This is a genomic window from Novosphingobium sp. (genome assembly GCF_037133355.1).
Lineage (GTDB): Bacteria > Pseudomonadota > Alphaproteobacteria > Sphingomonadales > Sphingomonadaceae > Novosphingobium.
In genome coordinates this window covers 1-54,939 of sequence record NZ_JBAXOI010000022.1, presented here as the reverse complement: position 1 = coordinate 54,939, position 54,939 = coordinate 1, and the positions used below count along the sequence as shown (strand labels likewise).

Sequence of the window (54,939 nt, the reverse complement as noted above, 5' to 3'; positions counted from 1 at the left end):
TCCTCCCGGTCGGCTTCGCGCGCTCCACGGCGGGCGAATATGCCGGCAACATCTTCTGGATCGTCGGCTTTGCCCTCCTCGTCTCGTGGATCGTCGCGGTCTATTTTACCCCCTACCTCGGCGTGAAGCTGCTGCCCGAGATCAAGCCGGTGGCGGGCGGGCACGATGCGATCTACGCCACGCCCCGCTACGAGCAGCTGCGCCAATGGGTGACCCGCAGCGTCGCGCAGCGCGGCCGCCTCACCATCGGCGTTGTCCTTGCCATGGTGCTCGCCGGCGTGCTCCTCGTCGTCGCCATCCCCAAGCAGTTCTTCCCCGTCTCAGACCGGCCCGAGCTGCTGGTCGAGGTCTACAACCCCCACGGCTCCAGCCTCGCTGCCACCCGCAGCGTGGTCGAGAAGCTCGAGCAGGATCTCCTCACCCGGCCCGAACTCAAGTCCGAAGTCCGCTACGTCGATGCCTACCTTGGCGGCGGCGCTCCGCGCTTCTTCCTCTCGCTCAACCCCGAACCGGCCGACCCCTCGTTCGCCAAGCTCATCGTGCTGACCCACGGCCCCGCCGCGCGCGAGCGGCTGCGTCTCGCGCTGCAGAAGCTTGCCGCCGAAGGCCGCTATCCCGGCGCCCGGGTGCGCGCACTCAGCCTGCTGTTCGGCCCGCCGGTGCCCTATCCCGTGGCCTTCCGCGTCACCGGTCCCGATGCGGACCAGCTGCGCCGCATCTCCGCCGAGGTCGCCGATGTGGTCCGCGCCAATCCGAATGCGGTCGCGGTCAACACCGACTGGGGCGACCGCAGCCCCGCCGTCACGCTCCAGTTCGACAACGACCGCCTGCGCCTCATCGGGCTCGATCCCGCCAGTGTCTCGCGGCAGGTCCATGCGCTCATCTCCGGCGCCACGGTCACGCAGGCGCGCTACGGGGACCGCACCACCGATGTCGTCGTGCGCACCCCGGCCGCTGAACGCCGCGCGCTCGGCGATCTCGGCAGCCTTGTCATCGGCACCGCGGGCGGCACCGGCGTCACGCTCTCCCAAGTCGCCAGGATCGTCCCCTCGAGCGAGGACCCGCTGCTCGTGCGCCGCAACCGCGTGCCGACGATGACCGTGCGCGCCGATATCACCAAGGGCGTGCAGCCGGCCGACGTGACCGCCGCGATCCTGCCCAGGCTGCAGCCGCTGATGGACAAGCTCCCCGCCGGCTATGCGATCACCGCTGCCGGTTCGGTCGAGGAAGCAGGCAAGGCCAACACCGCGCTCGCTCCGCTGTTCCCGGTCATGATCGGGCTCATGCTGCTCGTGCTCATGCTGCAGACGCGCTCGTTCCGCATGACCGGCCTCGTCTTCGCCACCGCACCACTCGGCCTGCTCGGCGCGATCCCGGCGCTGATCCTCACCGGCTTCCCCTTCGGCTTCAATGCGATCCTCGGCCTCATCGGCCTCGCCGGGATCCTCATGCGCAACACGCTGATCCTCGTCGACCAGATCGATTCCGAACGCGCGCGCGGGCTGGGGCTGGAAGCGGCGGTCATCGAGGCCACCGTCCGCCGCGCCCGCCCGGTGCTGCTCACCGCACTCGCCGCCGTCCTCGCCTTCCTCCCGCTCACGCTCTCAAGCTTCTGGGGCCCCCTCGCGGTCGTGCTCATCGGCGGCACACTCGTCGGAACCGCACTCACCCTGTTCTTCCTCCCCGCACTCTACGCCCTGTGGATGGTGCGGCGCGGCGCGGCGGCCTGAAGCTGCTAAAGCCCTCTCCCCTTCAGGGGAGAGGGTTGGGAGAGGGGCAAGCCTGACCCCTCACCAGGTCCCGGTGTTCTCCATGCTAGCCCATGGCTCGGCGGGTTCGAGATGCCCGTCCTGCAAGAGCTCGATCGAAATGCCGTCCGGGCTCTTCACGAAGGCCATGTGGCCGTCGCGCGGGGGGCGGTGAACGATGTGGCCGGCAGCCATGATCTTCGCGCAAGTCTCGTAGATATCGCTCACCCGGTAGGCGAGGTGCCCGAAGTTGCGCCCGCCGGAATACACTTCCGGCGGGCTGCCATCTTCGGGCGGCCAGTTGTAGGTCAGTTCGACCTCGGCAATCCCTTCCTCGCCGGGCGCGGCGAGGAAGATCAGCGTGAAGCGGCCCTTGTCGCTTGAGAAGCGGCGCACTTCCTTCACCCCGAACAGCTCGAAGAAGGCGATTGTCGCCTCGGGGTCGGTCACGCGGATCATTGCGTGGAGGAACTTGGTCACGACAGAGTCTCCTTATCCATTCAAACTCGGTTCATCGACAGAATCGCACAGTTCACCGCAGGGCGAGAGGCCCGACAGGGAGACCATACCGTGACCGATATCGATAGTGAGGCCGCCGCCGATTCCCAAACCTTTCTTGCGAAGCTGGCCCCATCGGGCTGGCAGCGACCGGCGCTTGCAGTGGCCGGCGTCCTCGCGCTCGGCATGGTAGCGGGCGGCTATCTGCTGGGCGACGGCCTCAGGCGCAGCCGCGAGGCAGACCGCGCCGTCACCGTAAGGGGCTTGGCCGAGCGCGAGGTGACCGCCGATCTTGCTACCTGGACGATCGCCTATTCCGCCACCGCGTCGGACATGTCGAGCGCGCAGGCCAGCGTCGATCACGACAGCCAGGAGATCCGGGCCTTCTTCGCAGGCCTTGGCTTCCCCGCCGAAGCGCTCCAGCCCACCGGCGTCAATGTCAGCACCAGCACCGACAATGGCGTGACCAGCTTTACCGTGCGCCAGCGCATGGCGCTGCGCACCACCGACATCAAGCGCGCGCAGGATGCCGTGCGCCGCCAGTTCGATCTGGTGCGCCGCGGCGTGATGCTCGAGGAAGGGTCGGGCATGGCCTATACCTTCACCGGGCTCGACAAGATCAAGCCGGAAATGGTGGCTGCGGCGACCAAGGACGCGCGCCGCTCCGCTGAGCAATTCGCGCAGGACAGCGGCACAGGCGTCGGCGGGATCAAGAACGCGACGCAGGGCTATTTCGAAGTCACCGCGCGTGATGGCGACTCGGGCGGCGGCTGGGGTGTTTCGGACACGCCCTTCAAGAAGGTTCGCGTCGTCACCACGATCGACTTCTACTTGCGCTGATCATCGAGACGAAAGGGGGCGGACCGCGCTGCGGCTCGCCCCCTTTACGTTTACGCTACGCCCGCGTTCAGAAGGAAGCGGTCAGCGAGATCACGCCGACCGGCTTGGTCGTGCGGTAGAACGAGTTCGAGCAGACATTGACCGCAGTGGCAGAGCCTGCGCCGCTGCACAGCCCGCTGTTGGCAAAGTCGCTCTGGTGCATGTTGGTGCCAACCACTGAGGCATCAAGCGCAAGGTTCTTATACTTCGCGGTAATCCCGACGTTGTAGTCGAAGAACGGCTTTGGCAGGTCGAAGCCGCCGCCGGTGTGCGCGAGGTGCGAGTGGATGCTCAGCGGAGTGCCCGGGATCGCTGCGCCCAGTTCGCCGTAGACGTAGAGATTGCTGCGATGAGTCGAGGTGAAGTTGTAGTTGAACACCTTCTGAGCGGGCGCAAAGTTTGCACCGACCTTGGCCGTCACCGGGCCCAGCGTCTTGGCGAGCGAGCCGTAGACTTCCCAGTAGTTGCCGACGGTTGCCCCCGGATAGATGTAGCCATAGAGGCCGCCGTCGAAGACGAAGCCGCTCTTGCCCAGACCATGGGTATAGCCGCCATACACGTCGATCTCGGTCCCGCCGATGTTGATCGGGCTGTTTCCGGCAGAGGCGCTCGAACCCCATGTCGTAATGTAGAAACCCGAGCTGTGCGCGATGGTGAAGGTACCTTGAACGACCGGCTTGTTGTCCGACTGCGCCACGCCGCGGAAACGGTACTGGCTGGCGATCGTTGCAGCGCCGGTAACGGTAATGTCGCTGGGAGGTGCAGCTTCATCGGCAAGGGCGGGCGCAGCAGCGGCAAAGCTAAGCGCAGCAAAAGTTGCGGCCACAAGGGCCTTGCTGGACGTACGCATGGGAAATCCTTTGTTCTTGGTGTCGCGTCGTCCCACCTGCACAGACCGTGGCGACTCGATAAAAGAGGACGTCCTTCGGTTTGTAACTTTTTGTTGCCGGATTATGCTGCATTGCACAAGGGCGCTACAACGGCTTATCGTGCCTTTCCCACGGTCTGTTGCAATTCCGCACCACGGCCATCGGGTGCCTTGTATGGCAGTCATTCAGGCCCATATAACTTTAGTCAGGCCCGTCATTGATGCTGAAGCTGTTGCGTTCCCTTTTTGAAAGCCGCGCCGAGCCCGAGGTGATCCCCACGGTGCCCGAGGGTCAACGCGTATACGCCGTCGGGGACATCCACGGGCGTTGCGACCTGCTGTACCGGATGATCGCGCGAATCGAGGCGGACGAGGCAGCGCGTGCGCCGGCCGACACCACGGTGATCCTGCTCGGCGACCTCGTTGATCGCGGGCCCGACAGCGCCGGGGTCATCGCCACCGCTCGCGAATGGGCAAAGCGGCGGCGGGTGCGCATTCTGGCCGGTAACCACGAGGAAATGTTCCTCGGCAGCTTCGAGCGCGAGGATACGCTGCGCCATTTCCTGCGCCACGGTGGCCGCGAAACCTTGCTCAGCTACCCCATCGACCCCGAACTCTACACCCGCACAACGCTCGATGAGTTGCAGGCGATCATGCGCGAGGCGGTACCGGCCGAGGACATCGCCTTCATGGAGGCGATGGAAGACCGCATCCAGATCGGCGACTATGTCTTCGTCCATGCCGGAGTGCGCCCGGGCATCCCGCTCGAGGAGCAGAAAATCTCGGACTTGCGCTGGATCCGCGGCGAATTCATCGAAAGCCCGGAACTGCGCGAATTCGCAGTGGTCCACGGCCACACGATCATGGAAGCACCGCACGTCTCGCAGATGCGCATCGGGCTCGATACAGGCGCCTTCTCTTCAGGCCTGCTGAGCGCGGTCGGGCTGGAGGGCACCGCTCGCTGGCTGATTTCGGTGCAGGGCGAGCCGGCGGCCGAGGCGGCCTGAGGCTTCAGGGCCCTTCGAACAGCACAGTGCGGACGGCGCCGTTCTCCTGATAAACCGGCGAATCCTGCCCGACCTCGTACATCCGGTTCCACAGCGCGGTTGGCCCAAGAGCAACCATCGCATCGCGCATCGCCGCATAGCAGGGGTGCTGGAAATGCGCGACGAGCGAGGCATGGTCCTCCCAGAGCTCATGGATGGTCACGCGATGGGGAATGCAGGGATCGGCCGCGAAGCAGTATTCGAGGCAGCCCGGTTCCTCTGTGCGTGAAGTCCACTGGATCGGCGTGCCCAGCCGCACCGCCTCATCCCGCGTGGCCTGGTCGGCAAACTCGATCCATGCGTGAATAATGACCTGCGGCATGACTGGCTCTCCGATTGGCCCGGCACTGCGGGACCTTCCTTGATCCCGCGAGTTAAGCAGACCGCGGCGCCGCCCGCCCCTATTGATAAACGCAGGTATCGTAATCCGCTCGCACCGTGTTCACCCGCGCGGCGATCACGTTGCCGTGCCGACGGGTGGACCCGGTCGCCCCGGTCACTGCGCGCACCTTGGGCTGCGGGAAGGCCGCTGCGATCCGCGCCGCTTCCACGCGGTTAAGCTTGGCTGCCGGCTTGCGGTAGTAGCGCTGTGCCCCGGCCTCGACGCCGTAGGTTCCGATCCCGGTCTCGGCGACGTTGAGATAGACTTCCATGATCCGCCGCTTGCCCCAGATCGTCTCGATCAGCACGGTGAACCAAGCCTCCAGCGCCTTGCGCAGATAGCCGCCGCCCTGCCACAGGAACACGTTCTTGGCAGTCTGCTGGCTGATCGTCGAACCGCCGCGGATACGTCCGCCTTCCTGGTTGCGCTCCCACGCCTTGAGGATCGCTTCCTGATCGAACCCGTTGTGCTGGCAGAACTTGCCGTCCTCGCCCGCGATCGCGGCATCGACCATGTTGCGGTCGATCTGGGAAAGCGGCACCCAGCTCTTGGTAATGCCGTTGGGATCCATGATCATCGTCATGGTCACCGGCACGGGCACGAAGCGGTAGATCACCACAAGCGCCACGCTGAGAAACAGGAACGCGGCCACCAGCCGCGCCAGCAGCCAGCCGAGCCGGTGGAGCAGCCCGGGCGGGCGCGCCCTGACCGGCTCCGGGTTCCTGAGTTTGAGCAATGCATCATCCATCGGGTGCAACTATGCCCAAGCACGCCGCGCATGGCAATCGGGCGCGCGCGGCTTTGCGTGCACTCTGCTTTGCAGGGGGCACAGTGCCTGATAGGTCCGCTCTTGCGATGATCCTGAAGCGACTTGCCGCCCTTGCCTTCTTCCTGCTTGCGCCGGGCCTTGCCCGAGCGGACGAGGCGCCCGAGATGTGCTTCGACCGCCCGGGAATCAATACTCCGCCCTGCACGCTCCACACCGGGCAGGTCATGGCAGAGTTCGGCGCGCTCGAATGGGACCATAGCGCCGCGCCGAGCATGCGCGACGATACGCTGACATTCGGCGACACGCTGGTGCGTATAGGCCTTGGCGGCGCCACCGAAGCGCAAGTCGGGCTCGGCGGCTGGGGCCATCAGCGCAGCCGCAGCGTCGCCGCCGTCACCACCACGCGCGGGGTCGGCGATGCCACAATCGGCCTGCGCCACGGCTTCGGCAGCGAGGAAGATGCCAAGCTCGCCGTGCAGGCTTTCATCAGCCTCCCCATCGGCGAGGCGCCGGGGGGCGCAGGCGATTGGGGCGCAGGGTTTCTGGTTCCGGTCTCGCTTCCGCTGCCTTCCGGCTTCTCTCTCAGCATGACCCCGGAAGTGGACGCCGCTGTCAACGGCTCGGGCAAGGGGCGCCACCTCGCCTGGGGCGGAGTCGTCGGCGTCTCGCACGCGCTGACCCCCGCAGTATCGGCCTCTGCCGAAGTCGCCGCCTACCGCGACGAGGACCCGGACGGCGCCTCAACCGACGCACGCGCAGCGCTATCCGCCGCCTGGCGCGCCGGACGCCGCTTCCAGCTCGATGTCGAGCTAGATCTCGGCCAGACGCAAGGTGCGCCCGACCACGCCCTGATGCTGGGCGTTGCCCGCCAGTTCTGAACCGCCGGCTCAGTCGCGCGTATCGAACGCCGCCCGCGCCGTTTCCACCGCGCCCAAGTGCGCCTCGGCCCAAAGCCATACCCCGCAAAACGCCTCACTCAGGCTGCTGCCAAGCGGGGTCAGGCAATAGTCGACATGTGGTGGCACCACCGGATGCACCGTTCGCTCAACCAGCCCGTCGCGCTCCATCTGCCGCAGCGTCTGTGTCAGCATCTTCTGGCTGATCCCCGGCACCCGCCGCCCCAGTTCGGTGAAGCGCTGCTTGCCATGTTCCTCCAGCGCTTCCAGCACCAGCATGGTCCATTTGTCCGCCACCCGGCCTATCAGATCATCGACCAGCGCGCTTACCCGCTCGTCGCCCATCACTTCCGCTTCGCTGCGCATCTTACACTTACCCCATGGTTAGTACCGCACAAAAAGGTGCCTACTTTGCAAAAGAGAGTGCAGTGATAGAACCGCGCCACACGCCCCGCAAGAAAGGATTCGCGCTCATGAAACCCTCCGGCAACACCATCCTCATCTCCGGCGGCGGCACCGGCATCGGCCGCCGTCTTGCACAGCGCTGGCACGATGCCGGCAATGTCGTGATCGTCACCGGCCGGACGCTGGCGAGCCTTGAGGACACCATCGCGGGCCGCGCCAATCTCCACGCGCGCGTGCTGGACGTGACTGATGCAGCCGCGATTGCCGCCTTCACCGCCGGCATCGTCACAGAATTTCCCTCGCTCAACGTGCTGGTCAACAACGCAGGCATCATGCGCTTCGAGGACCTGACTGCCCCGCGCGATCTCGGCGATGTCGAGGCCACGATTGCCACCAACCTCATGGCCCCCATCCGCCTCACCGATGCGCTCATCACGCACCTCAAGGCGCAGGGCGACCCGGCCATCGTGATGGTCTCCTCAGGCCTCGCCTTCGTGCCGATGGCCGTGACCGCGACCTACTGCGCCACCAAGGCCGCGATCCATTCCTACAGCCAGTCGTTGCGCCACCAGCTGGCCGGAAAGATCGAAGTGATCGAGCTTGCTCCGCCAGCGGTCCAGACCGACCTCACCCCGGGCCAGTCGACCCGCGCCAACTATCTGCCGCTTGAGACATTCATCGACCAGACAATGGCGCTGTTCGAGCAGGAGCCGACTCCGCCGGAAGTGCTCGTGCCCAATGTGCTGTTCCTCCGGAACGCCGAGGCAGAGGGCCGCTACACCGCGACGTTCGAAATCCTCAACCGCGATTTCGGCCACAACTGAGGCACGCCCTCATACCACACGCCTCGTCGCCCCCGCACCCTTCGCAATCGCAAGGAGCGCAGCAACGGAGCACGCCAGAGTGGCCGTGCGCACTGCTCTGGTTTGCTTCGCTTAGCTCGATATGACGAGACTGGGGGGCTAACCAATACATCCTGAACCCGCTGGCGCTGCGCTTGTCGAAGGATCTGGCGCGAAGGCGCGTTTGCACGAGCCATGAGCGGGGAGGGTCGTGCATCCCCGCACACCCCAAAACAAAGGCGGCCGGAGTTTCCCCCGACCGCCTTTGCAATCTCGTCAGGTCACAGCCTCAGGCCGGCAGCAGATGCCGCTCGCCGGCAATGCGCTGCATCGCCTTCTGCAGCTTCTCGAAGGCGCGCACTTCGATTTGGCGCACGCGCTCGCGGCTGACGTTGTAGACCTGGCTCAGTTCCTCGAGCGTCTTGGGCTCGTCGACCAGCCGCCGATCCGTCAGGATATGGCGCTCGCGGTCCGAAAGACTGTCCATCGCCTCGACCAACAGGGCGTGGCGCATGTGCGCTTCCTCGGCGTCGGCCACGGTCTCGTCCTGCAGCGGGCCGTCATCGACCAGCCAGTCCTGCCACGAGCCTTCGCCGTCTTCGCGCACCGACACGTTCAGGCTGGCATCGCCGCCCATCATCATGCGCCGGTTCATGTTCACGACTTCGGTCTCGGACACGCCGAGGTCGGTCGCGATCTTGCGCACGTCGTCCGGGTGGAGATCGGTATCCTCGAACGCCTCGAGGTTCTTCTTCATCCGCCGGAGGTTGAAGAACAGCTTCTTCTGCGCCGCGGTGGTGCCCATCTTCACGAGGCTCCACGAGCGCAGGATGAACTCCTGGATCGAGGCCTTGATCCACCACATGGCATAAGTCGCCAGACGGAAGCCCCGGTCGGGCTCGAACTTCTTGACGCCCTGCATGAGGCCGATGTTGCCTTCGGAGATCAGCTCGCTCACGGGCAAACCATAGCCGCGATAGCCCATCGCGATCTTCGCGACGAGGCGCAGGTGGCTTGTCACCAGCTGTGCAGCCGCCTCGGGGTCAGCATGCTCCTGATAGCGCTTGGCGAGCATGTATTCCTGCTCGGCCGTAAGCACCGGGAACTTGCGGATCTCGGCAAGGTAGCGGTTCAGTCCGGCTTCCCCGCCCAGCGCAGGGACGAGCGCGGTGGATTTCTTCTCGGTCACCAGAACACATCCTTTCGTTGCGCCAGCTTTTCCCCACGCTTTTTTGTAGCGGATCGGGGTCCAGCCAACCACACACCAAATCTATTCGCTCGCGAAGCCGCAATCGATACAGCCCGTTTTTGGGGCATTGCACCTTTGGCCGGGGCGCCGGGAGAGTCAGATTCTACGCATGCCACGGCTTCAGCCATCACGCCCTCCCAGTTCGACCACCAGCGTCCTGAGATCGACGGGCGTCGAACTGCGAAAATGCACCATCTCCCCGCTCGCCGGATGGACAAAGCCAAGTTCGGCCGCATGGAGCGCCTGTCGGTGAAATCCGAGGCGGGCGAGCAGCGGTTTGAGCGAGGGAGGAGCGCGTCCATAGACTGGATCGCCCAATAACGCATGACCGATTGATGCAAGGTGAACGCGCACCTGGTGGGTTCGCCCGGTCTCGAGTCGGCATTCGATCAGTGCCGCACCGCTGAGCACTTCCAGCGTGCGGTAATGCGTGACGGCGCGCTTGCCGCGCCCCTCGCTCACCAGCGCCATCTTCTTGCGGTCGCGCTCGCTGCGCCCGATCGCGCCGCGCACGGTGCCCGAAGCCGGGACCGGCACCCCGGCCGTCACCGCCTGATAGACGCGGTGGATCGAATGGTCGGCGAACTGCTTCGCCAGCCCCTCATGCGCCGCGTTTGTCTTGGCAACCACCAGCAGCCCGGAGGTGTCCTTGTCGATCCGGTGCACGATCCCCGGCCGCGCCACTCCGCCGATCCCGGAAAGCTGGCCCCGGCAATGGTGCAGCAGGGCATTGACCAGCGTCCCGTCCGGATTGCCCGCCGCCGGATGCACCACCAGCCCGGCGGGCTTGTCCACCACGATGAGGTGCTCGTCCTCGTAGACGACAACAAGCGGAATATCCTGCGCCGCGGCTTCGGCGGGCACGGCTTCGGGCACGCGGATGGTGAAAGGCGTGCCCTCAGCCGCCTTGAGCGAAGCCTGCGCCGCCGGCTTGCCGCCCAGCGCCACGCGGCCCTCGTCCATCAAGGCCTTGATCCGCTCGCGCGAGAGGCCCGAGACATCCGCCAACGCCCGGTCGAGCCGCAGCCCGCCGGCGGGAATGGTACCCTCGATGATGGTCTCGCATGCCCCCATGGTTCGTCCGATATGGGGAGGCTTGTGGGGCCTGCAAGGGGGCCGCAGGACCCCGCGCGCTCAATACCCCGACATCGCAAGCGCCGAAATCACGGCCAGACCCCAGTTCACAAGGAGGGCAAGTACCAACGCAATCTTCCACCCGGTGGCAGCATTCTTCATGCCCGCATTGAACGTCATGTTCAGTATCCAGCCGCTGGCCATAAGGGTCGTCGTGATCGGGAAGAAGGGATGCTTTGTTCCGAGCAGCCCAACCAGCAGGATCATCGCGATACTATGCATCACCCAGGCAGAAACCAGCCAAACGATGGGAATGGGCCGATAGGACCCCTCAGGCATGAACGAGCCGATGTTCGATGAGCGGATGCCCATGTCGATTGGCTCGCCGTAGTCCTCATCGGGTCTTCGTGGGGTCATTTCGGGTTTCTCCAGAGATCAGATCAGCACGACAGACCAGAGAAAGCAATCCGGCGTACCTCCGGTGTTAACCCAAGAAAACTGTCGAATAACCCCGCGCTGCGCTAGGCTTGCGCGCGATGCCGTCCACCCTCACATCCGCTGCCCACACCGCGATTCTCGCCGCCGCCGAAGCAGCCCACCCGCACGAAGCCTGCGGCCTCCTCCTCGGCCATGGCGGCCACATCGAAACCGCACTCCCCGCCGCCAACGTCCACCCGGAACCACAGCACCACTTCGAGATCGACCCCGCCGCCCTCATCGCGGCACACAAGGCCGCACGCTCTGGCGGGCCGCAAGTGATCGGCTACTTCCATTCGCACCCGAACGGCCTCGCCCGCCCTTCCGCCACCGATGCCGCGCAGGCCTCGGGCGATAGCCGTATCTGGGCAATTGCCGCAGCCGGGGTGGTTACCTTGTGGCGCGATTCCCCATCCGGGTTCGAACCGCTTTCCTACGCGATCAAGGAGAGTTAAGGCAGGGAGGTGACGCCACACCCGACCCACCCTAGCGCGCTCCGCGGCCGCCCCGGTCAGGGCCTTGCCCGCCCCCGCAGCGTTTTGCTCAGGACTGTGTCAACCTATTCAGCTAGAAGGCCGATATCCTGAACATGAACACTGCCGTTCCCGATCTCGCCAGCCTGCTCTGTTCGCGCCTGTGCCACGACATGCTCTCCCCCGTCGGCGCGCTGTCCAACGGCCTTGAACTCCTCGCCGAGGAGAAGGATCCGGACATGCGCCAGAAGTGCTTCGAACTGCTCGAGCAAAGCGCGCGCATCTCGGCTGACAAGCTGCGCTTCTTCCGCCTCGCCTTCGGCGCTGCGGGCGGCTTCGGCGAAATGGTTCCCATCGCCGAGCCGCGCGCGCTGATCGACGCTCTGGTCGGAAACAACGGACGCATCCAGGCCAATTGGGCGCTCGGCGGCGACAGTCTGCCCAAGCCCGCGGTCAAGACCCTGCTCAACCTCGCGCTCATCGGGATCGAGGCGCTGGTGCGCGGGGGCACGCTTGATATTGCCGCCGAGCTCAGGACGGACGGCGCCAGGCCCTCCAGCGAGATCGTGATCCGCGCCAGCGGCATGCGCGTGGTGTTCGACCGGACGATCGGCCTTGCGCTCGAAGGCATGCTCCCGCCAGATGAGCTCTCCAGCCGCACTGCACCGGCCGCGATGCTGCGCCAGCTGGTCGATAGCCTCGGCGGCACGCTGCAGTATCATGCCGCACCCGAGGCACTGGTCATGGGGGCCATGCTTCCGGTTGCCGCGTAAGCTGCCATGAACCGCTGGCTGGTCCACCGCGAGATCCCCTCGCCCAACTGGAACGAGCGCAAGCAGCGCGTTTCCATGGTGGTCCTGCACTACACCGGCATGCGCACCGCTGCCGAAGCGCTCGAGCGGCTTTGCGATCCGGCAGCGGAAGTCTCCGCGCACTATCTGATCGACGAGGACGGCATGGTCACCCGCCTCGTCGCCGAGGACAAGCGGGCCTGGCACGCGGGCCGTTCCTACTGGCGGGGGATTACCGACGTGAACTCGGCAAGCGTCGGGATCGAGCTCGTCAATCCCGGCCACGAGTTCGGCTACCGCCCCTTCCCGCAAGCGCAGATCGAAGCGCTGATCCCGCTGCTCGCCGATATCGTGAAGCGCCACGATGTGCCCCGCGCCAACATTGTCGGCCATTCCGATGTTGCCCCGGCACGGAAGGAGGATCCGGGCGAGCTGTTTCCGTGGGACCTCCTCGCGCGCTACCGCCTCGCGCTCGCCAAGCCCGGACTCACCATGCGTCTGGTCTACGACAATCCCGGCGCCTTCTACCTTGCGCTCGAACGCTTCGGCTACGACATCACCGATCCCGCCGCCGCCGTCCGCGCCTTCCAGCGCCGCTGGCGCCCCTCGCGCATCGACGGCGAAATCGACGGACAGATCGGCGCGCTGCTGTTCGAGCTTCTGTTGGAACGTGACCTCGGGCGTGCTAGGTGACCCCTTGCCAGGGGGCCGGGCAGCCGCGTCATCGCAAGATGCCGAGGAAAGTCCGGGCTCCACGAAACAAGGGTGGCGGGTAACGCCCGCCGGCCCCGGACTTGCTCCGGGGTTAGGGAAAGTGCCACAGAGAGCAGACCGCTAACCCGGAAACGGGCAGCAAGGGTGAAAGGGTGCGGCAAGAGCGCACCGCGCGACTGGTAACAGAAGCGGCACGGCAAACCCCACCCGGAGCAAGACCGAATAGGGACTGCGCGCTTCTTCGGAAGCAGGCCTGTTTCGGGCCAGCAGTCCGGGTTGGTCGCTTGAGCGCGCCCGGCAACGGGCCGCCTAGAGGAATGGTTGCCAGTGCGGATACGGTCCACATGTCAAGGGTGACCTTGGGGGATACCGTCCGCGCTACAGAACCCGGCTTACAGGCCCCCTGGCATTCAAAGCGTTTTCCTAGCGTTGCGGAAGGCGCTAGGAACCCGTCCATGTCGGGCGCGCACCACCATCACCACAATCACGGGCATGAGCATGGCCACGCGCACGGCCATCACCACCACGCCCCCGCCAGCTTCGGCCGCGCCTTTGCCATCGGCATCGCGCTCAATTCGGCGTTCGTGGCGATCGAGGCGGGTTACGGGTTTGCCGCAGGCTCGATGGCGCTCGTCGCCGATGCCGGGCACAACCTTTCCGATGTGCTCAGCCTGGCCATTGCCTGGGCCGCCAGCATGCTCGCCGCCCGCCCACCGTCGGCGCGCTTCACCTATGGCTACAAGTCGAGCTCGATCCTCGCCGCGCTGTTCAACGCCGCGCTGCTCCTTGTCGCCCTTGGCGCCATTCTCGTCGAGACGATCCACCGCCTGATCGCGCCCCAGCCCGTCGCGGCGGGTCCGGTCATGATCGTCGCTGGCATCGGCATAGCGGTCAACACGCTCACCGCACTGCTTTTCCTGCGCGGCCGCGATAGCGACATCAACATCCGCGGTGCCTACATGCACATGGCCGCCGACGCTGCGGTTTCGGCGGGTGTGGTCGCCGCAGGCTTCGTCATCGCGTTGACGGGCGCATGGTGGATCGACCCGGTCACCAGCCTCGTCATCGTCGGCATCATCGCGGCAGGCACCTGGGGCCTCCTCAAGGATTCGCTCAAGATGGGCCTCCACGGCGTCCCCGCTTCGGTCGATGGCCACGCGGTGCGCCACTATCTCGCGGGCCTGCCCGGGGTCAGTGCTGTCCACGATCTCCATATCTGGCCGATGAGCACGACCGAAACCGCGATGACCGCACATCTCGTGATCCCCGCCGGTCACCCGGGCGATGCTTTCCTCACCAGCCTCGCCCACACCCTGGAGCATGATTTCAGCATCTGCCATTCGACCGTGCAGATCGAAACCAGCGACCACGCAGGCCACGCCTGCGCGCCCGCCTGCCAGCCCCGCGCCAAGGTGGCCTAGGAGACTGCTGGACAGGGCCGGGGGCGGGGCCGTACTCTCGTGCGAACCCTCCGAAGGAGCCCCCCATGTCCATCGACCGCCGCACCGCCCTCACCGCCGCGCTCACCGCCGCCGCCGCCAGCGCGCTCCCCGCCGCCGCGCAGACCGCCGCCCCCGCCCCCCAAGGCCCGGTCTTCGCACCCGCTCCGGCCCCGCTGCCCTTCGATCCGGCCACGATCCCCGGCCTGTCCGCCAAGCTCCTCACCAGCCACCATGACAACAACTACGTCAGCGCGGTGAAGCGCATCGGCGCGATCAAGGGGGAACTCGCCAAGCTCGACATGGCAACCGCCCCCGGCTTCATGCTCAACGGCCTGAAGCGCGAGGAACTCATCGCGTGGAACTCGATGCTACTGCACGAAGTCTACTTCTCGTGCCTCGGAACCGGCGGCAAGCCGGGCGCCAAACTCGGCGCAGCGATCGAGCGCGATTTCGGCAGCGTCAGCCGCTGGGCGGCCGAGTTTTCCGCGATGGGCAAGGCGCTCGGTGGCGGCTCGGGCTGGGTCCTGCTGCAATGGTCCCCGCACGATGGCCGCCTCACCAACCAGTGGGCGAGCGACCACACCCAGACCCTCGCGGGCGGCACCCCGATCCTCGCCATGGACATGTACGAACACGCCTACGCCATGGACTACGGCGCGAAGGCCGCGGCCTATGTCGATGCGTTCATGGCCGCCGCGACGTGGGGCGCCGCGGATGCGCGGTTTGCGAAGGTGGCCGCCTGACCCAGATCCTCCTCGTCCTGACGGGATGGGGAGGATACACACAGCTAGATGCGAACTGGCTCCAGACCCACATTTGTGGTAATGTGCACCCATGAGCAGGTTGTCCATTGATCTCACCGAACAACAGCACAAGAGCCTCAAGGCAATTGCCGCTCTTCAAGGCAAGACGATTAGGCAGTATGCCGTCGAGCGCCTGTTCCCGGCTGAACCCGGCGAGGAAGGGGCATGGGACCAGCTTAGGGACTTGCTCAATGCCCGCATGGATGGCCCGCTCTCGACCAAGAATGTGGATGATATCCTTCGCGAAGAGCTTGGCGGCGAATATCCGGCTTGAAACGCTCCTACGACCTGTTCGAAGCCGCAGAACAGGATCTGCGGGGCATCATTCGCTACACCCGCGAGCAATGGGGATCGCAGCAGGCCGCGCGATACGTAAGAGACCTTGAACAGGCCATGGCAGCCCTGGCTGCCGGAGATCCTCCACACCGCGACGTAAGTGACCTCGGGCCAGGGCTACGGGTGCGACGCTGTCAGCACCATCACATCTTTTGCCGCTTGCAGGAGGGAAAGCGGCCACAGATCGTCGCAGTGCTTCACGAGCGCATGGACCTAATAACCCGCGTGGCCGCCCGTCTGGAATAGCGGCACCCCAAAAGCAGATCGCCCGCCGATGGTGCCGGCGGGCGATCAGAGCTTAGCGCTTCGGCGAAGCTGATTAAGCCGCCTGATCCTTGCCCTTCAGAACCTGCACCGGTTCCTTGCGGCCATCGACCACGTCCTTGTCGACCACCACTTCGGTCACGCCTTCCAGCGTGGGCAGGTCGAACATCGTGTCGAGCAGCAGCCCTTCGACGATCGAGCGCAGCCCGCGTGCGCCGGTCTTGCGTTCGATTGCCCTCTTGGCGATCGCTTCGAGCGCCTCGTCGGTGAAGGTCAGCTGCACGTCCTCAAGGTCGAACAGCTTCTGGTACTGCTTGATCAGCGCGTTTTTGGGCTCGCGCAGGATCTTGACCAGCGCCTCGATATCGAGGTCGTTGAGCGTGGCGATCACCGGTAGACGGCCGACGAATTCGGGGATCAGGCCGAACTTGAGCAAGTCCTCCGGTTCCGCCTTCTGGAGCAATTCACCCACCTTGCGCTTGTCCGGGTCCGCGACATGCGCGCCAAAGCCGATCGAGCGCTTTTGCAAGCGGTCCGAGATGATCTTTTCAAGGCCGGCAAAGGCGCCGCCGCAGATGAACAGGATGTTGGTCGTGTCCACCTGCAGGAATTCCTGCTGCGGATGCTTGCGCCCGCCCTGCGGCGGCACGCTCGCAGTCGTGCCTTCCATCAGCTTGAGCAGCGCCTGCTGCACGCCTTCGCCCGAAACATCGCGGGTGATGGAGGGGTTCTCGGCCTTGCGGCTGATCTTGTCGATCTCGTCGATGTAGACGATGCCGTGCTGCGCCTTCTCGACGTTGTAGTCGGAGGCCTGGAGCAGCTTGAGGATGATGTTCTCGACGTCCTCGCCCACATAGCCGGCTTCGGTCAGCGTGGTCGCGTCGGCCATGGTGAAGGGCACGTCGAACGTCTTGGCCAAGGTCTGCGCCAGCAGCGTCTTGCCCGAGCCCGTGGGCCCGACGAGCAGGATGTTCGACTTCGAAAGCTCGACGTCGCCGCCCTTGCCGCTGTGCTTCAGGCGCTTGTAGTGGTTGTGCACCGCCACCGAGAGCACGCGCTTGGCGCGGTCCTGGCCGATCACGTAATCGTTAAGCGTCGCAAAGATATCGCGCGGGGTAGGGACGCCGCCGTCCTTCTTTCCGGCGAGACCGGCCTTGGTCTCCTCGCGGATGATGTCGTTGCACAGCTCGACGCATTCATCACAGATGAACACGGTGGGGCCGGCAATGAGCTTGCGTACCTCGTGCTGCGACTTGCCGCAGAAACTGCAGTACAGCGTGCTCTTGGTATCCGATCCGGAAAGCTTGGTCATTCTTCAATCCCAGACGCCTCTCCACGAGAGGCGGACCCGGTTATCCTACTACCCGGAGGGCATTAATCAACCGGACACGAAAATAGCGAATATTCCCTGATCCAGCACCCTGTCATTTTAGGGCAAGATGCTGGGAACAGGACGAAATCACGGCGTGGGTGCACCACCCGAACCTGCCTCGCCGTCGATCTGGTCGGACGCGGGGCGCGATTCGTAGACCTTGTCGACGAGTCCGAACTTCAGCGCTTCCTCGGCCTCGAGGAAGGTATCGCGGTCCATCGCCTTCTCGATTTCCTCAAGCGTGCGGCCGGTGAACTTCACGTAAAGCTCGTTCATCCGCGCCCGGATTCGCAGGATCTCACGCGCCTGGATCTCGATATCCGACGCCATGCCACGCGCCCCGCCCGAAGGCTGGTGTACCATGATCCGGGCGTTGGGCAGCGCTACACGCAGGCCCGGCTCGCCCGCAGCCAGCAGGAAGCTGCCCATCGAGGCTGCCTGGCCGATGCAGACGGTGGAGATGCGCGGACGGATGTACTGCATGGTATCATAGATCGCCAGGCCCGCGGTCACCGCGCCGCCCGGCGAGTTGATGTACATCGCGATGTCCTTCGAGGGGTTCTCGGATTCCAGGAACAAGAGCTGCGCCACGATCAGCGAGGCCATGTTGTCCTCGATCTCGCCGGTCACGAAAACGATGCGTTCGCGCAGGAGGCGCGAGAAGATGTCGAAGCTGCGTTCGCCGCGGCTGGTCTGCTCGACCACGACCGGAACGAGCGCCCCGGTGACGGGATCGTGGGTGAACTTGCCGTGATTGCCATAGACCGATGCGCCGCTGGCGCCATAAAGATCGAGCATAGAGTCCTCTTGAATGTGCCGGGTCTATGTCGCGTGCCACGCCGGGATGTTCAAGGGCATTAACCGATCATCCGGGCAAACCACGCGAAAAGTCGTGCATGGCGCGGCAATGGTGGCGAAAAACCGGGAGTCTTGCCCCTCGATGCGCTTGCAAGGGGCCCCGCTTCGCCCCAGCATCGCCCGATCATTCCATCGGGGGCTTCCATGACCAGACTCGCAACCCAAGCGCTCGGCGCCGTTCTTCTGGCCGCGACCGCGCTTGGCGGCACCGCGTTGCACGCCGAGGACGGCGTCGCGACCTACCTCGCGCGGATCAAGGCGATCGACAAGGCGGGGCCAAAGATCAACGCGGTGATCGCGCTCAATCCCGACGCCGCCAAGGCCGAAGCAGCCGCCGCCAAGGTGCAGGGGCCGCTCGCGGGCAAGGTCATCCTCGTGAAGGACAACGTCGAGACCGCCGATCCCATGCCGACCACCGCCGGCAGCCTGCTCCTGAAGGACAACCTCGCCGGGCGGGATGCGCCCTTCATGCTCGGCCTGCGCGCTGCAGGCGTGGTGGTGCTGGGCAAGACCAACCTTTCCGAATGGGCCAACATGCGTTCGGGCCAGTCCTCCAGCGGCTGGAGCGCGGTCGGCGGGCAGACCCGCAATCCCCATGCGCTTGATCGGTCGCCCTGCGGCTCTTCCTCGGGCAGCGGCGCGGCGGTCGCGGCGGGGCTCGCATGGGGCGCGATCGGCAGCGAGACCGACGGCTCGATCACCTGCCCCGCCTCCGTGAACGGTATTGTCGGCTTCAAGCCCACCGTCGGCATGGTCAGCCGCACTCATGTCGTGCCTATCAGCCATAGTCAGGACACCGTCGGCCCGATGACGACGAGCGTGCGCGACGCCGCGCTCATGCTCACCGCCATGGCCGGCACCGATCCCGCCGATGCCGCGACGGCCGAGGCCAATGCCCACAAGACCGACTTTGCCGCCGGCCTTGCCGCCGCCAGCCTCAAGGGCGTGCGGCTTGGCGTGCTGCGCAGCGCGGTGGGCAACAACCCCAAGGTTGCCGCGCTGTTCGAAAAGGCACTGGCCGATCTCAAGGCTGCGGGCGCCACTCTGGTCGATATCGACTACACCCCGCCCGCCGAAATGGGCCGCGATGAGTACACCGTGCTGCTCTACGAACTGCGCACCGATCTTGCCGCCTATCTCCAGTCGGTGCCCGCATCCTCGTTCAAGAACACGCCGCCCGCACGCACGCTGGCGGACGCCATCGCCTTCAACAAGGCGCACCCCGAAGAACTCAGGTGGTTCGGTCAGAACGAGTTCGAGGAAGCCGAGGCGATGACAGACACCGCCGTCTACAAGAAGGCGCGCGAGAACTCGCTGCGCCTTGCCGGCGTGGAGGGGATTGACAAGCTGCTCGCCGATAATGCCGTCTCCTTCCTCGTCGCCCCGACCGGGGCACCCGCTTGGGCGATCGATCTCGTGACGGGCGATCACAGCATCGATGTCGGCATGGGCAGCCTTGCGGCGATCGCGGGCTATCCGCACCTTACCGTGCCGATGGGCGCGGTCGAGGGGCTGCCAATGGGCCTCTCGTTCATGGGCGGCAAATGGGACGACAAGCGCGTGCTCGAAGCGGGCGCGGCCTATGAACGGGCGCGGACGGTGGCCGTGCCCAAGCCCTCGCTCAAGCGCTGGGGCGAATAGTCAGCCCTTGTTACGGTGCAGCGCCTCGAGCGCTTCGAGCTCGCGCTGCAGGTTGATCTGACGCGCCTCCTCGATTCGCAGAACCGAGCGCTGGGCCTTCGACTTGTGCCGATGCGAAGACCAGCGCGCGAGCCGCCGCCCGGAATCGCGCAGCAGGAAGGCGATCACATCGACAAGCCCCTGCCGCCGCGCCGGGACCAGCGCCCGTGCGCGCGGCAGCGGTTCGTCCGCCGGAGCGGCGGCCGCTGCTTCGGGCTCGGGCGTAATCGGCAGAGTTTCCGCCAGTGGCTTGGGTAGAGCAGGCAGTGCGGGGGCATCGATCCGGAGATCGGGCAGCACATCGCGCGCTTCCACCACAAGCGGTTCAGGCCGCGCGGGCAAAGTCAGCGCCAGGGCTGGTTCGGCGGCAAGGCACTGCTGCAGGAGCGCGCTGTCTTCCTGCGCGGCGATCGTCGGCGCGGTTTCTGCCTTCACGGTCGCGGCCGGCCCGGTCTTGATTTTCGCTGCGCCGACCTTGGCAGCCCCGCCCTTGCCGCGCGTCTTTGGCGGGCGACTGGTGGTCACATCGTGACCCGTGGCCAGCGCCTGCGCCTCACGCGCTGCGGCGAGCCGTGCGGCAGCCTTGCGCGCCTTCTTCCCCTTGGCGGTTCGCCGCTTGGCGAGGCGGGCCTCGATCAGCCCGGACGCATCCGGAATAGCCAGCGGCACAGCCATCGAGCCGCGCTGGAGATAGGCAAGTTCGTGCTGCAAGGCAGCGGTATGCGGCGGTTTGTGCCCGGACGGAGCGGGCTGTTTGATCGGCGGACGCGAAGCGAGGCGATTGCGAACGGTATGCATCGGATGCCCTCCCAGGAACCGAGCCTGCCCGAATCTCTCACGCACTGATTCGCCGGGTCAATCCGCGCGAATACGGATGGCACACGCACGCCAAAAGGGGCGCCCCTTGCGAGGAGCGCCCCTTTTGTTTTTCAATGCCTTACGGCTGAAATCAGGCCTCGGCAGCCTTCTTCTTGGCCGGGGCCTTCTTCTTCGGAGCCGGGGCGGCCTCCTCGGCAGGCGCCGCTTCGGCGTCTGCGGCAGGCTCGGCCGCCTTCTTCTTGGCAGGTGCCTTCTTGGCAGGCTTGGCTTCAGCTTCAGCTTCGGCCGGAGCCGCTTCTTCCGCAGCCGGGGCTTCTTCGGCCGTCTCGGCCTTCGCGGCCTTCTTGGCAGCCTTCTTCGGCGCGGCCTTCTCGGCCGGCTTCACCTCGGCAGGCGTGCCGTTCTCGTCTGCTTCGATCGCGGCCTGGAGCTCCTCGCGGGTCACGTTGCGCTCGGTCACTTCGGCCTTGTCGAACAGGAAGTCGACGACCTTGTCCTCATAGAGCGGCGCGCGCAGCTGGGCAGCGGCGAGTGCATCCGAACGGATGTAGTCGATGAAGCGCTGGCGGTCCTGCTCACGGTACTGCTGTGCCGCCTGGCGCATCAGCATTTCCATTTCCTGCGCGGTGACCTGCACGCCATTGGCCTGGCCGATTTCCGAAAGCAGCAGGCCAAGGCGCACGCGGCGCTCGGCGATCTTGCGGTAATCGTCCTTCTCGCCGTCGATCTCGGCGAGTGCGGCGGCGGGGTCTTCTTCCTTGGCGGCTTCGTCGGTCAGCTGCTGCCAGATCTGCGCAAACTCGGCCTCGACCATCGAGGGCGGCACCGCGAAATCGTGACCGGCGGCGAGCTGGTCAAGCAGCGCGCGCTTCATCGCCGTGCGGGTGAGCCCGGCGGTTTCCTGCTCCATCTGACCCTTGATCAGGCCGCGCAGCTGGTCGATGCCCTCAAGGCCCAGCGACTTGGCAAAGTCATCGTCCGCGACGAAGTCGGCCGCGTGCTTCACAGCCTTCACGACGATGGCAAACTGCGCTTCCTTGCCCGCAAGGTTCTCGGCCGGATAATCATCCGGGAACGTAACGGTGATCGTGCGTTCGTCGCCCGCCGAAACGCCGACAAGCTGTTCCTCGAAGCCGGGAATGAAGCGGCCCGAACCCAGTTCGAGCGGCTGGTCGCTGGCCGTGCCGCCGTCGAAGGCGACGCCGTCGACCGAACCGGCAAAATCAATGATCAGCTGGTCGCCATCGGCGGAAACCGTGCCCTCGGGCGCGTCCTCGAAGCGCTTCTGGCCTGCGGCGATGCGCTCGATCGCCTCGTCAACCTGGCTCTCGCTGACCTCGACAACGAGGCGTTCAAGCTTGAGGCCGTCGATTGCCGGCGCAGCGATTTCGGGCAGCACTTCGACGCTGACGGTCAGCTCGACATCCTTGCCCTGCTCATAGCCCTCGGCGAGCGACACATCGGGCTGAGTCGCCGGGCGCAGGCCCTTTTCGGCGACAAGCTTGTCCATCGCTTCACGGATGGAGCCTTCGAGCGCCTGCTGGTGCAGCGCGGGGCCATGCATCTTGCGCACGAGGTTCGCGGGCACCTTGCCGGGGCGGAAGCCGGGCATGCGCACTTGCGGGGTCATCTTCTTGACCTCACCCTCGACTCGCGCGGCGATGTCCGTCGCGGCGATAGTCAGGGCATAGGCGCGCTTGAGGCCCTCATTGCTGGTTTCGACGATCTGCATCAGTGTTCCAACTTTCTCGTAACGACGCCTGGTCATCAATCTCTCGGCCCTGCCACTGAGGTGGCAGGGCCATATTGCTGGAAAGGCCGGGCGGGTCTGGTGCGGGCGAAGGGACTCGAACCCCCACATCTTGCGATACTGGAACCTAAATCCAGCGCGTCTACCAGTTCCGCCACGCCCGCGTCCGGCGAAAAGCGAGGGCCGCCCCTATCGCAGCGGCGGGCAAAGGGCAAGCCTTGGCAAAGGCCCTTCAGGACATGGCATGCGCCCTACCCGGCCAGCCGCGCCAGGAGCGCCAGCCAGCCCGGTAGGGCAGGCGTTGCCGTGGAAGGGGCGGCAGAGGTCAGACCGGCGCATTCGAGGCAGTAGACCTGCGCCCCTGCACCGCCCATCAGCCGGCCCAGATCGGCCGCCAGCTGGCCAGCCAGCGCGCCCTGTCGCCGCGCCGCCAGCGCCGCGAAATCGGGCGGCGCCGCGCCGTTTGCGGCACTGGCTTCGCTATCCGCGAGCTGCGCGAAGAGCGCGCCGACGGGATCGGGCTCACTACCGAGATAGACCGCGTGCCAGCTAGGCGCCCCTGCTGCTTTCGCCGCCCAGGCGAGCGCTTCATCGACCCCGCCGAGCTCATCGACCAGGCCCAGCTGGCGCGCCGTGCCGCCATCCCACACGCGTCCCTGTGCAATCTTGTCGATCTCGGCCGGAGTCTTGTGCCGCGCTTCGGCAACAAGGCCGATGAAGCGGCCATAGCCCGATTCGATCTGCTGCTGGATCACGGCTTCGGCCGTGGGTGAGAACCCGCCAAACACGTCAGGCTGGCCAGAAAGCGGCGTCGTGCGCACGCCGTCGGTGCCGACGCCGATGCGGCCAAGCGCCTCCTCGAAGCTCGGGATGATGGCGAAAATGCCGATCGAGCCGGTGATCGTTGCCGGTTCGGCAAAAATCCGGTCGGCCGGGGTCGAGACCCAATAGCCACCGCTCGCCGCAAGGCCCGCCATCGAAACCGCAACAGGCAGCTTCTTCGCCTTCATCCGCGCAACGGCGGCGCGGATGCGCTCGGCCGCCGTCACCGAGCCGCCTGGCGAATCGACCCGCAAGACAAGCGCGGCGTAGTCCCCGCTTGCCGCCGCCTTGTCGATGATCGCGGCAATCCGGTCGCCGCCCGCAGTACCCGGCCCTGCCTCGCCATCAACAATATTGCCCGCAACCGTCACCACCGCGATCGCCTTGCCTTCGGTCGAAGGTTTCCGGTCGGCGAGATAGGTCCCGAGCGCTGTCGCCTTGAACGCAGCATCATCGCCCGCTGGATCCTTGCCGACGATTTCGGCAACGCGCTTGCCGAAGGCAACCTTGTCGCCGATGCGGTCGACCAGGCCCGCCGCGAGCGCCGCCTTGGCCGCATCGCCGCCGGACGCCGAGAGCCACCTGACCGGATCGGTCGTTACCAGCGCGATGTCCGCCTTGGGGCGCGCCTTCTTCACGTCGGCCTGCCAGGTTTCCCACAGCGCCGCATAAACCGCGCCAAGGGCTTCCTTGGCTTCTGGCGAGGCATTCTCGCGGGTGAAGGGCTCCACTGCGCTCTTGTACGTGCCCACCTTGAACACATGCGCCTTCACCTTCAGCCGGTCGAGCAGCGCCTTGAAATAGAGGTTCGTGCCGCCCGGCCCCGCCACCAGTGCGCCGCCCAGCGGGTCGACCCAGGCTTCGCTTGCATGCGCGGCCAGCTGCACCGCGTCGTCGGTATAGAGCCCGGCGCGCACCAGCACCGGCTTTTTCGCCGCGCGGACCTTGTCCATCGCCGCGCCGATGCGGGACATTGCCACCTGGCTGCCGCCGCCGAACTCCTCGAGATCGAGCACGACCGCCTTGATCCGATCGTCGCTTGCCGCGGCCTCCACCGCGCGGACCAGATCGCGTTCCTGCACCGATTTCTCGGGCGTTTCTCCTGCCAGCAGCCGTGCCGGCCGGAAGCGCGCGCGCTCCTCGACCACCGGGCCTTCGAGCGCGATGTAGAGCGCGCCCGGATGGACCAGGCCGGGCGCCGGCCGCAGCGTGAGCAGCACATAAAGCGCGCCGAAAAACAGGAGCAGCAGGAGCAGCACAAGGCCGTCCTTGATGGCGACGAGGATCTTCCAGACCGAGCGGGCAAACGTCATGGGGGATATCTAGGTGCGCGCGCCCCCCGATACCAGCCGAAACACTTGAGCCGCCCCAAGAGGCGCTCTAGGGGCATGGTTTCGATGGCCATATCGATCCCAGACGCCGAAAGCCGCTACCCGGAAGGTGGCCTTGCCTTCCCGCACCGCGATCTCACCGGCATTGCACATCTCGCGCGGCACGAGATTCTCTACCTGCTGGATGAGGCCGAGCAGTGGCTCGCGCTCAATCGCCAGCGCCACAAGCGGGCCGAGTTGCTCTCGGGCCTCACCATCATCAACGCCTTCTTCGAGAACTCGACCCGCACGCTGCTGTCGTTCGAGATTGCGGGCAAACGCCTCGGCGCCGATGTGGTCAACATGCACGCCGCCACCAGCAGCGTGAAGAAGGGCGAGACGCTGATCGATACGGCGATGACACTCAACGCCATGCGCGCGGATGCCATTGTCATCCGCCATGCCAGCTCGGGCGCGGTGCGCCTGATCGCCGACAAGGTCGATTGCCCGGTGCTCAATGCGGGCGACGGCAGTCACGAGCATCCGACGCAGGCGCTGCTCGATGCGCTCACCATCCGCCACGCACTCGGCCTTGCGCCGGGAAGCGATCTCAACGGCCTCAAGGTGACAATCTGCGGCGATATCCTCCACAGCCGCGTCGCGCGCTCCAACATCCTTTCGCTCACTGCGCTCGGCGCTGTCGTCAATGTCTGCGCTCCGCCCGCCCTGATGCCGGCTGAAATCACCGCAATGGGCGTGCGCCCGTTCCACGATTTCGACGCCGCTCTCGAAGGCGCCGAAGTGGTCATGATGCTGCGCCTTCAGCAGGAGCGCATGGCGGGACAGTTCATCCCCTCCCCGCGCGAATACCGCCATCTCTACGGCCTCACGCTGGACCGCTTCGCCAAGTTGCCGCCCGACGTCCTCGTAATGCATCCCGGCCCGATGAACCGTGGGATCGAGATCGACAGCCAGGTCGCCGACCATCCGACCCGCAGCCTTATCACCCGCCAGGTCGAAAGCGGTGTCGCGATCCGCATGGCCTGCCTCGACGTGCTGACCCGCCGCGCGCGGGGTTTGCCAGGCTGGGCCGAAACCGCAGGAGCGGCGGCATGACCCCGCGCCCGCTCACGATCATCGGCGGCAGCCTCGTGCTCCCCACCGGCGCGCCCCGGCCCGGCGCGCTGCGCTGCACCGAAGGGCGCATCGTCGCGCTCGGCGATGTGGCGCCCGAAGCCGGCGACGAGGTGCTCGACGCCAAGGGCGCGCTCGTCGCTCCCGGCCTTGTCGACCTTGGCGTCTTCGCGATCGACAAGCCCGCCTTCCACTTCGGCGGGATCACCCGCGCCGCGCTCATGCCCGATCAGGGCCCGCCGCTCGATCACCCGGCCCGCGTCCGCTTCGCCGCGCAATCAGGCAAGCCAGACATGTGGGTCCACCCCCTTGCCGCAGCGACACGCGCGCTGGAAGGCAGGGAACTCGCCGAACTCGCCCTGATGCGCGAGGCGGGCGCCAAGGCGGTTGCCACCGGGCGGCGCTGGATCGCCGATTCGGGTGTGATGCACCGCCTGATGAGCTACTGCGCGATGCTCGGCCTCGTGCTCGTGACACATGCCGAGGACGCAGGCCTTGCCGGCCATGCCGTTGCGACGGCGGGCGAGATGGCGACCCGTCTCGGCCTTCCCTCCGCCCCTGCCGAAGCCGAGGCGCTGGCCGTGGCGCGCGACCTTGCACTGGCCGAACTCACCGGTTGCCGCCTCCATTTCCGGCAAGTGACCACCTCCGCCGCGCTCGAACTGGTCCGCACCGCCAAGGCGCGCGGCGTGCGCGTGACCGCCGGTGTCACCCCGGCACACTTCATGCTCTCGGATCTGGAGCTCGCCGAGTTCCGCACTTTTTGCCGCCTCTCGCCGCCGCTGCGCAGCGATGCCGACCGGCTGGCGGTGATCGCCGCCGTCGCCGACGGCACGATCGACGTCATCGCCTCCGGCCACGATCCGCGCGGCGCCGAAGACAAGCGCCTCCCCTTCGCCGATGCCGAGCCGGGCATGGCAGGAGCCGAGACGCTCCTCCCGCTCACGCTCACGCTGGTGCGCGACGGCCATATCGATCTGGCCCGCGCTTTCGCGCTCCTCGCGGGCAATCCTGCAAGCCTGCTGGGGGTTCAGGCCGGGCGTCTTGAAGTGGGGCTGGAGGCCGATCTGGCCCTGGTCGAGCCCGAGCGGCCATGGATCGTCGATCGCAGCAAGATGGCCGCAACCGCTGGCAACACCCCGTTCGACCGCCGGCCGGTGGAAGGCCGTGTCACGGCGCTGTTCAAGGGCGGCAACCGGATCGCCTGAAGGGGCGGTTCAGCCCGGCAGATACGCAAAAGGCGGCACCGCCCCCGGTGCCGCCTTCAACGTGAAACGGATACTCGGTTCAGCGGCGCGCCATGCGGGTTTCGCTGGGCTTGCCCTCGGGGCTAAGGCCGCGCGGTTCGGCCATCACGAGGCAGACGCCGCCCTTGGCCTTGACCGTCTGACACATCTGCCGCGCCGAAGCGAAGCCGCTGAAGCCCGCAGCCTGGACCCGCCAGAACTGCTTGCCCTTCACCGCCACCTGCGTGATCTGGCTGTGGTAGCCGACAAGACCCGGATTGCGCGCGGCGAAATGCCGCCAGGCGCGCTGGGCCCCTTCGGCCGAGGCAAACGAGCCAAGCTGGACCACGTGGCTGCCATGACCGGCAGGCGCAGCGGTAGCGGCAGCGGCCGGAATCGGTTGGACAACCGGGTTCGAAACCACTTGCGCCGGAGCGGCTGGCGCGGCCGAAGGCGCGAGATCGATCGAAGCAAGCTGCACAGCGGCCGGCGCGGTGGAGGCATCGGCCAGCGCGGGGGCCGGCGCGGCCGGGGTCTCGGCAGGCGCGGCGGGCATTGCCGTCACCGCCGCCTTGGCAAGCGCTTCGGCATCGGCACCGGCAGCCTGGTCGGCCGCAGCCTTGGCAGCGGCTTCATCGGCCAGCTTCTGCGGCTCGGGGAAGTTCGCCAGAGCCAGCGCGGTCGGCTGGCCGCCATCGGTGCGCAGCGGCGCGCCCAGCAGGCTCGCGACCCGGCGGCGGGTTTCTTCGGGGCTCGCCATGGCAGCCCATGTCTGCAGCCGCTCGTTGAGCTTGTCGGCCGGCACGTCCTGCCCGGCCATGAGCTTGGCTTCGCGCCAGCTGCCATCGAGCGCATAGGCATATGCAAGGTTCTGGCGCACCTTGGGAGTGTTCTCGCCGTTGCGCAGCGCGTCGGTCAGCGCAGCGATGCCGGTCTGGGTCTGGCCAGCCATCGCCAAGGCCAGGCCGTAGTCCGATGCCGGGATCGCATCGCGATAGGTGTTCAGCGTGTCGACCGCATCGGCGCCGCGGCCGAGCGCGATATCCGCCAGCGCCAGGCTCAGCGCAGCCTTGCCGCTGTCCTCACCAAGCTGCATCGCCTCGTCAAACGCCTGACGTGCCGCCTCGAAGCGGCCGGCGCGAAGATAGGCCGAGCCCAGCAGCGTGCGATAGGCCGCAGTGCGCGGCGCCGTCAGCACAGCCTGTTCGGCCAGCGCGATCGCCTTTTCCGTGCTGCCCTTGCCGAGCGCGGTCTGGGCGCTTGCGGCAAACTTCGCGTGGTTCGGACCGCCGGCGGCACAGCCCGCCAGCAGCCCTGCGGCCAGCGCGGTGGTCAGGCACAGGCGGGCAAGGCGGAAGGCCGCCTTGCGATCATTCGAGCTCTGGGTAGCGGTGGTCATGGCGTATAGTCCCGGCTGGAGGCGGTTCACGAGTGCCGCGCGCGGCGCGCCAGGTCATCGAGACCCGGCTTGGTTTCAAGGAATTGGTCGAGAGCCTCGACCACGATTTGCTGGGCACTGCGATTGTCGATCGTGCAGGCAAGACGCAGGCGCAGATGACGGACTGCATCGAGGCGCAGCGTGAAGGCGGCCTTGCGGCCATCTTTCAGCGCAGCACCGCGCTCACGGCGGGCGCGGCGTACCGGCTCGCGTGCGGCCGGGGCAGACAGGACGTCGGCGAGCGATTCGATTCGCCGCAGCACTTCAGGCTGGGCCGGTTCGGGAAGCGGGTCCGCAGCGATCGCGACCACTTCTGCAGCGGGCGCTGTTTCAGGTGCAGCCGCTTCCTCGCCAAGGTCGTTCCAGCCCAGATCGTCGCCGTCCAGCGGGGCAAAGTCATCGCGCGACGACGCCAGCACTGCAGCGCCGAAGCCCATGCGGCGCTGGTCCTCGGCCGTCAGCGGCAGGATCTGCGGGCGCATGGCCGGGCGCGCCGCGCCCTTGCGGGCAAGCAGGCTCGGGCTGAGCGAGGCGAAAGGCTTGGGTTCGGTCATGGCCGCTCCTCTCCCCTCACGAACCGATCACGCGGCGGCCGAAGCCGCCACCGGGACGCGGCGAACCGGGCATCGCGGATGCTGCCGGGTTCGGCTGGGGCACGGCAAACACCGTGCGGCGGAAATTCTTCTCGAGCCGCTCCGAGACATAGGTCCACAGCGCCGTGACTTCGGCGGCGGACTTGCCGGTTGGATCGACTTCCATGACAGTACGGCCATCGATCATCGAGGCCGCGAAATCGGTGCGATGGTGCAGCGTGATCGGCGCGACTGTGCCGTGCTGCGAGAGCGCGACAGCGGCTTCCGACGTGATCCGCGCCTTGGGCGTCGCGGCATTGACCACGAAGACCAGCGGCTTGCCCGCGCGCTCGCACAGATCGACCGTCGCGCCCACGGCGCGGAGGTCATGCGGGCTCGGGCGGGTCGGCACGACGATCAGTTCCGCCACCGAGATCACCGACTGGATCGCCATGGTGATCGCGGGCGGGGTATCGATCACCGCCAGCTTGAAGCCCTGCTGGCGCAGCACGGCAAGGTCGCTGGCGAGCCGGGCGACGGTGGTTTGGGCAAAGGCGGGATACTCGGCCTCGCGCTCGTTCCACCAGTCGGACAACGAGCCTTGCGGGTCGATATCGATGAGCACGACCGGCCCGGCCCCGGCGCGCTGCGCCTGAACGGCGAGATGCCCGGACAAGGTCGTCTTGCCGGAACCCCCCTTCTGCGATGCCAAAGCCAATACGCGCAAAGTAACCCCCCTTTGGGAAAGACTGGACGGTCTCCTTTCGGGGGATCGCAGAAGACCCTCAAATTTTGGTTAACAGCAGGGTTCCGGAGCGCGTGAAGCAGCGCGTCGCACTGACCCGATAGCGCGCAAAGTCCTGTCTTTATTGCATTAACCATCTATGGTAATTTACTTAGGACCGTCAGCCCGCACGGCGCTGCAAGGGCCGCCCCTTGCGCGCCGGTGCGGCGCACGGCATCGTTAACCCTCGAGGTTCAGGGGCGGCGGGCCCCGAAGGAGAATCAACCGGCCATGCGCGGACTTGCTCTCTTGCCGGCAACCATACTCGGAACCTGCGCCATGGCCATCTGCGCACCCGCCGGAGCGGCGGGCCCGGCCAAGCCGGCAGAAACAGCGCTTCCCACCGCGCCAAGCGCCGCCGGCGCTGCGCAAGTGCGCGCCGGAGTCGATGCCTGGAGCGCGGGGAACTACGAGGCCGCGATCAAGGCCTGGCAAGGCCCCGCGGCGAAAGGCGATGCCGATGCGCTGTTCAATCTCGGCCAAGCCTACAAGCTGGGTCGCGGCGTGCCCAAGGACCTTGTCAAGGCCGAGGCCTACTACGGCAAGGCCGCCAGGCTCGGCCATGTTCAAGCGGCGGACAACTACGGCATCATCCTGTTCCAGACGAACCGCCAGCTGGCGGCGATCCCCTGGCTGCAGGCCGCAGCCGACCGGGGCGAGCCCCGCGCGATGTATGTACTGGGCATCGCCCACTACAACGGCGACTACGCGTCCAAGGACTGGGTGCGCGCCTATGCGCTGATCGCCCGCGCCGCAGCCACGGGCCTGCCGCAGGCCACGGCCAGCCTCGCGACGATGAACCAGACGATCCCCCTGGCGCAGCGCCAGATGGGTGTCAGCCTTGCCGCCGAACTTGAGGAGCAAGCGGCCCAGGCACGTGGTCGCGAATTGGCCGCCGCCGACCTCGATGCACAAGGCTTGCCGGTCAGGCCCGCCGAACCCCGGCCCTCACCGCCCACTCCGCCGCAGCTGGCGCCCACCGCAATCGAAACGGCCTACCTGCCGCCCTCGGCAGCATCGGAGCAAGCGCCCCTGCCCGAGGCCGAACCCGAGACCCAGCCTGCCCCGGCACCGAAACCCGCGCCCAAGCCGGTCCAGCCCAAGCCTGCGCCGCCCAGACCCGCCGCCCCGGCTACCGCTGCGCAAACGACCCCCGCCGCCAAACCAGCTGCAGAGGGCGGCGCATGGCGGATCCAGCTCGGCGCGTTCGGCGTGAAGGCCAATGCCGATGCGCTCTGGGCCAAGGTTCGCGGGCGCCCCGAAGTGGCCGGCCACCCGCGCATTGACATCCCCGGCACTGTCACCCGGCTGCTGGCTGGCGGTTACTCGCAAAGCGCCGCCCAGCATGCCTGCGCCGCGCTCAAGGCCGGCGGCCTTGCCTGCCTGGCGGTCGGGCCCTGAACGCTTGAGCGGCGCACCGAATGAACGCATAGCCGCGCTTGATTTCGTGCGCGGCGTCGCCGTGCTCGGCATTCTCGCGATCAACGTCACCGGCTTCTGGGGTCCGACGCTCGCCACATTCAGCCCCGCGATCCCCTGCCCGGATCGCGCGGGGTCACTGTGGTTCATCGCTGCCTATGTGCTGTTCGAAGGCAAGATGCGCGGGCTGTTCACCCTGCTGTTCGGGGCCAGCATGGTGCTCTTCGCGCAAGCGGCGGAGCGGCGCGGTGCCAATCCCGATTTCGCGCAAGTCCGCCGCCTCGGCTGGCTCATGGCCTTTGGCTATGCCCATTATGCGCTGCTGTGGTGGGGCGATATCCTGCTGCCCTATGCGATCTGCGGGCTCCTCGCGCTAGCTTGCCGCCGCCTCGCACCCGAACCGCTGGCGGCAAGCGCGGTGCTTGTCTTCCTCGTCAGCCACGGGCTCGATCTCGTCGGCGATCTGGCCTTTACCCAGGCCGAGGCCCGCGTGCTCGCCGGGCAGGGCAGCGGCGCTGAAATGGCCGAGCACGCGGCGATGATGGGCCGCATCGGCGCCTCAATCACGGCGGACCTGCGCATACTCCATTCCGGCTTCCTCGAAGCCGTGCGCCTGCGCCTCACCACCGAGCCGCTGTTCCCATTCGAGAGCCTCGGCGCGACCTTTTTCGAAACCTTTCCGCTCATGCTGCTCGGCCAGTCCCTGATGCGCCTCGGCCTCTTCACCGGCGAATGGGAGCCCGCCGCCCTGCGCCGCATCGCCCGCATCGGCATCGGCGCAGGCGGAGCAATGAGCGCGGGCCTGATCGGCTGGGCCGCCTTGCAGGGCTTTCCTCCGGCCGCGATGTTTGCCGTGATGGGCTCCTTCGCTGCCGTGCCGCACCTGCTGATGACCATGGGCTATCTCGCCGCGCTGCTGCTGCTCTGGCCAAGGGTTGCAGGAACTGCCACCGGGCAGCGCCTCGCGGCGGCCGGGCGCTGCGCCTTCACCAACTACCTCGGGACGACCCTCGTTATGTCCGCGCTGTTCGCAGGCTGGGGGCTAGGCCTTGGCATGGTCCTGCCCCGCGCAGCGCTTCCGCTCGCGGTCCTCTTCGGCTGGGCGCTGATGCTGGCCTGGCCGCAAGGCTGGCTCGCCCGCTTCGGGCAGGGCCCCCTCGAAGCCCTTTGGCGCCGCCTTACCTGGTTGAGGTTTCCTCGGCGGGCTGCGGACGGTGGGGCGTAAGGATCAGTACGCCATCTTCCACCCGCCAGCCCTTTAGCCGGGTCAGAAAGTTCATACCGATCACATTGGGCCCGTCTGCCCCGGGCATGACAATCGCATCGAGATCGCGCGCCGCGATCGAGCCGAAGCGCAAGGTTTCGATGCTCGCAGGCGCCGCTGTCACCGTGCCGTTCGCCGTCTCGACACGGGCCTCGGGCCGCAGCGGATCGGGCTCGATCCCAGCCGCTTCCGCGACATCGGTCGAGATCGCCGTTACCGTCGCCCCGGTATCGACCATCAGCCGCAGCGGTGTGCCATTGAGCTTCGCGGTGATCCAATAGTGCCCGTCCGCCGAGAGCGGAATGCGGGTCTCGCCGCCGGAGACCGTCTGCACCGGCCCACCGACGGCGTGAAGCGCGGCATCGAACGAGGGGTCCATCCGCACGAAGCGCATGACCGCAAGGCCGAACACCGCGAGCATCAGCCCATTGCCCAGCAGCCGCACCATCCCGCCCGTGCGCGGCGACCGCGCTGCCAGCACGCCGCCCGCGATCACCAGCACAAGCGCCCCGCAAGTCGCGACAAACAGGGGCGAAAGCTGGCCCAGCCAGGGCGCTCCGGTTTCGAGCCAAGTGTATATCTGGGTCATCGTGGGCATTTTAGCCGATCGAACCTTTCTTCGTCCTGAAACGCGGCCTATCCATGCTGAACATCCGCCCCATCCGGCGCGGCTCTCCGGGCTTCTGCATGCGACTAGCGATAACCGCCGACCTTGCCTGGCACTGCCAGGAGCCTACCGACATTCTCCTGCAGATCGAGGCCGCCGCCTCGTCCGACCAACGCGTGCTGTCAAGCGCGCTCGATTGCACCTCGGCGGGCCACCTCGCCCGCGTCCCCGCGCAGGATGGCATCGGTGAGCGCATCTGGCTCCACCAGGAAGGCGACTTCGCCGTTTCCTACCGCGCCGAAGTCGAAGTGCTGCGCCGCGCCGAACCGCTTGAAACGCTGGCCGCGGTGCCGCCGCATCGCCTTCCGGGAGAGACGGTGGCCTATCTCATGGATTCGCACTACTGCCCGGCCAGCCGCTTCGTACCCTTCGCCGATGAGGAATTCGCCGCAGTCGAAGGCGGGGCCCGCGTGGTGGCGATGCGCGACTGGATCGCCCGCCACTTCCGCTATGTGCCGGGGGCGAGCAATGCCTCGACCACCGCGATCGACAGCTTCGTCGAGCGGCGCGGAGTGTGCCGCGACTATGCCCATGTGCTGATCTGCCTCGCCCGCGCGGCAGCGATCCCGGCGCGCTTTTCCAGCGGCTATGGCCACGCGGTCAAGCCGCAGGATTTTCACGCGCTGGCCGAGGTCTGGCTGGCCGATGCGGCAGGAAAGGGCGCCTGGCGCGTGGTCGATGCGACCGGCATGGCCACGGCCGAAGACTTCGCGCGGATCGCTGTGGGCCGCGATGCCGCCGACACCAGTTTCCTCACCAGCTTCGGCGAAGCGGAACTGCGCAGCCTTGCCATAACGGTGCGCACGGTCTGATCGCGCCCGGCGCGTTAACCCTGCCCCTTAACGAGCGTCTGGCTCGGCGTCCCCAGGCGGGACGGCCCCGGAATGGCGCTCGCCTTGCTCCCCGTTTACGCTATTTTTAAGGGGAAAGGAGCGCCCCTCACAATGTCCGCCCAAAGCCTTGTCGATCTGCTGCGGACCCGCTGGGTAAGCGCGCCGCTGGGCTTCGTCGCGATGGCGCTCGCCTCGCTCCTCGCGTTCCATGTCGGCAAGGACGTGGCGCAGGTGCTATTCGGCGGGTCAGAGGCCGAGGCCCACGTTGTCGCGCCAACCGCCGCAGACCCTGCCCCCAGGCCCGCGCTCGCCGCAGCCCCCGCACCTGCCCCGGCCAACAGTCCCTTTGTGGTCAAATCGATCCTCAAGATCGACGAGCCGATCAAGTTCGGCCAGTACTTCTGGGACGAGAGCGCGGCGGCCACCGGCCCGATCGTGGTCACCGTCGACCTCGAAGCCCGCACCCTCTCTGTCTTCCGCGACGGGCACGAGATCGGCGCCACCGCCATCCTCAAGGGCTATGGCAACAAGCCCACCCCCACCGGCGTGTTCCCGATCAGCGAGAAGGACGCCGACCACGTCTCCAACATCTACGATGCGCCGATGCCGTGGATGCTGCGCCTGACCAGCGACGGCATCACGATCCACGGCAGCAAGGTCGAGCGCGGCTATGCCACCAACGGCTGCATCGGCGTGCCCGATGCGTTCGCCAAGCGCCTGTTCGGCGTCGCCAGCCTGGGCGACCGGGTGATCATCACCGATGGCAAGCGGCTCGGCGTTGGCCAACCCATCATCGAGAACGCGGCGCCTGCGCCGACCGGACCCGCCGCACTCGCCAGCCGCGATTCTTGATCCAGATCCTTTTTCTCCTGTCCCTCCGGTGCCATCAGGACCATGGACGGGCCAAGGAGAAGATTGGATGCGACCCCACGACGAACGCCATCTCGTAAGCCGGATCGGCTGGCTGCGCGCAGCGGTGCTGGGCGCGAATGACGGGATCGTCTCGACCGCCAGCCTGATCCTCGGCGTCGCCGCCTCGGGCGCGGGCCGCCAAGCGCTGCTCGTTGCGGGTGCGGCGGGGCTTGTGGCGGGCGCGATGGCGATGGCGGCGGGCGAATATGTCTCGGTGTCCAGCCAGGCCGATACCGAAGCCGCCGATCTCGCGCGCGAACGCGCCGAACTTGCATCCGATCCTGCGCACGAACACGCAGAGCTTGCCGCGATCTACGAGGAGCGCGGCGTCGATCCGATGACCGCCAGGGAAGTCGCCCGCCAGATGATGGCGAAGGACGCCCTCGCCGCCCACGCGCGTGACGAGCTCCACCTCAACGAGACGACCAAGGCGCAGCCGGTGCTCGCCGCCATGGCCTCGGCTCTCATGTTCACCGGCGGCGCCTCCCTGCCGCTGCTGCTCGCCGCGATCCTGCCGATGGGCCTGATGGTTGCCGGCATGGCCACCGGCTCGATCCTCTTCCTCGCCCTCCTCGGCGCATTCGGCGCGCGCGCGGGCGGTGCGGCGATCGGCAGACCGGTGCTGCGCGTCGTCGTCTGGGGCGCGCTTGCCATGGCGATCACTGCCGGGATCGGCAGGCTGGTAGGAACCGCCGTCTAGGTGGAAGGCGACCTCAACCTTGCCGGCTTCGCAGCGGCGGTCCTGCTGATCGAGCTGACGCCGGGGCCCAACATGGCATGGCTCGCGGGCCTTGCCGCAACGGAGGGCAAGCGCAGCGGACTCGCTGCGGTGGCGGGGGTGGCGCTTGGCCTCCTCGCCAATGGCGCGCTCGCCGCGCTCGGCCTTGCTACGCTGTTGAGCGCCATGCCCGCGCTGCTTCACGGCCTGCGCCTAGCGGGCGCGGCGATGATGGTCTGGCTTGCGATCGAGGCGTGGCGCGGCGCGGAGAAAGCCCCGCCGCCCACCGCCACGCGGCGCGCCTTCGCCACCGGCGCGCTGCTCAATCTGCTGAACCCGAAGGCCTACCTGTTCTTCGTGGTCGTCGCGCCGGAGTTTCTGAACGGCCGCGCCCTCGGCCTCACCGAAGCGCTCACGCTCGCGCTCGTCAGCACGGTGATCGCCACCGCAATCCACCTCGCCATCGTCCTCGCCGGCAGCCACGCGCAGGCATGGCTGGCAGACCCCCAACGCACCAAGTGGGTACGCCGGGGCTTTGCCGTGGTGATGCTGGGCGTCGCCGCCTCATTTCTCGCGATAAAAGCGGGCTAGACCCGCAAGACTCCTCCCGCCCCCATATCGGTCACCCCGTGCTTGACCCCACCTTTTCGTCACCCCGGGCTTGACCCGGGGTTAGGCTTCTCTTCCAGCGCGACGCCGCAAAAAGAAGCCAAGGCCCGTGTCAAGCACGGGCCGACGAGGTGAGTGACGGGCGGTCAGCGCCTCAGCGCGGCGCCATCCTGATCCCGCCATCCAGCCGGATCGCCTGCGCGTTGAAGTACGAATTGCGCACCAGCTCCATCGCGAGGCTGGCGAACTCCTCCGGGTGCCCCAGCCGCTTGGGGAACGGCACCGAGGCATTGAGGCCAGCGCGCACCTTCTCCGGCACGCGGCCCAGCAGCGGCGTATCGAAGATGCCCGGCAGAATCGCATTCACGCGGATGCCAAGGTCCATCAGATCGCGCGCCATCGGCAGCACGAGGCCGACCACGCCCGCCTTGAGCGAACCATAAGCCACCTGCCCGATCTGCGCATCCTGCGCCGCGACCGAACCCGTCAGGATGATCGTCCCGCGCTCGCCGTCGCCTTCCAGCGGTTCGGCATGGGCCATGCCCAGCGCCGAAAGGCTCGCCACGCGGTAGCTGGCGATCAGCACGCCGTTCGCGGCGAAGGCATAGTCCTCGGTCGAAAGCCGGGTGAACTCGCCCGTCTCCTTGTTGCGGCCCACGGTCTTGCCCTTGCGGTGCACCACCGCGCAGTGGACGGTGATCCGCTCCTGCCCGTGCGCTGCGCGCGCCTTGGCAAAGCCCTCGACCACCGACTCTTCGCTGGTGATGTCGACATGGCAGAACAGCCCGCCAATCGCATGCGCGACTTCCTCGCCCGCCTCATCATTCACATCGAAAATCGCAACTTTTGCCCCCGCCGCCGCGAGCGCATAAGCGGTCGCCCGCCCCAGACCCGAAGCCGCGCCGGTCACGACGGCCGCCATACCCTGTTCGATCTTCATGGCATCTCTCCTTTAACCGCGCGATTAAGCCGGAGGAGGAGCGGGTGCAAGTGCCACAAATGCTAAAAGCCTTGTCCCCTTGAGGGGAGAGGGTTGGGAGGGAGGGAATGGGGCTGTCCCGACTCCACTAAACTCTGGCTAAGCAGCACAATAAAGTCGAATCACAACCGAACGAAGTTTGGCAGTTGTATATCTCCGAAGATTCTAAAATTCGGCTCGGACCCCATAGCATTGTCGAGCGAAATCTGTGATTTCGTCTCGTACTGTTGGCAAATCCAAAGGCGCTCCATATCGAACTGCACCAAATCCGTCGATCCAAGCGTCCATTCTGTTCGCATTGATAATTTGCCGAACTTGACTTGGCGTCAGTTCCCGTTCGAGCCAAGTGGTGCTATCCTGCGCTGTAGCACCGCCTCGACCCTCCACAACCATGAATTCAGAGTTATCCAACTCAAAATATGATCGCTTCTGATTTTGCGCAAACATAGCAGCCGTAGTAGGTTCGGTCACAATTCCATATTGGACTGCCATTTTTTGATTAAAGCAGAGAAATAATACTCTCGTAGTTACGTTATAATGATTTTGCTGAATTCTTAGATAAGGCTGCATATCAGCCAACTTTATCTCAGCCGTCGGCAACTCACTCCCATTATTTGCGAAGCGAAGTGTCCTCGCATCTTCGGGATTCAGCCAAACCATCCCATCACGATTCGCGGTCGTCGATATCGCAAACGCTTTTGCATCCACCCCCATCGCATCCAGATAGGTGACCAAAAGGCCGCTGATCTGCTGGGCCATTTCCCCAGACAGGTCATCAGCAGTATTGCCATAAAACTGGTGCAGCCCAAGCTTTCCGGATGACTCATCAAGGAACCTGTTGACGCCACCTGCAAATGAGTAGGCGCAGGCGCTGGCGCAAATGGACTGGCTATTGGCTTTTTGATCAATGTCATGGGAGTAAACGCCAATCCCGGTGTCGAACCCAAGGGAACGAATTAATCTGCCAAGCTTTATGCCTTCCAGAAGAGAGCCGCCCGGTGAATTAAAAAACACTCTGGCATTGGTGATGTCTTCACGCTTCACAAATGCTGCAAATTGCTCCGCCGTTCCCTGGCTGATCTCTCCTTCGGCGTAGATATAGTCCTCGCCATGAAGCAGCTTGTTCGACACTCTCGTCGCAGCGTCCGACGCGATCCAGAACTTCATGCTTGCATCCTCGGCTTCCGCGTGCGTCGTGAATAGAAGCCACAAGGTTGCCACGAGGAAAGATGATTTCAAGTATTGCAAGCACCTGCCCCCTCGCGATGATGATCGAAGCAATCTGAACGTTAAAACGCAGTCATAGGCAAGCCAAGTCGGTCAAATGGCCACGGTTTTCACCCGAAAGCCCGGATGACGCCACTCCCCCTAATCCACATCAAACTCATCCCCCAGCGCGGCCCGCAGCTTGTCCAGCGCCTGCGCTTTCAGCTGGTGCACACGCGGCACGCTGACTGACAGCACCTCGGCGATTTCCGCGAGGTTCAGTTCCTCCACGAAATAGAGCTGGATCACCATCTGCAGCCGCTCCGGCAGGCCGGCAATCGCCGCCACCACCGCCGCGCGGGATTGCTCGTCGGCGAGGATCTCGAAGCTGTCCGGCCGATCGTCGGCGAAGGCCATGTCGCTGTCGGAATAAGTGTCGTCGATGGGCTCGAAGCGCATCGGCTCGCTCGAGGCGCGCAGTTCGCCCAGCGCCGCCGTGGTCATGCCCATCGCTTCAGCCAGTTCGTCCTCGGTGGGTACGCGGCCCAGCGTCGTCGTAAGCGCCTGCGCCGCGCCGGCCAGCAGCCGCCGCCGGTCGCTCGCCGCGCGGGACAGGGGCGTGGAGCGCCGCACCAGATCGACCATCGCGCCGCGCACGCGCAGCTTGGCATAGGCGGCAAAGCCGTCCTCGGTCGGCCCATGGTGCTTCTGCGCGCATTTGGTGAGGGCGACGAGCCCGGCCTGCACGAGGTCTTCGACTTCGATCCCCGCCCGGCCCGAGCCGTGGACGTGCCAGGCAAGGCGGCGCACCATCGGCAGGAAGCGGCGGATGCGGTCCGCCGCCCCGCCCTGATAGGCGCGCGCGGCGGCAAAGCTGCGGTGGTCGTGGTTCATGCGGCAAGGTCCTGTGGCGGGTTGGCCATGGGTTCGGGGTCTTGGCCGCCGATCACCTCGATCACTTCGATCGGCTGGCTCGGCGGCAGTTCGGAAATCGAAAGCACGGCGCAACCCGGCGCGCGCTGGCCCAGCAAGGCGGCGAGCGCCCGGCGCGCGCGCGGCTGGACAATGAGCGCAAGCGGCGGCGCGGCAGGCCCGCGTGTCGCAATCAGCGCCGCGATCCGCTCGGCAATGGAGCGCGAAAGGTCAGGCTCGATCACCGGCTGCCCGGTGACGGGATCGTGCATCCCGCCCACGATCATCTGCTCCAGCCCGGCATCGAGCGTTATGACGGCCAGCCGCTCGCCGGGCCCGCAGATGCGCGCCACCAGCAGCCCGCCAAGGTCCGCGCGGACAAGGTCCACCAGCCGCTCGTGATCGGTCGTCTGCAGCACCGCTTCGGCGAGCGCCGACAGGATCGGCAGCGGGTGCGCGATGCTCACCCCGTCTTCCAGCAGCGCGTGGAAGAGCCGCGTCATCGCGCCCAGCGAGATCGGCGCGGGATGCACGGTCTCGACCAGCCCCGGCGAACGCTCGCGCACCCCTTCGAGGATCGCACGGACTTCGTCGGGCCCGAGCAGCGCCTGTGGCCGCTCGCCGAGCGCCTGGTTGAGATGCGTCGCGATGACGGTGGAGGCATCGACCGTGAGGAACCCCTCGGCAATCGCATGGTCACGCTGGCCGGGTTCGATCCACATGGCCGGGCAGCCGAAGCTCGGGTCGGTGGTCGCCTCGCCGCGCAAGCTGTGCTGCGGATTGGCCTCGCCGGCATCGATCGCCAGCACCTTGTCGGCGCGGATGCTCGCCCCGCCCAGCGCCACCCCGCCGAGCACGATGCTGTAGGCATCCGGCATAAGGTCCAGGCTGTCACGCATGCGAAACTGCGGCACGACAAAGCCGAAGCCCTGGCTGAGCTGCTTCCTCACCCCCGTTACGCGCGCCACAAGCGGTGCCCCGCGCTTCTCGTCGACAAGGTGCACAAGGCCATAGCCAAGCTCGATGGTGACGAGCGTGTGGTCGGAAACCTCCTCCAGCGTGATCTTCGCCGGGTCCACCTGCTCCACCACCACCGGCGGCGGCACGGCGAGGCGCGCCTCGCGCTTCCTGAGGCTCCACCAAATCCACCCGGTCATGCCGGCGGCGGGCAGAAACACCAGCTGCGGCATTGCCGGGATCATCCCGATGGCGCCGAGGATCACAGCAACCGGCAACCACGTGCCGGGGGCGGCAAACTGCCCGCCGATCTGCCCGGCCAGATCGCGCGTACGTTGTGCTCTTCGTCGGCGATTGGCACTTCGATCTGTTCCGCCTGATGCCGCGGCAACTCCCCGTGCTGCTGGTGGTCCTCGCCATTTCCTACGTGCTGCTGTCCGTGAGTGCGGTCGCAGCGCGCAAAGGCATCCTCGCCTGAAGAGCTGGTCAGGCCTCGTCCCAAACCCCTTGCACGCGAGCCCCCACCGCGCCTAGCCTGCGCCCGGGTTAAGCAGGGGGAAGACAGCAATGCGGACGGGGCTTGCAGCACTGGCGGGCGCGGCCATTCTGGCGCTAACGGCGCCGGCCGCCGCCTCCACCCTTATCACCGGCGCCGAAGTCTTTGACGGCACCGGCGCCCCTGCCCGAAAGGTCTCGGTCCGCATCGAGGGTGACAAGATCCTCGCCATCGGCGCGCTGAAGCCGCGCAAGGGCGAAACGGTCATCAAGGCGCAGGGCCTCGCGCTCGCGCCCGGCTTTATCGATGCGCACAGCCACCACGATGTCGGTGATTACAAGGATCGCAACATGCCGATGCTCCTCGCGCAGGGCGTCACCACGATCGTCGTCGGGCAGGACGGCTACGGCGCCGGTCCCTTTGCCGAAGTCGCCGCCAAGTACGCCGCCCGTCCCGCCGCAATCAATGTCGCCTCCTACACCGGCCACGGCTGGCTCAGGAGTCAGGCGCTGGGTGCTGACTACAAGCGCCACGCTACCCCCGCCGAGCTGGCGAAGATGGAAGGGCTCCTTGCCGCCGACATGAAGGCCGGCTCACTCGGGCTTTCCAGCGGCCTCGAATACGATCCCGGCATTTATTCCGATCACGCCGAACTCGTCGATCTCGCCCGCACCGCGGCCGCGGGCAGGGGGCGCTATATCAGCCACATGCGCAGCGAGGATGTCGCCTTCGACGCCGCGCTCGATGAGCTGCTCGATATCGGCGAGAAGGCCCACATCCCGGTGCAGATATCGCACATCAAGCTCGGCATCGCCGACCGCTGGGGCGAGGCGAAGACGGTGCTCGCCAAACTCGATGCCGCCCGCGCGCGCGGCATCGATGTCACTGCCGATATCTACCCTTACGAGTACTGGCACTCGACACTGACGGTGCTGTTCCCCAAGCGCGACTTCACCGATCTTTCTGCTGCCCGCTTCGCGCTCCAGCACCTCACCACGCCAGAGGGCATGCTGCTCGATTACTATGCGCCCGAGCCCGCGTTCGAAGGCAAGACCATTGCCCAGATCGCCGCCCAGCGTGGCGAGGAGCCCGCGGTCACCTACCTCTGGCTGATCAACCGCGCGCAGGAATGGGAAAAGGCGCACCCTGAAGCAGATGGCGGCGAATCGGTCATCGGCACTGCCATGGCTCCCGCCGATGTCGCCGCGTTCCTGGCCTGGAAGCACACCGTGGTCTGCTCTGACGGCGTGATCGGCTCGCGCCACCCGCGCGGCGCGGGCGCCATGGCCAAGATCCTGCGCTATTTCGTGCGCGAACAGCATGTCCTGACCCTGCCCGAAGCCATCCACAAGATGACCGGGCAGACCGCCGCGCAGCTGGGGATCGCCGGGCGCGGCGTGATCAAGACGGGCTACAAGGCCGATCTCGTGCTGTTTGATCCCGCAACAATCGCGGATCACGCGGTGGTCGGCGATTCCGCCGCGCTCGCGACCGGCGTCTCGCGCGTCTGGGTGAATGGCGCCGCAGTCTACACGGGCGGCAAGCCCACCGGCACCTGGCCTGGCCGGTTCCTCAAGCGGGGTCAGCCCTGATGCATCGCCGCGCTTTCCTTGCAGCCGGAGCGGCGGGTGCCGCCCTTGCCGCCGCCCGTGCTACCGCCGCGCCGATCCTCTCGGCCAACAACTTCGGCCTCACCCTTGCACAGGCGCAGCGGCGCAACGGCTGGATTGAAGTCGATGCCGCCGCTTTCACGGCCAATATCGCCACCTTGCGCAAGATCGTTGACCCGACGCGCATCTGCGCGGTGATGAAGGCGGACGCCTATGGCAACGGCATCGCCCTCCTCATCCCCTCGGTGATCGCTGCCGGGATCACCGATGTCGCGATCACTTCCAACGACGAAGCCCGCGTCGCACGCCAATTGGGCTATCGTGGCCGGCTCTACCGCATCCGCCTCGCCGCGCCGGAGGAAATGGAAGACGCCATGGGCACCGGCCTTGTCGAACTCATCGGCAATCCCGAAGCCGCCGCCCGGCTCGAGGCGCTCTGGCGCCAGCGCCGCCCGCGCTTTCCCTTGCCTGTCCACCTCGCGCTCAATGCCGGCGGCATGTCGCGCAATGGCGTGGAGCTTTCCACCGACTACGGCAAGGCCGATGCCCGCGCGATGCTGGCGCTGAAAGGCCTGAGAATCGCCGGCGCGATGACGCACTACCCCAGCGAAGAAGCGCCCGACATTCTCGGCCAGCTCGCGCGCTACAAGGAAGACCTCGCCTGGCTGCAGGGCGAAGGCCTCAAGACGGAAGGCTTCACCCGCCACACCGCCAACACCTTCGCCGCGCTGACGCAAGCCGATACCCGGCTCGACATGGTCCGCGTGGGCGGCGCGATCTATGGCGATCCCGGCTCGGTCAAGACCTCCGCCTTCATCCCCGTCCCCACGATCAAGTCGCGCGTCGCTGCGGTCAACCACTACCCCGCCGGGCAGACCGTGGCGTACGACCGCACCTTCCGGCTGGAGCGCGAAAGCTGGCTGGCAAACGTCCCCATCGGCTATTCGGACGGCGTGCGGCGCGGCTTCAGCCACGCCAATCGCCCCCAGTTCCCCGCCGAAGGCAAGAACCAAACCGAAGTCCTCATCCGCGGCCGCCGCGCGCCTGTCGTCGGCCGCGTGACCATGAACACGCTGATGGTCGATGTGACGGAACACCGCGATGTGAAGTTCGACGATGAAGTCGTCCTTTTCGGCGCGCAGGGCGCCGACCGGATCACGCAGGCCGAATTCGAAGCCAACTCCAGCGCCTACGCTCCCGAAATGCTTGCCGTGCTTGGCGCGACTTTGCCGCGGGTGCTGAAGGCGCGCTAAAACCAAAAGCCCGGCGATCCCTGGGACGGGGATCGCCGGGCAAGGCGCGGCCCGGTGGAGAGCGGGCCAGCGGGGGGGGCCGGTTCTTAACGCAGCAGCGAAAGCACGTTCTGCTGGCTCTGGTTCGCCTGCGCGATCATCGCAGTCGACGCCTGGCTCAGGATCTGGGCCTTGGCCATCGCGGTTGTTTCCGCCGAGTAGTCGGTGTCCTGGATGCGCGAACGGGCGTCCGACAGGTTGGTGATATTGTCGTTGAGGTTGTTCACCGCCGATTCCAGACGGTTCTGGCCGGCACCCAGCGTCGCACGGGTCGAGTTGACGTTGGCAAGCGCGGTATCGACATTGTCGATCGTGGTCGAGGCACTGCCGGTCGAGGACACGTCGAGCGCCTGGCTGGTCGAAGCCGGATCATAGGAAGTATCGGTGCCGCCGAACAGCTTGGTACCGTCGAACGCCTTGCTGACGATGTCGACCGTATCGGCAGGGTTTGCACCGGTCTGGATCGAGAACTTCTTGTCGTCCGAGCCGTCGGCCGCCGGCGCCGCGCCGACCACAGAGAACACCGCGTTGCCGTTGAACTTGGTGTTGTTGAGCACGTCCGAGATCTGGGCGTTGAGGTTGCCGACTTCCGACTGCATCGCATCGCGGTCGGACTGCTGATATGTGCCCGACTTCGATTGTACTGCCAGTTCGCGCACGCGCTGCAGCATGTTGGTCACTTCGTTGAGCGCACCTTCCGCAGTCTGTGCAAGGCTGATGCCATCGTTGGCGTTGCGCACGCCCTGGCTCATGCCCTTGATCTGCGAGGTCATCGTGGTGGCGATGGCAAGGCCCGCCGCGTCGTCCTTCGCGCCGTTGATGCGCTTGCCGGTCGAAAGGCGTTCCATTGCCTGGCCGGCCATCTTGGCCGCGCTGTTCGAAGCGTTGGCCGCCTTGATGGCGCCGATGTTGGTATTGATTACCGCCATGGTCTGTCTCCAGTGAGAGGGGTCGTTCCCCGGTTGACGCCGGTCGGGGATCGACGCGGCAGCCACGGCAAAGACCGGCAAAACGCTGCCGGGTTTAAGGGGGGGATCGGCAGCAGCCTGCCGGTTCTAGGCACTTGCCCCTAGTGTTTTCGCGGAGCTTAAAGTTTCGGCCCGCTTGACGTTTTCGCGCGAAAAACAGCCCGCCACGATGGTTAAAGCAGGGCTCAAGATTATGAACACGGATCAGGCAGCGCAGGTCCACGCAGCAGGCACCGTTTCACCGCCTATGTGGCGAGCGGCGCGAACGGCGCCCAGCTCGTACTCAAGGGTCAGGACGGCGCCGCCAACGCCTTCACCTTGGAAGCCACCGAAAGCCCCACCGAACCCGGCCTTGCTGCCCTCGCCTGGGACCCGTCGGGCGATGCCGCCCGCCTTACCGCCAAAGCCTCGGACGCGGCCTTCAAGCTCGACGGCGTGCCCCGCACCTCGCCCGTCAACAGCATCCACGACGCCGCCCCCGGCCTCTCGCTGAAGCTCACCGGCACCAACCCCGGCGCCCCCACCACCATCAGCTACAGCGATCCGGGCACCGCCGTCACCGGCGCGATGCAGGACCTCACCGCCGCGCTCAATGAAATGGTCGCCGAACTCAACAAGGACACCGATCCCAACAGCGGCGTACTGGCAAGCGATCCCGGCGCGCGCACCCTGCGCCGTCAGCTTACCACGCTGGCAGGCGCGCAGGTCATGCCCGCCAGCACCAGCAGCGCGCCCGCCACGCTTGCCGATCTTGGCCTGAAAACCAATCGCAACGGAACGTTCAGCCTTGATACCGACCGCTTGGCCGCTACCTTGAAGCGTGATCCTGTCGGCACAGGCGCCATGTTCACCACCGGGCTCTACGGCGTCTACGCGAGCTTCGACAAGCTCGCCCGCACTGTCGGCTCCAGCAGCGATCCCGGCTCGCTCGGCGGCACGATCGCGCGCCTTACCAAGCTGCAAACCAGCCTCGGCGCACAGAAAAACTCCATCGAGACCAAGCAGGAAGACCTGCGCCAGCGCCTCGTTTCGCGCTTCGCCAAGCTCGATACGAACGTCACCGGCTCCAGATCGACGCTTTCGTTCCTGCAGGCGCAGGTCGACGCGTGGAACGGAAAGAACAACTGATGCTCCTGCGCAAGGATCCGGGCGAAACCTACCGCCGCGTCGATTTCGATGCCCGGGTCAAGGGCGCAAGCTCGCTTCAACTCGTGGCGCTCTGCCTGGAACAGGCGGCCGGCTCGCTCGGCCGCGCGATCTATGCGCAAGGCCATGCCGACAACGCCGCCAAGAGCGCCGCCCTCACCCGCGCCGTTGCCGCGATCACCGCTCTGGAACTCGGCGTGGATTCCAGCCACCCGGCCGGGCAGCCGCTGCTTCAGGTCTACCAGGCCGCTCGCCGCTCGATCCTCGACAGCGCCCTGCGCTTCGACACGGCCCAGCTGGAAACCATCCGCGCCGACCTCCTCGATATCCGCGAGGCCCTGCTCCAAACCGCGAATTGAAGCCGGCGCCTAATTCGCCGTCTTAAGCGCCATCTCGTCAAACAGCTTCTGTGCCATCAGCACGGCCGTCGGCGCATTGGAGGCAGTGCCGTCCGCGCCAACTTCCTTCGCCAGCGCGGGATTGGCAGTGAACAGCGGGCCGCCCACCATCACCCCGATCATCTGGTTGCGCGATTCGCGGCGGATCAGCCGGATCGTCTCTTCCAGCGAGGGGAGCGACCGTTCCGAGCCGACCGTCAGCCCGGCCACCGCAAACCACTGCGAGCTCGCCACCCGCGCAATCTCGGCGGCGCTACGGTCAAACGCCGGCTCCACATCCCAGCCCGCGCCTTCCAGAAACCGCTGCACCATGCTCGCGCCGAAATAGTGCTGGTCACCCGGCGTCATCGCCATGAGCACGTTGCGCCGGCTGTCGAGCCCCGGCAACATGTGCGAACCGTTGAACGTCGCCAGCAGCTTCTGCAACCGCGCCACGCCCAGCGTGACATCGATGAAGTCGCACTCGTCGTTGTCCCACAAGTGCCCCAGGTGCCGCGCGGCGGGCTCCAGCAGTTCGAGGAACAGCGTCTCCATGGCAAGGCCGCGGTCGCGCAGCATCAGCACATAGGCAACGGCCGCTTCCAGATCATCGCCCAGCACGATGTGGGCAAGGCCCGAGATATCCGAAATGCTCGGCGCCAGCGCCTCGACCAGCGCGTCGATCGGCGGCGCATCCGGCAGGACCTCGGTGTGGAGCCGCACCAGCTGCGGAATGATCCGCTCGGCCACGACTTGTGCAAGCCGCACTTGCCGCTCGGCCACATCCTCGCGCCGATAGACCTCGGGCGCGACGAAATGCGCTTCGAGCCGATCAATCCCTCGCCGGTCAATCGCCGGAATGGTTACTCTGGCAGACCGTCCCATGCCGATAAATGCCCCAATCCTCTCAACTGCTTATGAGTCGTTAGCCATAAGACAACACAACAGCATCGCCCTGTCGAGCGCTGTTTCCCGGAATGTTGACTGCCCATTATGCCGCGCGGGGCGAAGGCACGGATTTCTGCGGGGTGAGCGTGGAAGGGAGAGGGCAGCAATGAAAAATCACGCTGATGCCATCGTCCCGGCCCTTGAATAATTGCGGTCATGACCGTGCAGCGCAGGCCGCCCCCCGGAAGCGGTCACCCCAGCGGACCAGACCTGCCGCGATCCATCATTTCGGACGCGAAATGAACCCCTTGTCCTTCCGGTCTTGCTGGCAAGTCCCCGCCACTTGCTCTAGATCATCCCCCGCACCGCGCACATGGACGCTGCGGCGCCAGAGGTGCCATGTTCGACTTGATCTGGATCACGGCCTATTCGGCGGCGGCGCTCGGCGTCGTCTTTCTCGTCTACCTCTCCGGCATCATCCGGTACGTTGGCAACAACCGGGTTGCGATTGTCGAGAAGCTGTGGAGCGGCAGCGGCTCGATCACCGGCGGGCTCATCGCGCTGAACGGCGAAGCGGGGTTTCAGCCCGAAGTGCTGCGCGGCGGCTTCCACTTCTTCGTCCCCTTCCAGTACCGCGTCCACAGCCAGTCACTCGTCACGATCCCGCAGGGGCAGGTCGGCTACGTCTTCGCGCGCGACGGCCTGCCGCTGGAGCCTACGCAGACGCTGGCCAGCAATATCAAGGCGCAGGATTTCCTCGACGCCCGGTCCTTCCTCCTCGCCGGCGGGCAAAAGGGGCCGCAGCGCGCCATCCTGCGCGAAGGCACCTATGCCCTCAATCTCGCGCAGTTCGTGATCATCACGCGCGAGCGGATCTACGGCCTGATGATGGAAGCGGCCGACGCCACGCTGTTCACCGAAATGGCCACCGTGATCCAGACCCGCACAGGCTTCGATGCGGTGGTGATCAAGGATGCCGACGACGTGATCGGCATCGTCACCGTCCACGATGGCCCCGCGCTCCCGGCAGACCAGATCATCGCCCCTTCGGTCGGCTCCGACCAGCAAGACCCGGCGACCTTCCACAACAGCTTCCAGGATCCGGAAAAGTTCATCGCCGCGGGCGGCTGCCGTGGCCGCCAGTTGCAGGTGCTGGTCGAGGGCAGCTATTTCATCAACCGCCTCTTCGCCACGGTCGAAAAGGTCAAGAAGACCATCATCGAGGTCGGCCACGTCGGCGTCGTCATTTCCTATACCGGCGAGGTGGGCAAGGACACATCCGGCGCGGAATACCGCCACGGCGAGCTCGTCGCCCCCGGCAACCGCGGCGTGTGGAGCGAGCCGCTGCTGCCCGGCAAATACGCGTTCAATACCTATGCCGCCGGCATCCTCATGGTCCCCACCACCAACTTCATCCTGAAGTGGGACCAGTCCAACGTCGGCCCGCACAAGTTCGACGAGAACCTTTCCGAAGTCTCGCTCATCACCAAGGACGCGTTCGAGCCGATCCTGCCGCTCTCGGTCGTGGTGCACATCGATTATCGCAAGGCCCCGCTCGTCGTGCAGCGCTTCGGCGATATCAAGCGGCTGGTCGAACAAACGCTCGATCCAATGGTATCGGCCTATTTCAAGAACATCGCCCAGAAGCGTACGCTGATCGAGCTGCTTCAGGAACGCAGCGATATCCAGGAGCAATCCGCGCTCGAGATGCGCAGCAAGTTCGCCGCCTACAATCTCGAGCTGCAGGAAGTGCTGATCGGCACCCCGCGTGCGGCGCAGGGCAACGACCAGATCGAGCAGATCCTCCAGCAGCTGCGCCAGCGCCAGCTGGCCGACGAAAAGGTCGGCACCTACGAGCGCCAGGTCATCGCCGCGCAAAAGGAACGCGAACTGCGCGAAGCCGAAGCCCAGGCCAAGCAGCAGACCGCGATTACCGAATCCGTGCTCTCGATCCAGGTGCAGGAAAACCAGGGCAAGGCCAACCTCGCCCGCTCGCAGCAGGAAGCCGCGCAGACCCGCACCCTCGCTCAGGCCGAGGCAGACCGCATCCAGCTGCTCGGCGAAGGCGAGGCCAAGAAGATCGTCGCGCTCGCCTCGGCCGAGGCGGAGAAAGTCACCAAGGTCGGTCTCGCCCAGGCCGAAGCGATCGAGAAGCAGGCCGCAGCATCGGGCGGCGCGCGCTACCAGCTCACCCGCCAGATCGCCGAACGCTTCGCCGAGGCGCTGGAGAAATCAGGCGTGGATATTGTCCCGCGTATCCAGGTTTCGGGTGGTGGCGGCAACGAAGGCGCGGGCGGCATGGGCGGCGGCCCGCTGCTGCAAACACTGATGGCGATGCTGGTGGCGGAGCGCGGCGAGGGGCTGATTGGTGGGGATGGGGCGGCGAAGGGGGAGTAGGGACGGTGCTTTGCGGAAGTGGACTTCGGGACCAAACTGCCACTTACGGTTCTGCCGGCGGGTGGCAGGTTCGGCCATGAGCCGACGTTACCGGTGCTGCATCGGATTGGTGAGCGTTGGCCGCCTGCCGCGGGAAGTTCACAAGAAGGACCGTTAGACCAGACCGGATCATCAAGCGGCATCGGACGCCGACGGGGGGCGTCCGCCGCTCCTCGTTACTTGCGCTTGACTGCCATTATGATCACATGCTGTTCGCATTGCCCGGTCGGGGACGCCCCCGAGCCCCTATCGGTCTCGATCACCGTAACCGCGAAGCCACTGCGGGCGAGTGCTCCGGCAAATCTGTCGTCGTGAGACGCAGACCAGACGCCGAGTATTCCGCCCTCCTTCAAGGCAGACCACGCGGCCGCTACCCCCTCCCGGGAATAGAGCCAATCGTTCGCCCGGCGCGTGAGGCCTTCTGGTCCATTGTCGACATCGAGCAGGATGCAATCGTAACCTTGCACCGCGGATTCAATCAACAAGGCCACGTCTTGCTGCACGAGTTGCACACGCGGGTCATCGAGACACCCGTCGGTGATGCGCGCCATGGGCCCTTTCGCCCACTCGACGACCTTCGGCACGATTTCCGCGACCGTCACTTCAGCATCGCTTCCGAGCAACCGGAGAGCGGATCTCAGCGTGTACCCCATGCCGTAGCCGCCGATGAGCATGTGGACCGGGTCGCGATCGCCGAGTTCTGCGCACACCGCGCTGGCGAGCACACCTTCCGAGGCCGAAAAGTCTGTGCTCATCAATTCGGTGTCGTCGAGAAGGATCGCGAAATCAGTACCACTACGGATGAGGCGGAGCCTGGTCCCATCCGGAACGAAAGCGGTGTCGACGAGGTGCTCGCCGGCATTCAGAGCGGATACGCCGTTGGCGTTTGCAGAATGCTTCAAGCGCTACTTCTTGCGTGCCTTGCGGGCCGCATACTTTGCGTCCCGAGCCGCCTTGCGCTCCGCTTCGGTTTGAACAGGCGTTACCTTGGCAGCGCGATCAGCCTTCTCGGCCAGTTCCTGTGCCTTTTTTGCCTTCAGCAACTCCCGCTTTTCGGCCTGCAATTTCTCGCGCGCCTCAGCCGCGGCAATGCGTTCAGCCAGCGCTGCGGGATCCAGCGGGGTTCGTGCCTTGAGTTTTGCGAGTGCCGTTTCTCGCGCTGACGCTGCCGCCGCGCGCCGGGCCTCGAGCCCGGGCTCCCTGTAACCTGCCATAAACGGGGTTGTCTCCGAAGGGGGGCGCTTGCATTTCCGTAGGACGGGATCGCAATCCGCCAGGATACATCTGATGGTGAGCGACGCCCACGCCTGAGAACTCAACCGGCGTGGCGGCGTGGCTGCACCGATCTCGCGGCCCTCTACGCCGTGTCGCGGCAAATGTCACGGATTGTTGTTCAACGGGATCCAAGCGCTGGGTCGAGTGGCACTAAGTCGCGCAGGGCAAGCCGATGCAGAACAGCTTCGTCGAGAGCTTCAATGGCCGCCTTCGAGACGAATGCCTCAATCAGACGCCGTTCACCTCGCTGGCTCACGGTCGGTTCGTCCTTGCTGTCTGGCGTCACGACTACAAAACGGTCAGGTCACACTCGAAACCGGGCGGGAGGACCCATGCCGAGATCGCCAGCCAACGTGTCTGGGGAAATGCCCATAGACACGTTGGCATCCCATCAAGCAACCAGCATCAAAGAGCAAGACTATGCCACTGACTGGTAACAATCAGGTCAGCCCATTGCGGCGGCCCTGGCCGTCGCTTCGATGAACGCCTGGTACGGGCCAACGGCTTCGTCGGCCTAAACCAGTTGTGCCGGTAGATGCTGTTCGAGGAAGGCGATCACGGAGCCGTTGAAGGCGTCGTTGCGGTCCCCGGCGACCATATGGCCGGCGCCGCCGACATCCGCCACTTCAAGCGCTGGCAGGATTGCGCGGAAAGAGGCGATGCCTGCATCGCTAACCACGTCACTTTTGAGGCCGCGAACCAGCAGTACCGGCAAACCGGTCTCTGCAAGCGTTGCCGCGGAGGTCTGCACAACCTCGTGGATATCCTGCGGTCGGCCGCTCATGATGCGCGGATCCCAGTGCCAGTAGAACCGTCCATTCTCGCGCTGCCGCAGATTGCGCAGGAGCCCGTTTGGATCGCGTGGTCGCGGGCGATCCGGATTGTAGGCGGCAACGGCGTCCACCGCAGCCTCATGCGTCGCGAAACCGTCGGGGTGCCCCCGCATGAACGACACGATGCGGCTGACTCCCTCCGGCTCGGGATGGGGCACGATATCAACGAGCACCACCGCGGCCGGTCGCATCTCCTGTGCGACGGCATGGATCGCGGTCGCCCCGCCGAGCGAGGCCCCGACCAGCGCAAAGGGCTGATCGATCTGCGCGACGATGGCCTCGAGGTCGGCAACGCGGTCATCGAGCGAATAAGCACCCGCTGGCGACCATTCGCTTTCGCCATGGCCGCGAGCATCGAAGTTGATCACCCGGTAGCCCCGCCGTGCCAGCGCATCGGCAGCACCGGACCAGCTGTGCCGCGTCTGCCCACCGCCATGGAGCAGAATCACGACCGGTGCGGTGAGCGGACCAGTATCGTCCGCTGCCAATGCCAGCAGATCGCGCGAGACAATCCGGTGCAGCCGACCGGATGGTGCTGCGTCTGTCAGGCCGCTCGGGTCATGAGTCATCGTTGTCCGTTTTTGGTTAGGATTGGCAGCAATGGGCGACTTGTCCGGCCCATGACACAGTCATTGGGCCGCGGCACTTCCCGTTATGGCTAGGACCATTGCGCGGGGCTCCAAAGCTCCGCCATCTGCGAGGGTTACGCGGACATCACCCCGCGCGCTCGAGCGCCGCGCGGATCGTTTCGGCGATACGGGTCATGTGGTCGGGCTCGATGATCAGTGGCGGGGAAAGGGCGATGATGTCGCCCGTCACGCGGATCAGCAGGCCGGCGCGGAAGCAGTCGGTGAAGACATCGTAGGCCCGCGCGCCCGGCGCCCCATCGCGCGAGGCGAGCTCGATCCCGCCCACCAGGCCGATGGTGCGCACGTCGATCACGTTCGGCGCATCGCGCAGGCCGTGGAGCGTATCGGCCCAGAGCGTCGCCAGTTCGGCCCCGCGCGTCAGCAGCCCTTCGCGGGCATAGATGTCGAGCGTGGCAAGGCCCGCAGCGCAGGCGACCGGGTGGCCCGTGTAGGTATAGCCGTGGAACAGTTCGATGACGTTTTCCGGACCTTGCATCATCCCGTCGTGCACCATGCGGCTGCAGAACACAGCGCCCATCGGCAGCGTGCCGTTGGTGATGCCCTTGGCGGTGGTGATGATATCCGGCGTCACACCGAAATACTCCGCCGCAAACGGAGTGCCGAGGCGGCCGAAGCCGGTGATGACCTCGTCGAAGATCAGCAGGATGCCGTGGCGCGTCGCGATCTCGCGCAGGCGCTCGAGATAGCCCTTGGGCGGCGGGAGCACGCCGGTCGAGCCCGCAACCGGCTCGACGATCACCGCGGCAATGGTCTCGGCCCCATGGAGCTGGACCAGCCGTTCGAGATCGTCGGCAAGCTCGGCGCCGTGCTCGGGCATGTCGCGGGTAAAGCGGTTGCGCGCGGGATCGTGGGTGTGGCGCAAGTGGTCGGTGCCCGGGAGGGTGGTGAAGACCCGCCGGTTGTTGAGCATGCCGCCGACCGAGACGCCACCGAAGCCGACGCCGTGATAGCCGCGTTCGCGCCCGATGAGGCGGGTGCGCGTGCCCTGGCCAATGGCGCGCTGGTAGGCGAGCGCGATCTTGAGCGCGGTATCGACTGATTCCGAACCCGAGCCGGTGAAGAACACCCGGTCGAGCCCCGCCGGCGCGATCTCGGCCAGGCGGCTGGCGAATTCGAAGCCGATGGGGTGGCCCATCTGGAAGGCGGGCGCGAAATCCATCGTGCGGATCTGGTGCGCGACCGCGTCCGCAATCTCATCGCGCCCATGCCCGGCGTTGACGCACCACAGGCCCGCAGTGCCGTCGAGAATTTCGCGGTCATCGTCCGAGCGGTAGAACATGCCGCGTGCCTCGGCGAGGAGGCGCGGGTTCGACTTGAACTGGCGGTTGGCGGTGAAGGGCATCCACCAGGCGGCAAGATCGGGCTTGTTCATCGGTCAGGACTTTCGCAGCAGGCACACAAACAGGCATAGCGTGGCACGTTCCGGCCGGTTCGAAAAGCCTAGACCAGCTTGTAGATCGCCAGCCGCACCGCAGGCACCTTGCCATCCCCCGGCGCGACGGTGCCGGCGAAGATCAATTGGTTGAGCCAGCCGTACTTCCCCATCGGCGCCTCGAAGCGCGGTGTGGTCATCGCATAGCGCTGGCCGTCCGCGCCCGGCACGGTCTGGATCAGGCCCCGGTTGGTGACCTTGATCTGGACCTTGTCGTCGGTCTCCATGAAGTAATCGGCGACGAGTTCGAGATAGCCGTCGGTGCGCAGCAGCTGCCAATCCGCGCCGCCGGGAACGATGCGGCCACGAATATCGGGGCCTTCGAAGCTGCCACCGATGATCGGCACGCGAAACCGCTCGCCATAGGGCGAGGTGCCATGGGGCACGCGCTCCTCCAGCAGGGCAACCGCCTGGTAGACGAGGACGGAGCGCGGCCCGGCGGGCGGCTGAGCTGCAGCGGCCGAAGCCCCCGCCGCCAGCGCCGCGCCGCCCACCGCCAGAGCGCCGATCAACCCGCGCCGATCAACGTCCGCCGCCATCAGGCCACTTCGCGAAGTGCCGGCAGCGCGCAGACCGCATCGAGCCCGAGCACATGGGCAACGCGCCCGAGGCCCATCCACACCGCGACGCAGAACGCGAGATCGACAATCTCGTCATCGCTGAGCGCGGCCTTGTAGCGCGCCCAGAAGTCCTCGTCGGCGGCAAGGCCCTGCGGATCGAGGCCGACCTTCTCGGCATATTCGATGGCCAGCTTCTCGCGCTCCGTAAGGACGGACGAGGTGCGCCAATCGTGCACGGCGGCATAGAACGCCTCGTCCGGCGCGGGGCCGTTGGTGCGCTCGATATCGGGCCGGTCGCGGATCACGCGGAAGTTCTGGCAGAGCTGGCAGCCGTTGATCAGCGCGGTGCGCATCCGCGCGCCTTCGAACAGGCGCGTGGGCAGCTTCGACATGCGGTAGGTGACATCGGAAAAGCCGAAAGCGGCGTTCACGATCTCGGGGGCGTAATGCTCCGAAAGGTGGCCGAGCGGGTTCTGATGGTGGGCTTCTGGCAGAGCAACACGCATGGCATTCTCCCTATCTTATGGCCGGCATGAAACGCGCGCGTGCGCCCCTTGCCCACTCCCCATTCTGACAGGCGGCAGAGGCTGAAAAGCGGGGAGGTTGACACCGGTTGACACAGTCCAGAGCGAAAACTGTCAACCCCGGCGCGGCCGCCGCGAGCCTGCCGGGGCGGGATGAAGAACGGCGGTTTGCGGCGGATTCGCGGGGCATTTGGGCCTTATTGACGTGACCCCCAACCTTCATCCGGTTGCGATTAGAGCCTCGGCATTGTTGTT

56 protein-coding genes, 1 tRNA gene, 1 other RNA gene and 1 pseudogene (1 of these 59 only partly in view) are annotated in these 54,939 nt (G+C 66.2%); 29 read left to right on the top strand and 30 right to left on the bottom strand.

Annotation, left to right across the window (positions count from 1 at the left end):
* Positions 1-1,730, top strand: partial view of an efflux RND transporter permease subunit gene (locus WCL10_RS18110; RefSeq protein ID WP_336897046.1) — the 3' portion only. The gene continues 1,342 nt to the left of window position 1, outside the view; 1,730 of the gene's 3,072 nt are visible here — the last part of the coding sequence; its start codon lies off the left edge, out of view; it ends in the stop codon at positions 1,728-1,730.
* 60 nt (positions 1,731-1,790) lie between these two features.
* Here the strand turns inward: WCL10_RS18110 and WCL10_RS18105 are convergent, their stop codons facing one another.
* On the bottom strand, positions 1,791-2,228 hold the full coding sequence (locus WCL10_RS18105) for a VOC family protein (RefSeq protein ID WP_336897045.1): 438 nt from the start codon (positions 2,226-2,228) through the stop codon (positions 1,791-1,793).
* 204 nt (positions 2,229-2,432) lie between these two features.
* On the opposite strand from WCL10_RS18105, the gene WCL10_RS18100 reads away from it, so the two are divergent.
* Complete coding sequence (locus tag WCL10_RS18100) at positions 2,433-3,086, top strand: SIMPL domain-containing protein (RefSeq protein ID WP_336897050.1); 654 nt, start codon at positions 2,433-2,435, stop codon at positions 3,084-3,086.
* 67 nt (positions 3,087-3,153) lie between these two features.
* Here the strand turns inward: WCL10_RS18100 and WCL10_RS18095 are convergent, their stop codons facing one another.
* The gene (locus WCL10_RS18095; protein WP_336897044.1) at positions 3,154-3,975 is read right to left on the bottom strand and encodes a TorF family putative porin; all 822 of its coding nucleotides are present in this window, start codon (positions 3,973-3,975) and stop codon (positions 3,154-3,156) included.
* A 239-nt stretch (positions 3,976-4,214) separates the two neighbouring features.
* On the opposite strand from WCL10_RS18095, the gene WCL10_RS18090 reads away from it, so the two are divergent.
* Positions 4,215-5,000, top strand: a complete 786-nt coding sequence (locus tag WCL10_RS18090; RefSeq protein ID WP_336897043.1) for a metallophosphoesterase family protein — start codon at positions 4,215-4,217, stop codon at positions 4,998-5,000.
* Positions 5,001-5,004: 4 nt separating this feature from the next.
* Here the strand turns inward: WCL10_RS18090 and WCL10_RS18085 are convergent, their stop codons facing one another.
* Entirely contained in the window at positions 5,005-5,361 is a 357-nt protein-coding gene (locus tag WCL10_RS18085; RefSeq protein WP_336897042.1) for an antibiotic biosynthesis monooxygenase, read from the bottom strand.
* 79 nt (positions 5,362-5,440) lie between these two features.
* Positions 5,441-6,169, bottom strand: coding sequence for a monofunctional biosynthetic peptidoglycan transglycosylase (gene mtgA, locus WCL10_RS18080; RefSeq protein ID WP_336897041.1), 729 nt, complete (start codon positions 6,167-6,169; stop codon positions 5,441-5,443).
* Between the two features lie 107 nt (positions 6,170-6,276).
* Between mtgA and WCL10_RS18075 the strand changes: the two genes are divergently transcribed.
* Entirely contained in the window at positions 6,277-7,068 is a 792-nt protein-coding gene (locus tag WCL10_RS18075) for a transporter (protein WP_336897040.1), read from the top strand.
* Between the two features lie 9 nt (positions 7,069-7,077).
* Here the strand turns inward: WCL10_RS18075 and WCL10_RS18070 are convergent, their stop codons facing one another.
* Positions 7,078-7,452, bottom strand: coding sequence for a helix-turn-helix domain-containing protein (locus tag WCL10_RS18070; protein WP_336897039.1), 375 nt, complete (start codon positions 7,450-7,452; stop codon positions 7,078-7,080).
* A gap of 107 nt (positions 7,453-7,559) precedes the next feature.
* On the opposite strand from WCL10_RS18070, the gene WCL10_RS18065 reads away from it, so the two are divergent.
* On the top strand, positions 7,560-8,315 hold the full coding sequence (locus tag WCL10_RS18065; protein ID WP_336897038.1) for an SDR family oxidoreductase: 756 nt from the start codon (positions 7,560-7,562) through the stop codon (positions 8,313-8,315).
* A gap of 307 nt (positions 8,316-8,622) precedes the next feature.
* Here the strand turns inward: WCL10_RS18065 and rpoH are convergent, their stop codons facing one another.
* The 3 genes from rpoH to WCL10_RS18050 form a co-directional block, all read right to left on the bottom strand.
* On the bottom strand, positions 8,623-9,522 hold the full coding sequence (gene rpoH, locus WCL10_RS18060; protein WP_336897037.1) for an RNA polymerase sigma factor RpoH: 900 nt from the start codon (positions 9,520-9,522) through the stop codon (positions 8,623-8,625).
* A 180-nt stretch (positions 9,523-9,702) separates the two neighbouring features.
* A complete protein-coding gene (locus WCL10_RS18055) occupies positions 9,703-10,656 on the bottom strand; it encodes an RluA family pseudouridine synthase (protein ID WP_336897036.1) in 954 nt (317 codons plus the stop codon).
* 60 nt (positions 10,657-10,716) lie between these two features.
* Positions 10,717-11,073: a hypothetical protein gene (locus WCL10_RS18050; protein WP_336897035.1), complete on the bottom strand. Its 357-nt coding sequence runs from the start codon at positions 11,071-11,073 to the stop codon at positions 10,717-10,719.
* A gap of 119 nt (positions 11,074-11,192) precedes the next feature.
* On the opposite strand from WCL10_RS18050, the gene WCL10_RS18045 reads away from it, so the two are divergent.
* From WCL10_RS18045 to WCL10_RS18010, 8 genes are all read left to right on the top strand, one after another.
* Positions 11,193-11,588 (top strand): M67 family metallopeptidase, encoded by a 396-nt coding sequence (locus WCL10_RS18045; RefSeq protein ID WP_336897034.1) that lies wholly within the window; start codon positions 11,193-11,195, stop codon positions 11,586-11,588.
* A gap of 134 nt (positions 11,589-11,722) precedes the next feature.
* A complete protein-coding gene (locus WCL10_RS18040; protein ID WP_336897033.1) occupies positions 11,723-12,379 on the top strand; it encodes a histidine phosphotransferase family protein in 657 nt (218 codons plus the stop codon).
* Between the two features lie 6 nt (positions 12,380-12,385).
* Positions 12,386-13,090 (top strand): N-acetylmuramoyl-L-alanine amidase, encoded by a 705-nt coding sequence (locus tag WCL10_RS18035; RefSeq protein WP_336897032.1) that lies wholly within the window; start codon positions 12,386-12,388, stop codon positions 13,088-13,090.
* Positions 13,091-13,097: 7 nt separating this feature from the next.
* An RNA gene (gene rnpB, locus WCL10_RS18030) (RNase P RNA component class A) lies at positions 13,098-13,522 on the top strand.
* Positions 13,523-13,566: 44 nt separating this feature from the next.
* The gene (locus WCL10_RS18025) at positions 13,567-14,532 is read left to right on the top strand and encodes a cation diffusion facilitator family transporter (protein ID WP_336897031.1); all 966 of its coding nucleotides are present in this window, start codon (positions 13,567-13,569) and stop codon (positions 14,530-14,532) included.
* Between the two features lie 65 nt (positions 14,533-14,597).
* Entirely contained in the window at positions 14,598-15,296 is a 699-nt protein-coding gene (locus tag WCL10_RS18020; RefSeq protein WP_336897030.1) for a Fe-Mn family superoxide dismutase, read from the top strand.
* A 91-nt stretch (positions 15,297-15,387) separates the two neighbouring features.
* A complete protein-coding gene (locus WCL10_RS18015) occupies positions 15,388-15,630 on the top strand; it encodes an antitoxin (RefSeq protein WP_336897029.1) in 243 nt (80 codons plus the stop codon).
* Positions 15,627-15,938, top strand: coding sequence for a type II toxin-antitoxin system RelE/ParE family toxin (locus tag WCL10_RS18010; protein ID WP_336897028.1), 312 nt, complete (start codon positions 15,627-15,629; stop codon positions 15,936-15,938). The genes WCL10_RS18015 and WCL10_RS18010 overlap by 4 nt, the downstream gene beginning before the upstream one ends.
* 73 nt (positions 15,939-16,011) lie before the next feature.
* On the opposite strand, the gene clpX is transcribed toward WCL10_RS18010, so the two are convergent.
* Both clpX and clpP read right to left on the bottom strand, forming a co-directional pair.
* Complete coding sequence (clpX, locus tag WCL10_RS18005; protein WP_336897027.1) at positions 16,012-17,268, bottom strand: ATP-dependent Clp protease ATP-binding subunit ClpX; 1,257 nt, start codon at positions 17,266-17,268, stop codon at positions 16,012-16,014.
* Positions 17,269-17,415: 147 nt separating this feature from the next.
* Positions 17,416-18,126, bottom strand: coding sequence for an ATP-dependent Clp endopeptidase proteolytic subunit ClpP (clpP, locus tag WCL10_RS18000; protein ID WP_336897026.1), 711 nt, complete (start codon positions 18,124-18,126; stop codon positions 17,416-17,418).
* Positions 18,127-18,330: 204 nt separating this feature from the next.
* Between clpP and WCL10_RS17995 the strand changes: the two genes are divergently transcribed.
* Positions 18,331-19,827 carry an amidase gene (locus tag WCL10_RS17995; protein ID WP_336897025.1) on the top strand — a complete coding sequence of 499 codons (1,497 nt, stop codon included), beginning with the start codon at positions 18,331-18,333 and terminating at the stop codon, positions 19,825-19,827.
* On the opposite strand, the gene WCL10_RS17990 is transcribed toward WCL10_RS17995, so the two are convergent.
* The 4 genes from WCL10_RS17990 to sppA form a co-directional block, all read right to left on the bottom strand.
* Positions 19,828-20,664: a hypothetical protein gene (locus WCL10_RS17990; RefSeq protein ID WP_336897024.1), complete on the bottom strand. Its 837-nt coding sequence runs from the start codon at positions 20,662-20,664 to the stop codon at positions 19,828-19,830.
* Positions 20,665-20,815: 151 nt separating this feature from the next.
* Positions 20,816-22,417: a trigger factor gene (gene tig, locus WCL10_RS17985; protein WP_336897049.1), complete on the bottom strand. Its 1,602-nt coding sequence runs from the start codon at positions 22,415-22,417 to the stop codon at positions 20,816-20,818.
* Between the two features lie 97 nt (positions 22,418-22,514).
* Positions 22,515-22,599 (bottom strand) — tRNA-Leu (locus WCL10_RS17980).
* Between the two features lie 87 nt (positions 22,600-22,686).
* Positions 22,687-24,570, bottom strand: a complete 1,884-nt coding sequence (gene sppA / locus WCL10_RS17975) for a signal peptide peptidase SppA (protein ID WP_336897023.1) — start codon at positions 24,568-24,570, stop codon at positions 22,687-22,689.
* Positions 24,571-24,654: 84 nt separating this feature from the next.
* Here sppA and WCL10_RS17970 point away from each other — a divergent pair, with 84 nt between their 5' ends.
* A complete protein-coding gene (locus WCL10_RS17970; RefSeq protein WP_336897022.1) occupies positions 24,655-25,683 on the top strand; it encodes an aspartate carbamoyltransferase catalytic subunit in 1,029 nt (342 codons plus the stop codon).
* The gene (locus tag WCL10_RS17965) at positions 25,680-26,909 is read left to right on the top strand and encodes an amidohydrolase family protein (RefSeq protein WP_336897021.1); all 1,230 of its coding nucleotides are present in this window, start codon (positions 25,680-25,682) and stop codon (positions 26,907-26,909) included. Before WCL10_RS17970 ends, WCL10_RS17965 begins: the two co-directional genes overlap by 4 nt.
* Before the next feature lie 79 nt (positions 26,910-26,988).
* Here the strand turns inward: WCL10_RS17965 and WCL10_RS17960 are convergent, their stop codons facing one another.
* The 3 genes from WCL10_RS17960 to WCL10_RS17950 are packed head-to-tail and all read right to left on the bottom strand — an operon-like array spanning position 26,989 to position 29,664.
* Entirely contained in the window at positions 26,989-28,326 is a 1,338-nt protein-coding gene (locus tag WCL10_RS17960) for an SPOR domain-containing protein (protein WP_336897020.1), read from the bottom strand.
* Positions 28,327-28,352: 26 nt separating this feature from the next.
* On the bottom strand, positions 28,353-28,919 hold the full coding sequence (locus WCL10_RS17955; protein ID WP_336897019.1) for a hypothetical protein: 567 nt from the start codon (positions 28,917-28,919) through the stop codon (positions 28,353-28,355).
* Positions 28,920-28,935: 16 nt separating this feature from the next.
* Positions 28,936-29,664, bottom strand: coding sequence for a ParA family protein (locus tag WCL10_RS17950; RefSeq protein WP_336897018.1), 729 nt, complete (start codon positions 29,662-29,664; stop codon positions 28,936-28,938).
* A gap of 336 nt (positions 29,665-30,000) precedes the next feature.
* On the opposite strand from WCL10_RS17950, the gene WCL10_RS17945 reads away from it, so the two are divergent.
* Together WCL10_RS17945 and WCL10_RS17940 are read left to right on the top strand one after the other, a co-directional pair.
* On the top strand, positions 30,001-31,122 hold the full coding sequence (locus WCL10_RS17945; protein WP_336897017.1) for an SPOR domain-containing protein: 1,122 nt from the start codon (positions 30,001-30,003) through the stop codon (positions 31,120-31,122).
* A gap of 4 nt (positions 31,123-31,126) precedes the next feature.
* Positions 31,127-32,365 carry a DUF418 domain-containing protein gene (locus WCL10_RS17940; RefSeq protein ID WP_336897016.1) on the top strand — a complete coding sequence of 413 codons (1,239 nt, stop codon included), beginning with the start codon at positions 31,127-31,129 and terminating at the stop codon, positions 32,363-32,365.
* Here WCL10_RS17940 and WCL10_RS17935 read toward each other — a convergent pair.
* On the bottom strand, positions 32,319-32,993 hold the full coding sequence (locus tag WCL10_RS17935) for a TIGR02281 family clan AA aspartic protease (RefSeq protein WP_336897015.1): 675 nt from the start codon (positions 32,991-32,993) through the stop codon (positions 32,319-32,321). The two genes, WCL10_RS17940 and WCL10_RS17935, sit on opposite strands and share 47 nt — an antisense overlap.
* A gap of 98 nt (positions 32,994-33,091) precedes the next feature.
* On the opposite strand from WCL10_RS17935, the gene WCL10_RS17930 reads away from it, so the two are divergent.
* The 4 genes from WCL10_RS17930 (at position 33,092) to WCL10_RS17915 (ending at position 36,125) form a co-directional block, all read left to right on the top strand.
* Positions 33,092-33,883, top strand: a complete 792-nt coding sequence (locus WCL10_RS17930) for a transglutaminase family protein (RefSeq protein ID WP_336897014.1) — start codon at positions 33,092-33,094, stop codon at positions 33,881-33,883.
* A 132-nt stretch (positions 33,884-34,015) separates the two neighbouring features.
* The gene (locus tag WCL10_RS17925; RefSeq protein WP_336897013.1) at positions 34,016-34,756 is read left to right on the top strand and encodes a L,D-transpeptidase family protein; all 741 of its coding nucleotides are present in this window, start codon (positions 34,016-34,018) and stop codon (positions 34,754-34,756) included.
* A 67-nt stretch (positions 34,757-34,823) separates the two neighbouring features.
* Positions 34,824-35,516, top strand: coding sequence for a VIT family protein (locus tag WCL10_RS17920; protein WP_336897012.1), 693 nt, complete (start codon positions 34,824-34,826; stop codon positions 35,514-35,516).
* The gene (locus WCL10_RS17915; protein WP_336897011.1) at positions 35,517-36,125 is read left to right on the top strand and encodes a LysE family translocator; all 609 of its coding nucleotides are present in this window, start codon (positions 35,517-35,519) and stop codon (positions 36,123-36,125) included.
* Between the two features lie 172 nt (positions 36,126-36,297).
* Here WCL10_RS17915 and WCL10_RS17910 read toward each other — a convergent pair whose 3' ends face one another.
* The 4 genes from WCL10_RS17910 to WCL10_RS17895 form a co-directional block, all read right to left on the bottom strand.
* Positions 36,298-37,083: an SDR family oxidoreductase gene (locus WCL10_RS17910; protein WP_336897010.1), complete on the bottom strand. Its 786-nt coding sequence runs from the start codon at positions 37,081-37,083 to the stop codon at positions 36,298-36,300.
* 204 nt (positions 37,084-37,287) lie between these two features.
* The gene (locus WCL10_RS17905; protein ID WP_336897009.1) at positions 37,288-38,289 is read right to left on the bottom strand and encodes a hypothetical protein; all 1,002 of its coding nucleotides are present in this window, start codon (positions 38,287-38,289) and stop codon (positions 37,288-37,290) included.
* 201 nt (positions 38,290-38,490) lie between these two features.
* Positions 38,491-39,222: a sigma-70 family RNA polymerase sigma factor gene (locus tag WCL10_RS17900; protein ID WP_336897008.1), complete on the bottom strand. Its 732-nt coding sequence runs from the start codon at positions 39,220-39,222 to the stop codon at positions 38,491-38,493.
* On the bottom strand, positions 39,219-40,508 hold the full coding sequence (locus tag WCL10_RS17895) for an FHIPEP family type III secretion protein (RefSeq protein ID WP_336897048.1): 1,290 nt from the start codon (positions 40,506-40,508) through the stop codon (positions 39,219-39,221). The genes WCL10_RS17900 and WCL10_RS17895 overlap by 4 nt, the downstream gene beginning before the upstream one ends.
* 26 nt (positions 40,509-40,534) lie before the next feature.
* On the opposite strand from WCL10_RS17895, the gene WCL10_RS17890 reads away from it, so the two are divergent.
* The 3 genes from WCL10_RS17890 to alr all read left to right on the top strand — a co-directional run bounded on the left by WCL10_RS17890 (position 40,535) and on the right by alr (position 43,556).
* The gene (locus tag WCL10_RS17890) at positions 40,535-40,675 is read left to right on the top strand and encodes a hypothetical protein (RefSeq protein ID WP_336897007.1); all 141 of its coding nucleotides are present in this window, start codon (positions 40,535-40,537) and stop codon (positions 40,673-40,675) included.
* Positions 40,676-40,764: 89 nt separating this feature from the next.
* A complete protein-coding gene (locus WCL10_RS17885; protein WP_336897006.1) occupies positions 40,765-42,285 on the top strand; it encodes an amidohydrolase family protein in 1,521 nt (506 codons plus the stop codon).
* Complete coding sequence (alr, locus tag WCL10_RS17880; RefSeq protein ID WP_336897005.1) at positions 42,285-43,556, top strand: alanine racemase; 1,272 nt, start codon at positions 42,285-42,287, stop codon at positions 43,554-43,556. Before WCL10_RS17885 ends, alr begins: the two co-directional genes overlap by 1 nt.
* A gap of 86 nt (positions 43,557-43,642) precedes the next feature.
* Here alr and WCL10_RS17875 read toward each other — a convergent pair whose 3' ends face one another.
* Positions 43,643-44,524: a flagellin gene (locus tag WCL10_RS17875; protein WP_336897004.1), complete on the bottom strand. Its 882-nt coding sequence runs from the start codon at positions 44,522-44,524 to the stop codon at positions 43,643-43,645.
* Between the two features lie 288 nt (positions 44,525-44,812).
* Here WCL10_RS17875 and fliD point away from each other — a divergent pair, with 288 nt between their 5' ends.
* Positions 44,813-45,691: a flagellar filament capping protein FliD gene (gene fliD, locus WCL10_RS17870; protein ID WP_336897003.1), complete on the top strand. Its 879-nt coding sequence runs from the start codon at positions 44,813-44,815 to the stop codon at positions 45,689-45,691.
* Positions 45,691-46,068, top strand: a complete 378-nt coding sequence (locus WCL10_RS17865) for a flagellar protein FliS (protein WP_336897002.1) — start codon at positions 45,691-45,693, stop codon at positions 46,066-46,068. The genes fliD and WCL10_RS17865 overlap by 1 nt, the downstream gene beginning before the upstream one ends.
* 9 nt (positions 46,069-46,077) lie before the next feature.
* Here the strand turns inward: WCL10_RS17865 and WCL10_RS17860 are convergent, their stop codons facing one another.
* The gene (locus WCL10_RS17860; RefSeq protein ID WP_336897001.1) at positions 46,078-46,971 is read right to left on the bottom strand and encodes a cobalamin B12-binding domain-containing protein; all 894 of its coding nucleotides are present in this window, start codon (positions 46,969-46,971) and stop codon (positions 46,078-46,080) included.
* A 402-nt stretch (positions 46,972-47,373) separates the two neighbouring features.
* Here WCL10_RS17860 and WCL10_RS17855 point away from each other — a divergent pair, with 402 nt between their 5' ends.
* Positions 47,374-49,371 carry an SPFH domain-containing protein gene (locus WCL10_RS17855; protein WP_336897000.1) on the top strand — a complete coding sequence of 666 codons (1,998 nt, stop codon included), beginning with the start codon at positions 47,374-47,376 and terminating at the stop codon, positions 49,369-49,371.
* Between the two features lie 215 nt (positions 49,372-49,586).
* Here the strand turns inward: WCL10_RS17855 and WCL10_RS17850 are convergent, their stop codons facing one another.
* Together WCL10_RS17850 and WCL10_RS17845 are read right to left on the bottom strand one after the other, a co-directional pair.
* Positions 49,587-50,312, bottom strand: coding sequence for a spermidine synthase (locus tag WCL10_RS17850; RefSeq protein ID WP_336896999.1), 726 nt, complete (start codon positions 50,310-50,312; stop codon positions 49,587-49,589).
* A 3-nt stretch (positions 50,313-50,315) separates the two neighbouring features.
* Positions 50,316-50,624, bottom strand: a complete 309-nt coding sequence (locus tag WCL10_RS17845; protein WP_336896998.1) for a DUF6481 family protein — start codon at positions 50,622-50,624, stop codon at positions 50,316-50,318.
* 200 nt (positions 50,625-50,824) lie between these two features.
* Between WCL10_RS17845 and WCL10_RS17840 the strand changes: the two are divergent.
* A pseudogene (locus WCL10_RS17840) lies at positions 50,825-51,115 on the top strand (transposase); the annotation flags it as partial.
* A gap of 84 nt (positions 51,116-51,199) precedes the next feature.
* On the opposite strand, the gene WCL10_RS17835 reads toward WCL10_RS17840, so the two are convergent.
* The 4 genes from WCL10_RS17835 to WCL10_RS17820 all read right to left on the bottom strand — a co-directional run bounded on the left by WCL10_RS17835 (position 51,200) and on the right by WCL10_RS17820 (position 54,666).
* The gene (locus WCL10_RS17835; RefSeq protein WP_336896997.1) at positions 51,200-52,087 is read right to left on the bottom strand and encodes an alpha/beta hydrolase; all 888 of its coding nucleotides are present in this window, start codon (positions 52,085-52,087) and stop codon (positions 51,200-51,202) included.
* A gap of 145 nt (positions 52,088-52,232) precedes the next feature.
* Positions 52,233-53,540 (bottom strand): aspartate aminotransferase family protein, encoded by a 1,308-nt coding sequence (locus WCL10_RS17830; RefSeq protein ID WP_336896996.1) that lies wholly within the window; start codon positions 53,538-53,540, stop codon positions 52,233-52,235.
* A gap of 68 nt (positions 53,541-53,608) precedes the next feature.
* Entirely contained in the window at positions 53,609-54,139 is a 531-nt protein-coding gene (locus WCL10_RS17825) for a DUF3237 domain-containing protein (RefSeq protein ID WP_336896995.1), read from the bottom strand.
* Positions 54,139-54,666, bottom strand: a complete 528-nt coding sequence (locus WCL10_RS17820) for a carboxymuconolactone decarboxylase family protein (RefSeq protein WP_336896994.1) — start codon at positions 54,664-54,666, stop codon at positions 54,139-54,141. Before WCL10_RS17820 ends, WCL10_RS17825 begins: the two co-directional genes overlap by 1 nt.
* Positions 54,667-54,939: the final 273 nt, after the last annotated feature.

Excerpts from the sequence above, each read along its gene's own strand:
- WCL10_RS18100 (WP_336897050.1), top strand. The coding sequence starts at position 2,433 with ATGGTAGCGGGCGGCTATCTGCTGGGCGACGGCCTCAGGCGCAGCCGC.
- WCL10_RS18095 (WP_336897044.1), bottom strand. The coding sequence starts at position 3,975 with ATGCGTACGTCCAGCAAGGCCCTTGTGGCCGCAACTTTTGCTGCGCTT.
- WCL10_RS18090 (WP_336897043.1), top strand. The coding sequence starts at position 4,215 with ATGCTGAAGCTGTTGCGTTCCCTTTTTGAAAGCCGCGCCGAGCCCGAG.
- WCL10_RS18085 (WP_336897042.1), bottom strand. The coding sequence starts at position 5,361 with ATGCCGCAGGTCATTATTCACGCATGGATCGAGTTTGCCGACCAGGCC.
- mtgA (WP_336897041.1), bottom strand. The coding sequence starts at position 6,169 with ATGGATGATGCATTGCTCAAACTCAGGAACCCGGAGCCGGTCAGGGCG.
- WCL10_RS18075 (WP_336897040.1), top strand. The coding sequence starts at position 6,277 with ATGATCCTGAAGCGACTTGCCGCCCTTGCCTTCTTCCTGCTTGCGCCG.
- WCL10_RS18070 (WP_336897039.1), bottom strand. The coding sequence starts at position 7,452 with ATGCGCAGCGAAGCGGAAGTGATGGGCGACGAGCGGGTAAGCGCGCTG.
- WCL10_RS18065 (WP_336897038.1), top strand. The coding sequence starts at position 7,560 with ATGAAACCCTCCGGCAACACCATCCTCATCTCCGGCGGCGGCACCGGC.
- WCL10_RS18055 (WP_336897036.1), bottom strand. The coding sequence starts at position 10,656 with ATGGGGGCATGCGAGACCATCATCGAGGGTACCATTCCCGCCGGCGGG.
- WCL10_RS18050 (WP_336897035.1), bottom strand. The coding sequence starts at position 11,073 with ATGACCCCACGAAGACCCGATGAGGACTACGGCGAGCCAATCGACATG.
- WCL10_RS18045 (WP_336897034.1), top strand. The coding sequence starts at position 11,193 with ATGCCGTCCACCCTCACATCCGCTGCCCACACCGCGATTCTCGCCGCC.
- WCL10_RS18040 (WP_336897033.1), top strand. The coding sequence starts at position 11,723 with ATGAACACTGCCGTTCCCGATCTCGCCAGCCTGCTCTGTTCGCGCCTG.
- WCL10_RS18035 (WP_336897032.1), top strand. The coding sequence starts at position 12,386 with ATGAACCGCTGGCTGGTCCACCGCGAGATCCCCTCGCCCAACTGGAAC.
- WCL10_RS18025 (WP_336897031.1), top strand. The coding sequence starts at position 13,567 with ATGTCGGGCGCGCACCACCATCACCACAATCACGGGCATGAGCATGGC.
- WCL10_RS18020 (WP_336897030.1), top strand. The coding sequence starts at position 14,598 with ATGTCCATCGACCGCCGCACCGCCCTCACCGCCGCGCTCACCGCCGCC.
- WCL10_RS18015 (WP_336897029.1), top strand. The coding sequence starts at position 15,388 with ATGAGCAGGTTGTCCATTGATCTCACCGAACAACAGCACAAGAGCCTC.
- clpX (WP_336897027.1), bottom strand. The coding sequence starts at position 17,268 with ATGACCAAGCTTTCCGGATCGGATACCAAGAGCACGCTGTACTGCAGT.
- clpP (WP_336897026.1), bottom strand. The coding sequence starts at position 18,126 with ATGCTCGATCTTTATGGCGCCAGCGGCGCATCGGTCTATGGCAATCAC.
- WCL10_RS17995 (WP_336897025.1), top strand. The coding sequence starts at position 18,331 with ATGACCAGACTCGCAACCCAAGCGCTCGGCGCCGTTCTTCTGGCCGCG.
- WCL10_RS17990 (WP_336897024.1), bottom strand. The coding sequence starts at position 20,664 with ATGCATACCGTTCGCAATCGCCTCGCTTCGCGTCCGCCGATCAAACAG.
- tig (WP_336897049.1), bottom strand. The coding sequence starts at position 22,417 with ATGCAGATCGTCGAAACCAGCAATGAGGGCCTCAAGCGCGCCTATGCC.
- sppA (WP_336897023.1), bottom strand. The coding sequence starts at position 24,570 with ATGACGTTTGCCCGCTCGGTCTGGAAGATCCTCGTCGCCATCAAGGAC.
- WCL10_RS17970 (WP_336897022.1), top strand. The coding sequence starts at position 24,655 with ATGGCCATATCGATCCCAGACGCCGAAAGCCGCTACCCGGAAGGTGGC.
- WCL10_RS17965 (WP_336897021.1), top strand. The coding sequence starts at position 25,680 with ATGACCCCGCGCCCGCTCACGATCATCGGCGGCAGCCTCGTGCTCCCC.
- WCL10_RS17960 (WP_336897020.1), bottom strand. The coding sequence starts at position 28,326 with ATGACCACCGCTACCCAGAGCTCGAATGATCGCAAGGCGGCCTTCCGC.
- WCL10_RS17955 (WP_336897019.1), bottom strand. The coding sequence starts at position 28,919 with ATGACCGAACCCAAGCCTTTCGCCTCGCTCAGCCCGAGCCTGCTTGCC.
- WCL10_RS17945 (WP_336897017.1), top strand. The coding sequence starts at position 30,001 with ATGGCCATCTGCGCACCCGCCGGAGCGGCGGGCCCGGCCAAGCCGGCA.
- WCL10_RS17935 (WP_336897015.1), bottom strand. The coding sequence starts at position 32,993 with ATGACCCAGATATACACTTGGCTCGAAACCGGAGCGCCCTGGCTGGGC.
- WCL10_RS17930 (WP_336897014.1), top strand. The coding sequence starts at position 33,092 with ATGCGACTAGCGATAACCGCCGACCTTGCCTGGCACTGCCAGGAGCCT.
- WCL10_RS17925 (WP_336897013.1), top strand. The coding sequence starts at position 34,016 with ATGTCCGCCCAAAGCCTTGTCGATCTGCTGCGGACCCGCTGGGTAAGC.
- WCL10_RS17920 (WP_336897012.1), top strand. The coding sequence starts at position 34,824 with ATGCGACCCCACGACGAACGCCATCTCGTAAGCCGGATCGGCTGGCTG.
- WCL10_RS17910 (WP_336897010.1), bottom strand. The coding sequence starts at position 37,083 with ATGAAGATCGAACAGGGTATGGCGGCCGTCGTGACCGGCGCGGCTTCG.
- WCL10_RS17905 (WP_336897009.1), bottom strand. The coding sequence starts at position 38,289 with ATGAAGTTCTGGATCGCGTCGGACGCTGCGACGAGAGTGTCGAACAAG.
- WCL10_RS17900 (WP_336897008.1), bottom strand. The coding sequence starts at position 39,222 with ATGAACCACGACCACCGCAGCTTTGCCGCCGCGCGCGCCTATCAGGGC.
- WCL10_RS17885 (WP_336897006.1), top strand. The coding sequence starts at position 40,765 with ATGCGGACGGGGCTTGCAGCACTGGCGGGCGCGGCCATTCTGGCGCTA.
- alr (WP_336897005.1), top strand. The coding sequence starts at position 42,285 with ATGCATCGCCGCGCTTTCCTTGCAGCCGGAGCGGCGGGTGCCGCCCTT.
- WCL10_RS17875 (WP_336897004.1), bottom strand. The coding sequence starts at position 44,524 with ATGGCGGTAATCAATACCAACATCGGCGCCATCAAGGCGGCCAACGCT.
- WCL10_RS17865 (WP_336897002.1), top strand. The coding sequence starts at position 45,691 with ATGCTCCTGCGCAAGGATCCGGGCGAAACCTACCGCCGCGTCGATTTC.
- WCL10_RS17860 (WP_336897001.1), bottom strand. The coding sequence starts at position 46,971 with ATGGGACGGTCTGCCAGAGTAACCATTCCGGCGATTGACCGGCGAGGG.
- WCL10_RS17855 (WP_336897000.1), top strand. The coding sequence starts at position 47,374 with ATGTTCGACTTGATCTGGATCACGGCCTATTCGGCGGCGGCGCTCGGC.
- WCL10_RS17845 (WP_336896998.1), bottom strand. The coding sequence starts at position 50,624 with ATGGCAGGTTACAGGGAGCCCGGGCTCGAGGCCCGGCGCGCGGCGGCA.
- WCL10_RS17835 (WP_336896997.1), bottom strand. The coding sequence starts at position 52,087 with ATGACTCATGACCCGAGCGGCCTGACAGACGCAGCACCATCCGGTCGG.
- WCL10_RS17830 (WP_336896996.1), bottom strand. The coding sequence starts at position 53,540 with ATGAACAAGCCCGATCTTGCCGCCTGGTGGATGCCCTTCACCGCCAAC.
- WCL10_RS17825 (WP_336896995.1), bottom strand. The coding sequence starts at position 54,139 with ATGGCGGCGGACGTTGATCGGCGCGGGTTGATCGGCGCTCTGGCGGTG.
- WCL10_RS17820 (WP_336896994.1), bottom strand. The coding sequence starts at position 54,666 with ATGCGTGTTGCTCTGCCAGAAGCCCACCATCAGAACCCGCTCGGCCAC.